The organism is Burkholderia sp. BKH01, from assembly GCF_025685725.1.
Lineage (GTDB): Bacteria > Pseudomonadota > Gammaproteobacteria > Burkholderiales > Burkholderiaceae > Burkholderia > Burkholderia pyrrocinia_C.
Genome location: NZ_JAOTQT010000009.1, coordinates 168286 through 225956 on the forward strand (window position 1 = coordinate 168286; position 57671 = coordinate 225956).

At 65.0% G+C, this 57671-nt stretch carries 49 protein-coding genes, 2 tRNA genes and 1 pseudogene (2 of these 52 only partly in view); 16 read left to right on the forward strand and 36 right to left on the reverse strand.

The features are described from left to right. The 3 genes from odhB to typA all read right to left on the reverse strand — a co-directional run. Positions 1-880: the 5' portion of a 2-oxoglutarate dehydrogenase complex dihydrolipoyllysine-residue succinyltransferase gene (gene odhB, locus OEJ37_RS16375; protein WP_174421944.1), read on the reverse strand. Its footprint begins 392 nt before the window's first position; only the first 880 of its 1272 coding nucleotides appear in the window; the start codon lies at positions 878-880; its stop codon lies beyond the left edge, outside the window. A gap of 135 nt (positions 881-1015) precedes the next feature. Further along, a complete protein-coding gene (locus tag OEJ37_RS16380; protein WP_174421943.1) occupies positions 1016-3880 on the reverse strand; it encodes a 2-oxoglutarate dehydrogenase E1 component in 2865 nt (954 codons plus the stop codon). Between the two features lie 319 nt (positions 3881-4199). Further along, a complete protein-coding gene (typA, locus tag OEJ37_RS16385) occupies positions 4200-6026 on the reverse strand; it encodes a translational GTPase TypA (protein ID WP_152863226.1) in 1827 nt (608 codons plus the stop codon). A 328-nt stretch (positions 6027-6354) separates the two neighbouring features. On the opposite strand from typA, the gene OEJ37_RS16390 reads away from it, so the two are divergent. The 4 genes from OEJ37_RS16390 to OEJ37_RS16405 all read left to right on the forward strand — a co-directional run bounded on the left by OEJ37_RS16390 (position 6355) and on the right by OEJ37_RS16405 (position 11291). Continuing rightward, positions 6355-6849: a MarR family winged helix-turn-helix transcriptional regulator gene (locus OEJ37_RS16390; RefSeq protein WP_174421942.1), complete on the forward strand. Its 495-nt coding sequence runs from the start codon at positions 6355-6357 to the stop codon at positions 6847-6849. A gap of 84 nt (positions 6850-6933) precedes the next feature. Beyond that, positions 6934-8430 (forward strand): efflux transporter outer membrane subunit, encoded by a 1497-nt coding sequence (locus OEJ37_RS16395; protein ID WP_263344856.1) that lies wholly within the window; start codon positions 6934-6936, stop codon positions 8428-8430. Positions 8431-8482: 52 nt separating this feature from the next. Then, a complete protein-coding gene (locus OEJ37_RS16400; RefSeq protein ID WP_175920310.1) occupies positions 8483-9703 on the forward strand; it encodes an efflux RND transporter periplasmic adaptor subunit in 1221 nt (406 codons plus the stop codon). Positions 9704-9731: 28 nt separating this feature from the next. Continuing rightward, positions 9732-11291 (forward strand): DHA2 family efflux MFS transporter permease subunit, encoded by a 1560-nt coding sequence (locus OEJ37_RS16405; RefSeq protein WP_174421939.1) that lies wholly within the window; start codon positions 9732-9734, stop codon positions 11289-11291. Between the two features lie 97 nt (positions 11292-11388). Here OEJ37_RS16405 and truB read toward each other — a convergent pair whose 3' ends face one another. The 9 genes from truB to OEJ37_RS16450 form a co-directional block, all read right to left on the reverse strand. Further along, positions 11389-12321, reverse strand: coding sequence for a tRNA pseudouridine(55) synthase TruB (truB, locus tag OEJ37_RS16410; RefSeq protein ID WP_174421578.1), 933 nt, complete (start codon positions 12319-12321; stop codon positions 11389-11391). Between the two features lie 13 nt (positions 12322-12334). Next, positions 12335-12733: a 30S ribosome-binding factor RbfA gene (gene rbfA, locus OEJ37_RS16415; protein ID WP_034184029.1), complete on the reverse strand. Its 399-nt coding sequence runs from the start codon at positions 12731-12733 to the stop codon at positions 12335-12337. A 115-nt stretch (positions 12734-12848) separates the two neighbouring features. Further along, positions 12849-15785, reverse strand: coding sequence for a translation initiation factor IF-2 (infB, locus tag OEJ37_RS16420; protein WP_152863214.1), 2937 nt, complete (start codon positions 15783-15785; stop codon positions 12849-12851). Positions 15786-15876: 91 nt separating this feature from the next. Continuing rightward, positions 15877-17352: a transcription termination factor NusA gene (nusA, locus tag OEJ37_RS16425; protein WP_048020756.1), complete on the reverse strand. Its 1476-nt coding sequence runs from the start codon at positions 17350-17352 to the stop codon at positions 15877-15879. Beyond that, positions 17352-17810, reverse strand: coding sequence for a ribosome maturation factor RimP (gene rimP, locus OEJ37_RS16430; RefSeq protein ID WP_174421580.1), 459 nt, complete (start codon positions 17808-17810; stop codon positions 17352-17354). The genes nusA and rimP overlap by 1 nt, the downstream gene beginning before the upstream one ends. Positions 17811-18265: 455 nt before the next feature. Beyond that, positions 18266-20008, reverse strand: coding sequence for a 23S rRNA pseudouridine(2605) synthase RluB (gene rluB, locus OEJ37_RS16435; protein ID WP_263344857.1), 1743 nt, complete (start codon positions 20006-20008; stop codon positions 18266-18268). A gap of 60 nt (positions 20009-20068) precedes the next feature. Then, complete coding sequence (gene scpB, locus OEJ37_RS16440; RefSeq protein ID WP_263344858.1) at positions 20069-21112, reverse strand: SMC-Scp complex subunit ScpB; 1044 nt, start codon at positions 21110-21112, stop codon at positions 20069-20071. A gap of 272 nt (positions 21113-21384) precedes the next feature. Next, positions 21385-22587 carry a pyridoxal phosphate-dependent aminotransferase gene (locus OEJ37_RS16445; protein WP_263344859.1) on the reverse strand — a complete coding sequence of 401 codons (1203 nt, stop codon included), beginning with the start codon at positions 22585-22587 and terminating at the stop codon, positions 21385-21387. 74 nt (positions 22588-22661) lie between these two features. Beyond that, a complete protein-coding gene (locus OEJ37_RS16450) occupies positions 22662-23564 on the reverse strand; it encodes a LysR family transcriptional regulator (RefSeq protein ID WP_152863206.1) in 903 nt (300 codons plus the stop codon). Positions 23565-23995: 431 nt separating this feature from the next. Here OEJ37_RS16450 and OEJ37_RS16455 point away from each other — a divergent pair. Together OEJ37_RS16455 and OEJ37_RS16460 are read left to right on the forward strand one after the other, a co-directional pair. Continuing rightward, positions 23996-24391 (forward strand): annotated as a pseudogene (locus OEJ37_RS16455) (transposase); the annotation flags it as partial. 201 nt (positions 24392-24592) lie between these two features. Beyond that, complete coding sequence (locus OEJ37_RS16460) at positions 24593-24844, forward strand: hypothetical protein (RefSeq protein ID WP_174421584.1); 252 nt, start codon at positions 24593-24595, stop codon at positions 24842-24844. Between the two features lie 193 nt (positions 24845-25037). Here OEJ37_RS16460 and OEJ37_RS16465 read toward each other — a convergent pair whose 3' ends face one another. Next, positions 25038-25355, reverse strand: a complete 318-nt coding sequence (locus tag OEJ37_RS16465) for a hypothetical protein (protein ID WP_006495354.1) — start codon at positions 25353-25355, stop codon at positions 25038-25040. A 157-nt stretch (positions 25356-25512) separates the two neighbouring features. On the opposite strand from OEJ37_RS16465, the gene OEJ37_RS16470 reads away from it, so the two are divergent. The 3 genes from OEJ37_RS16470 to OEJ37_RS16480 all read left to right on the forward strand — a co-directional run bounded on the left by OEJ37_RS16470 (position 25513) and on the right by OEJ37_RS16480 (position 27130). Next, positions 25513-26229: a YdcF family protein gene (locus tag OEJ37_RS16470; protein WP_174421598.1), complete on the forward strand. Its 717-nt coding sequence runs from the start codon at positions 25513-25515 to the stop codon at positions 26227-26229. 221 nt (positions 26230-26450) lie between these two features. Next, positions 26451-26735 (forward strand): hypothetical protein, encoded by a 285-nt coding sequence (locus OEJ37_RS16475; protein WP_096470773.1) that lies wholly within the window; start codon positions 26451-26453, stop codon positions 26733-26735. Between the two features lie 137 nt (positions 26736-26872). Further along, positions 26873-27130, forward strand: a complete 258-nt coding sequence (locus OEJ37_RS16480) for a hypothetical protein (protein ID WP_034184019.1) — start codon at positions 26873-26875, stop codon at positions 27128-27130. Between the two features lie 41 nt (positions 27131-27171). Here OEJ37_RS16480 and OEJ37_RS16485 read toward each other — a convergent pair whose 3' ends face one another. The 4 genes from OEJ37_RS16485 to OEJ37_RS16500 all read right to left on the reverse strand — a co-directional run bounded on the left by OEJ37_RS16485 (position 27172) and on the right by OEJ37_RS16500 (position 30297). Next, positions 27172-27462, reverse strand: a complete 291-nt coding sequence (locus OEJ37_RS16485; RefSeq protein ID WP_152863202.1) for a putative quinol monooxygenase — start codon at positions 27460-27462, stop codon at positions 27172-27174. Between the two features lie 535 nt (positions 27463-27997). Next, on the reverse strand, positions 27998-29206 hold the full coding sequence (gene bamC, locus OEJ37_RS16490; protein ID WP_258281967.1) for an outer membrane protein assembly factor BamC: 1209 nt from the start codon (positions 29204-29206) through the stop codon (positions 27998-28000). A 140-nt stretch (positions 29207-29346) separates the two neighbouring features. Then, positions 29347-29423: transfer RNA gene (locus OEJ37_RS16495), tRNA-Pro, on the reverse strand. Positions 29424-29583: 160 nt separating this feature from the next. Further along, entirely contained in the window at positions 29584-30297 is a 714-nt protein-coding gene (locus OEJ37_RS16500) for a class I SAM-dependent methyltransferase (RefSeq protein ID WP_174421586.1), read from the reverse strand. Between the two features lie 14 nt (positions 30298-30311). On the opposite strand from OEJ37_RS16500, the gene OEJ37_RS16505 reads away from it, so the two are divergent. After that, positions 30312-30614 carry a hypothetical protein gene (locus OEJ37_RS16505; protein ID WP_263344862.1) on the forward strand — a complete coding sequence of 101 codons (303 nt, stop codon included), beginning with the start codon at positions 30312-30314 and terminating at the stop codon, positions 30612-30614. A 349-nt stretch (positions 30615-30963) separates the two neighbouring features. Continuing rightward, positions 30964-33174 carry a hypothetical protein gene (locus tag OEJ37_RS16510; protein ID WP_263344863.1) on the forward strand — a complete coding sequence of 737 codons (2211 nt, stop codon included), beginning with the start codon at positions 30964-30966 and terminating at the stop codon, positions 33172-33174. 81 nt (positions 33175-33255) lie between these two features. Here the strand turns inward: OEJ37_RS16510 and OEJ37_RS16515 are convergent, their stop codons facing one another. The 13 genes from OEJ37_RS16515 to OEJ37_RS16575 form a co-directional block, all read right to left on the reverse strand. Continuing rightward, positions 33256-33669, reverse strand: coding sequence for a MerR family transcriptional regulator (locus OEJ37_RS16515; protein ID WP_152863194.1), 414 nt, complete (start codon positions 33667-33669; stop codon positions 33256-33258). 60 nt (positions 33670-33729) lie between these two features. Then, the gene (locus tag OEJ37_RS16520; protein WP_040144036.1) at positions 33730-34116 is read right to left on the reverse strand and encodes an integration host factor subunit alpha; all 387 of its coding nucleotides are present in this window, start codon (positions 34114-34116) and stop codon (positions 33730-33732) included. A gap of 72 nt (positions 34117-34188) precedes the next feature. Next, positions 34189-36618 carry a phenylalanine--tRNA ligase subunit beta gene (gene pheT / locus OEJ37_RS16525; RefSeq protein ID WP_263344864.1) on the reverse strand — a complete coding sequence of 810 codons (2430 nt, stop codon included), beginning with the start codon at positions 36616-36618 and terminating at the stop codon, positions 34189-34191. Between the two features lie 96 nt (positions 36619-36714). Beyond that, a complete protein-coding gene (pheS, locus tag OEJ37_RS16530) occupies positions 36715-37728 on the reverse strand; it encodes a phenylalanine--tRNA ligase subunit alpha (RefSeq protein WP_034184012.1) in 1014 nt (337 codons plus the stop codon). Positions 37729-37877: 149 nt separating this feature from the next. Beyond that, positions 37878-38237, reverse strand: a complete 360-nt coding sequence (gene rplT / locus OEJ37_RS16535) for a 50S ribosomal protein L20 (protein ID WP_004192938.1) — start codon at positions 38235-38237, stop codon at positions 37878-37880. Between the two features lie 30 nt (positions 38238-38267). Further along, the gene (rpmI, locus tag OEJ37_RS16540) at positions 38268-38465 is read right to left on the reverse strand and encodes a 50S ribosomal protein L35 (RefSeq protein ID WP_004191477.1); all 198 of its coding nucleotides are present in this window, start codon (positions 38463-38465) and stop codon (positions 38268-38270) included. 190 nt (positions 38466-38655) lie between these two features. After that, a complete protein-coding gene (infC, locus tag OEJ37_RS16545) occupies positions 38656-39180 on the reverse strand; it encodes a translation initiation factor IF-3 (RefSeq protein WP_071734130.1) in 525 nt (174 codons plus the stop codon). Positions 39181-39229: 49 nt separating this feature from the next. Beyond that, positions 39230-41137: a threonine--tRNA ligase gene (gene thrS / locus OEJ37_RS16550; protein ID WP_174421590.1), complete on the reverse strand. Its 1908-nt coding sequence runs from the start codon at positions 41135-41137 to the stop codon at positions 39230-39232. Positions 41138-41408: 271 nt separating this feature from the next. Continuing rightward, a tRNA-Val gene (locus tag OEJ37_RS16555) sits at positions 41409-41485 on the reverse strand. Positions 41486-41570: 85 nt separating this feature from the next. Next, complete coding sequence (locus OEJ37_RS16560; protein ID WP_263344865.1) at positions 41571-43802, reverse strand: RelA/SpoT family protein; 2232 nt, start codon at positions 43800-43802, stop codon at positions 41571-41573. Positions 43803-43866: 64 nt separating this feature from the next. Then, positions 43867-44220: a RidA family protein gene (locus OEJ37_RS16565; RefSeq protein WP_014897238.1), complete on the reverse strand. Its 354-nt coding sequence runs from the start codon at positions 44218-44220 to the stop codon at positions 43867-43869. An 80-nt stretch (positions 44221-44300) separates the two neighbouring features. Beyond that, entirely contained in the window at positions 44301-45197 is an 897-nt protein-coding gene (locus OEJ37_RS16570; protein ID WP_263344867.1) for an alpha/beta fold hydrolase, read from the reverse strand. A 187-nt stretch (positions 45198-45384) separates the two neighbouring features. Beyond that, on the reverse strand, positions 45385-46293 hold the full coding sequence (locus OEJ37_RS16575; RefSeq protein WP_263344868.1) for a LysR family transcriptional regulator: 909 nt from the start codon (positions 46291-46293) through the stop codon (positions 45385-45387). A 139-nt stretch (positions 46294-46432) separates the two neighbouring features. Between OEJ37_RS16575 and OEJ37_RS16580 the strand changes: the two genes are divergently transcribed. The 3 genes from OEJ37_RS16580 to OEJ37_RS16590 are packed head-to-tail and all read left to right on the forward strand — an operon-like array spanning position 46433 to position 48770. Beyond that, positions 46433-46990, forward strand: a complete 558-nt coding sequence (locus OEJ37_RS16580; RefSeq protein WP_263344869.1) for an ester cyclase — start codon at positions 46433-46435, stop codon at positions 46988-46990. 11 nt (positions 46991-47001) lie between these two features. Continuing rightward, positions 47002-48018, forward strand: coding sequence for a polysaccharide deacetylase family protein (locus tag OEJ37_RS16585; RefSeq protein ID WP_263344870.1), 1017 nt, complete (start codon positions 47002-47004; stop codon positions 48016-48018). Positions 48019-48053: 35 nt separating this feature from the next. Beyond that, the gene (locus OEJ37_RS16590; RefSeq protein ID WP_263344871.1) at positions 48054-48770 is read left to right on the forward strand and encodes an SDR family oxidoreductase; all 717 of its coding nucleotides are present in this window, start codon (positions 48054-48056) and stop codon (positions 48768-48770) included. Positions 48771-48912: 142 nt separating this feature from the next. Here OEJ37_RS16590 and OEJ37_RS16595 read toward each other — a convergent pair whose 3' ends face one another. Beyond that, positions 48913-49554 (reverse strand): CoA transferase subunit B, encoded by a 642-nt coding sequence (locus OEJ37_RS16595; RefSeq protein ID WP_047900502.1) that lies wholly within the window; start codon positions 49552-49554, stop codon positions 48913-48915. A 1-nt stretch (position 49555) separates the two neighbouring features. After that, positions 49556-50260: a CoA transferase subunit A gene (locus OEJ37_RS16600; RefSeq protein ID WP_111017248.1), complete on the reverse strand. Its 705-nt coding sequence runs from the start codon at positions 50258-50260 to the stop codon at positions 49556-49558. Between the two features lie 223 nt (positions 50261-50483). Here OEJ37_RS16600 and OEJ37_RS16605 point away from each other — a divergent pair, with 223 nt between their 5' ends. Next, positions 50484-51029, forward strand: a complete 546-nt coding sequence (locus OEJ37_RS16605) for a LuxR C-terminal-related transcriptional regulator (protein WP_072444303.1) — start codon at positions 50484-50486, stop codon at positions 51027-51029. Between the two features lie 116 nt (positions 51030-51145). Here OEJ37_RS16605 and OEJ37_RS16610 read toward each other — a convergent pair whose 3' ends face one another. Next, positions 51146-51586 (reverse strand): acyl-CoA thioesterase, encoded by a 441-nt coding sequence (locus OEJ37_RS16610; protein ID WP_175919839.1) that lies wholly within the window; start codon positions 51584-51586, stop codon positions 51146-51148. A gap of 32 nt (positions 51587-51618) precedes the next feature. Beyond that, entirely contained in the window at positions 51619-52401 is a 783-nt protein-coding gene (locus OEJ37_RS16615; protein ID WP_124454775.1) for an SDR family oxidoreductase, read from the reverse strand. A gap of 179 nt (positions 52402-52580) precedes the next feature. On the opposite strand from OEJ37_RS16615, the gene OEJ37_RS16620 reads away from it, so the two are divergent. Then, on the forward strand, positions 52581-54254 hold the full coding sequence (locus OEJ37_RS16620; protein ID WP_263344873.1) for an electron transfer flavoprotein-ubiquinone oxidoreductase: 1674 nt from the start codon (positions 52581-52583) through the stop codon (positions 54252-54254). A 153-nt stretch (positions 54255-54407) separates the two neighbouring features. Here OEJ37_RS16620 and aroC read toward each other — a convergent pair whose 3' ends face one another. Continuing rightward, the gene (gene aroC / locus OEJ37_RS16625; RefSeq protein ID WP_174420461.1) at positions 54408-55508 is read right to left on the reverse strand and encodes a chorismate synthase; all 1101 of its coding nucleotides are present in this window, start codon (positions 55506-55508) and stop codon (positions 54408-54410) included. Between the two features lie 245 nt (positions 55509-55753). Next, on the reverse strand, positions 55754-57671 hold the 3' portion of the coding sequence (locus tag OEJ37_RS16630; protein WP_175918730.1) for an MFS transporter. Its footprint extends 17 nt past the window's final position; 1918 of the gene's 1935 nt are visible here — the last part of the coding sequence; the start codon falls outside the window, past its right edge; it ends in the stop codon at positions 55754-55756.

Here is a 57671-nt window from a genome sequence, read left to right on the forward strand (position 1 = left end):
GCGAGCCGACGGCGATACCGATGTCGAAGTAGCCGTGGTAGACGATGTCGTTGCCGTCGATCGACGCGTTCACGAGCGGGAACTTCTTCAGCGCATGCACGGCCGCCTTCACGAAGAACGACATGAAGCCGAGCTTCACGCCATGTTCCTTCTCGAACTTGTCCTTGTACTTGTTGCGCAGTTCCATGACCGGAGCCATGTTGACTTCGTTGAACGTCGTCAGGATCGCGTTGGTCTGCTGCGATTCGAGCAGACGCTCGGCGATACGCGCACGCAGACGCGACATCGGCACGCGCTGTTCCGGACGGTCGTTCAGCCAGGTCGTCGCCGACGCCGGCACCTTCACTTCCGGCAGCGACGGCTTCGCAGCGGCCTTGGCCGGTGCGGCGGCCGGAGCGGCCTTCGGTGCGCTGCCTGCTGCCAGCGCGTCGCCCTTCGTGACGCGGCCGTCGCGGCCCGAACCTGCGACGTCGCCTGCCGACAGGCCCTTCTCGGCCAGCAGCTTCGATGCGGCCGGCGATGCGGTGGCCGACGATGCCGCTGCGGCGACCGGCTGTGCTGCCGGTGCGGCTGCGACAGGCGCTGCTGCCGGCTTGACTTCGGCGGCGCCCGCCGCTGCTTCGGCTGCACCTGCCTTCGCTTCGGTGTCGATCGTCGCGATCAGCTGGTCGGCAACCACCGTGTCACCGTCGTTCTGCAGCACTTGCGCGAGCACGCCCGCGGCCGGTGCCGGCACTTCGAGCACGACCTTGTCGGTCTCGAGTTCGATCAGGATTTCGTCTTGCGCGACTGCTTCGCCCGGCTTCTTCTTCCACTGCAGCATGGTGGCTTCCGAAACCGACTCCGAAAGCTGGGGGACTTTGACTTCTACGATAGCCATGTGATTTTCCTGGATGCTTAATCTGGGTAATGACGAGGTTCGTGCGATTCCTTCGGCCGGTGCGGCGCGCGACGCGCCCGGCGGGCCAAAGGAGACGGGAAAGCGCGGCGCGCCTTCCCGTTTCGCTTCCGTCGGTTATTTCGCGATCGATGCGCTCTTCAGGCGGCCGAAAGCACCTTCGATCAGGGCCTTCTGCTGCTCGTAGTGCTTCGCGTAGTAGCCAACCGCCGGCGAGGCCGAAGCCGGACGGCCGCTGTATGCCAGCTTCTGCCCTTCCTTCATGCCTTCCTTCAGATGGTGCTCGACGTAGAACCAGGGGCCCTGGTTCTGCGGCTCGTCCTGCACCCAGACCACTTCAGTCGCGTTCTCGTACTTCTTCATTTCGGCTTCGAACTGCTTGTGCGCGAACGGATACAGCTGCTCGATACGGATGATCGCGACGTCGTTCGCCTTCGCTTCGCGGCGGTGTGCGACGAGGTCGTAATACACGCGGCCCGAGCATGCCAGCACGCGCTTGACCTTCTTCGCGTCGATGCCGCCGTCGGTTTCGCCGATCACCGGCTGGAACGAACCCTTCGCGAGTTCCGACAGGTCCGACACCGCTTCCTTGTGACGCAGCAGCGACTTCGGCGTCGCGACGATCAGCGGCTTGCGGAACAGGCGGATCATCTGGCGACGCAGCAGGTGGAAGATCTGCGCCGGCGTCGTCGGCTGGACGACCTGCATGTTGTGATCCGCGCACAGTTGCAGGAAACGCTCGATACGAGTCGACGAGTGTTCCGGACCCTGGCCTTCATAGCCGTGCGGCAGCAGCATCGTCAGCCCCGACACGCGACCCCACTTCACTTCGCCCGACGAGATGAACTGGTCGATCACGACCTGCGCGCCGTTGACGAAGTCGCCGAACTGCGCTTCCCACAGCACGAGCGTGTTCGGCTCGGCGGTCGAGTAACCGTATTCGAAGCCCAGCACCGCTTCTTCCGACAGCACCGAGTCGATCACCGTGAACTTCGCCTGGCCTTCGGCGATGTTCTGCAGCGGCACGTACGTGCCGTCGTTCCAGCGCTCGCGGTTCTGGTCGTGCAGCACCGCGTGACGGTGCGTGAACGTGCCGCGGCCCGAGTCCTGGCCCGTCAGGCGCACCGAGTAGCCCGATGCGACGAGCGACGCGAACGCGAGGTGCTCGCCCATGCCCCAGTCGAGCGGCTGGTCGCCGCGCGCCATGTTGCGGCGGTCGTTGATCACGCGCTCGACGAGCGGGTGGACCTTGAAGTTTTCCGGGACCGTCGTGATGCGTTCGCCGAGGCGCTTCAGTTCGGCGAGCGGCACGGCCGTGTCGGCCGCATCCGTCCACTTGCGGTTCAGGAACGGAACCCAGTCGACCGCGTACTTGCTCTTGTAGTTCGACAGGACCGGGTCGACCGTGTGGTGACCGTCGTCCATCGCCTTGCGGTACGCCTTCACGTAGTTGTCGGCGTCTTCCGCGGCGATCACGCCCTGCTGCACGAGCTTCTCGGCGTACAGCGCACGGGTGCCCGGGTGCTGCGCGATCTTCTTGTACATCAGCGGCTGCGTGACGGCCGGCGTGTCCTGCTCGTTGTGACCCAGCTTGCGGAAGCAGACGATGTCGATCACGACATCCTTGTGGAACTGCATCCGGTAGTCGATCGCGATCTGCGTCGCGAGGATCACCGCTTCCGGATCGTCGCCGTTCACGTGCAGCACCGGCGCCTCGATCATCTTGACGACGTCGGTACAGTACAGCGTCGAGCGCGCGTCGCGCGGGTCGGACGTCGTGAAGCCGATCTGGTTGTTGATGACGATGTGCAGCGTGCCGTGCGTGCCGTAACCGCGCGTCTGCGCGAGGTTCAGCGTTTCCATCACGACGCCCTGGCCCGCGAAGGCCGCGTCGCCGTGGATCTGCACCGGCAGCACCTGCAGGCCGTCCTCGTCGCCGCGACGGTCCATCCGTGCCTTCGCGGAACCTTCGACCACCGGGTTCACGATTTCGAGGTGCGACGGGTTGAATGCGAGCGACAGGTGAACCGGGCCGCCTTCCGTCGACACGTCCGACGAGAAGCCCTTGTGGTACTTCACGTCGCCGGCCGGCAGGTCGTCGACGTGCTTGCCTTCGAATTCGGCGAACAAGTCGGCCGGCATCTTGCCGAGCGTGTTGACGAGCACGTTCAGGCGGCCGCGGTGGGCCATGCCGATGATGATTTCCTGCACGCCGCGCTTGCCCGCATGCTGGACGACTTCGTCCATCGCCGCGATGAAGCTTTCGCCGCCTTCGAGCGAGAAGCGCTTCTGGCCGACGTACTTGGTGTGCAGGTAACGCTCGAGGCCTTCAGCGGCCGTCAGGCGATTCAGGATGTGCTTCTTCTCGTCCGTCGAGAACTTCGGCGTCGCACGGGTCGACTCCAGGCGCTCCTGCCACCAGCGCTTCTGTTCCGGGTCGCTGATGTACATGTATTCGGCGCCGATCGTGCCGCAGTACGTGTCACGCAGACCCTTGACGATATCGCGCAGCGATGCCTGGTCGAAACCGAAATACAGGTTGCTCGCGCTGTAGGTCTGGTCGAGGTCGCCTTCGGAGAAGTCGTAGAACGCGGGCTCGAGTTCGGGAATGGCGGGACGTTCGCGACGCTTCAGGGGATCCAGATTGGCCCATTGCGAGCCAAGGAAGCGATATGCGCTGATGAGGGACTGGACGTGAACCTGCTTGCGAGCCGCAGCCAGATTGGTGCTGCTTTCGCGCGGGATGAAGGCATTGGCCTTCGCACGCTCGGCAAACGATTCGACGATCGGGAAATGCGCGACGTCATTGGCATTCGAACCGTCCGTTGCAGGCACATTCTGCAGCGCGTCGAAATACTCTCGCCAGTTCTCCGGCACCGACGCCGGATTGTTGAGGTATGCATCGTACAGTTCTTCAACGTACGAAGCATTGCCGCCGAACAGATAGGAGTTCAGCTGAAACTGCTTCATTACATCTGACATTTTACGCTCACCTTTCTTCGAGCTTCTCGAGAAATAGCGGGTTACTCAACCTTCCGCGACACGGCCTGACCGTTTAGCGGATTGCGAATCAAGTCTTGCTTGGAAGGACCTAAAACTTGCGTGCGCGCAGCATATCACAGAACCGATACCGGAGTTCACGGCGAAATGTGCCTGAAAGCGCCGCGCGACGGGGTTTTGCCGGATTGCCACGACCCACGCGAACAGTGTTTTACAGACAATCCGATTGCGCGTCGCGCGGATGCAAAAAAGGCCGCCCGGAGGCAGCCTTTTCCGTCATGCACGGGAACGGTCGAAACGCTCAGTCGACCGCGCCTTCGCGGCTCGCGCGGCGACGCTCGTGCTCCTTCAGGAAGCGCTTGCGCAGGCGGATCGACTGCGGCGTCACCTCGACGAGCTCGTCGTCGTCGATGAACTCGACCGCGTATTCCAGCGACATCTGGACCGGCGGAACGAGACGCACGGCTTCGTCGGTGCCCGACGCGCGCACGTTGGTCAGCTGCTTGCCCTTGATCGGGTTCACGACCAGGTCGTTGTCGCGGCTGTGGATGCCGATGATCATGCCCTCATACAGCGCATCGCCCGGCTTCACGAACATGCGACCGCGATCCTGCAGCTTCCACAGCGCGTACGCCACCGCCGCGCCGTCGTCCTGCGAGATCAGCACGCCGTTGCGACGCTCGCCGACCGAGCCGTCCTTGACCGGTGCGTACGAGTCGAAGATGTGGCTCATCAGGCCCGTGCCGCGCGTGAGCGTCAGGAATTCGCTCTGGAAGCCGATCAGGCCGCGCGCCGAGATCTTGTATTCCAGACGCGTGCGGCCACGGCCGTCCGACGCCATGTCGAGCATCTCGCCCTTGCGGCGACCGAGCTCTTCCATCACGCCACCCTGGTGCTCGTCCTCGACGTCGACCGTCAGCAGCTCGTACGGCTCGTGCTTCGCGCCGTCGATTTCCTGCATCACGACGCGCGGACGCGACACGGCCAGCTCATAGCCTTCGCGGCGCATGTTCTCGACGAGAATCGTCAGGTGCAGTTCGCCGCGGCCCGACACTTCGAACACCGTTTCGTCGCCGGTATCCTTCACGCGCAGCGCGACGTTGTGGTTCAGTTCCTTCATCAGGCGATCGCGGATCTGGCGGCTCGTTACGAACTTGCCTTCGCGGCCTGCGAGCGGCGACGAGTTGACGAGGAAGTTCATCGTCAGCGTCGGCTCGTCGACGGTGATCATCGGCAGCGCTTCCGGCGTATCCACCGCACAGATCGTCGCACCGATGCCGACATCTTCAATACCGTTGATCAGCACGATATCGCCCGCTTCGGCCGATTCGACCTGCACGCGCTCGAGACCCTTGAACGACAGCACCTGGTTGATCTTGCGGCTCAGCACGTCGCCTTCCGGGCCGAAGCGCATCACGACCGGCTGGCCCGGCTTGATGCGGCCACGCGTGATGCGGCCGACGCCGATCCGGCCGACGTACGTCGAATAGTCGAGCGACGTGATCTGGAGCTGCAGCGGTGCTTCCGGGTCGGCCGGGCGGACCGGCACGTGCGCGAGGATCGCCTCGAACAGCGGACGCATGTCGCCTTCGCGCGTAGCCGGGTCGAGCGACGCATAGCCATTCAGGCCCGATGCGTAGACGATCGGGAAGTCGAGCTGCTCTTCCGTCGCACCGAGCTTGTCGAACAGGTCGAACGTCTGGTTGATGACCCAGTCGATCCGCGCGCCCGGACGGTCGATCTTGTTGATGACGACGATCGGCTTCAGGCCGAGCGCGAGCGCCTTCTTCGTGACGAAGCGCGTCTGCGGCATCGGGCCCTCGACCGCGTCGACGAGCAGCAGCACCGAGTCGACCATCGACAGCACGCGCTCCACTTCGCCACCGAAGTCCGCGTGCCCCGGCGTGTCGACGATGTTGATGTGCGTGCCTTCGTACTCGACCGCGCAGTTCTTCGCGAGAATCGTGATCCCGCGCTCCTTTTCGATGTCGTTCGAGTCCATCACCCGCTCCGCAATCTGCTGGTTCTCGCGGAAGGTGCCGGACTGGCGGAGCAGTTGGTCGACGAGCGTAGTCTTGCCGTGGTCGACGTGGGCGATGATGGCGATATTGCGAAGGGCGCGGGTCATAGAAACCTGGAAATCGTTTGAACGCGCAAACGCGCCCGCTCGTTTTTCACGGGCGCGCGCATTGCAGCTGGGAAAGCCACAAATTATAGCACGTGAGCGTGTCGAGAGCTGGCCGACACGTTGCAACGCAGCAAGCCGGGCCGGCCCGGCCTCCCCTCGAACGCGCAGGTCGGCTGATGGCCCTGTCGCCGGCAGGCCGAAAAACCCTAGTCGGCACAAGGGATTCTAGCAACGCGAAGCGCGTCCGTAGCCGTTCGATTAACATTTGCCGCGGCAAGCAATTGTGCCTATACTGCTGCCTAGTCAACTATTGCAGCCTCAGGGTTTTATGTCGGATTCTCCTACCCAACCACCCGTTTCGCCGCTGTCGTCGTATCAGATGAACGACAGCGTCGGTTATCTGATGTCGCGCGTGAAGTCGGTGATGACCAACCTCGTCACGCAACGCACGCAGGAAGAGCTCGGCATCACGGGCACGCAGGCGAGCATGCTGTTCATGATCGCGGTCGGCAAGTGCTCGACGGCCGCTGAGCTCGCTCGCGAATACGGGATCGACGCAAGCGCGGTCACACGCCTGCTCGACCGGGTCGAGAAACGCGGCCTGCTGTCCCGCGTGCGCAGCATCGAGGATCGGCGCGTCGTGCGCCTCGAACTGACCGACGAAGGCCGCGCGCTTGCCGAACGGCTGCCGCCCATTTTCCGCAGTGTGCTCGACCAGGTGCTGGACGGGTTTACGCCGGAAGAAGTCGGGTTCCTGAAGAGCATGCTGCGCCGCATTCTCAGCAACTATTGCGAGACGGCCGGCGGCAGCATCACCCAATAGTTGCCATAACAATTACTTTTGACAGATTAATGTAAGGAAATCCTTGCAGTGTCCATCATTCATTCCGAGTCAGGGGTCAGCGCGATGAAATCCTCCCCGTTGTCCGTGCGCGCCGGATCGTGCCGCGCCGCCGTCGCCGCCGCGGTCGCCGCTCTGGCACTGGCGGGCTGCGCGAATTACATCGGCATCAAGAGCGACAAGCAGATCGCCCCCGCGTCGCAATTCGAATCCGCTCGGAGCCTGCCGGCCCAGGGCGGCCAGTGGCCGGCACTCGACTGGGCCAACCAGTTCGGCGATCCGCAATTACCGAAGCTGATCGACGAGGCCCTCCAGGGCAATCCGTCGATCGCGCAGGCGCAGGCTCGCATCGCGAAGGCATCGTCGTACATCGAATCGTCGCGTTCGAACCTGCTGCCGAAGGCCGAAGCCAGCTATTCGTGGACGCGCGAGCTGTATTCGTCGAACGCACTGTTCCCGCCCCCGTTCGGCGGCCAGTGGTACAGCGAGAACAACGCGCTCGCAAGCGCATCGTGGGAACTCGACCTGTGGGGCAAGAACCGCGAACGCCTGCACACCGCCGTGTCGCAGGAAAAGGCCGCCGAAGCCGACATGCAGCAGGCGCGCATCACGCTCGCGTCGTCGGTCGCGCGTACCTATAACTCGCTCGCGCAGCTCTATGCGCTGCGCGATATCGCGCAACGCGAGATCGCCAACCGTGAAACGGTCGGCAAGATCACCGACGGCCGCGTGTCGGCCGGTCTCGACACCAACGTCGAGCGCCAGACGGCCCGCGGCAATATCGCGACGACCCAGGCTTCGCTGTCGGATCTCGACGGCCAGATCACGACCGTGCGCTACCAGCTCGCCGCGCTGCTCGGCAAGGGTCCGGATCGCGGGCTGCAGATCGCAGCGCCCGTGATGAACCCGACCGGCGATGTCGCGCTGCCCGGCAATCTGCCGGCCGATCTCGTCTCGCGCCGCCCCGACATCGTCGCCGCGCGCTGGCAGGTCGAGGCTGCGATGCACGACGTGAAGGAAGCGAAGGCCGAGTTCTACCCCGACGTGAACCTCGCGGCCGGCTTCGGCTTCGATGCGTTCGGTTGGGGCAAATTCCTGAACTTCGCGAGCCGCCAGGCACAGTTCGGCCCGGCGATCCACCTGCCGATCTTCGACGCCGGTGCGCTGCGCGCACAGCTCAAGGGCCGCTACGCGGACTTCGACCTGTCGGTGGCGAACTACAACCAGACGCTGATCAGCGCGCTGAACGACGTCGCGACGCAAGTCGCGTCGATCCGCGCGGTCGATCGCCAGATGGGCGACGCGCAACGCGCGCTCGACGCGTCGACGCGCGCCTACGATCTCGCCGTGATCCGCTACAAGGCCGGCCTGTCGCCGCAACTGCAGGTACTGACCGCGGACAGCAACCGCCTCGCATCGGAGCAGACGGTGACCAACCTGAAGATGCGCCGGCGCGACATGCAGCTCGCGCTGATCAAGGCGCTGGGCGGCGGCTTCGATGCGACCGGCACGCCGCTCGCCGCGCCCGACGCCGACAAGCCGACAAAACAGGCCGCCAACTGATCCGGCGCCACCACTACGCAGACACTCGAAATAACGGACGGAGAAAATCGCCATGAGCGACCCTCAACAAAATGCCGCCAGCGCACAGTCGCTGAACAACGGGAAGCGCAAACGGATGATGACGCTGCTCGTCGCGGTCATCCTGATCGCGGCCATCGCGTACGGCCTGTACTACTTTCTCGTCGCCCGCTTCCATGAAGGGACCGACGATGCATACGTGAACGGCAACGTCGTGCAGATCACGCCGCAGGTCACCGGCACCGTGATCGCCGTGAAGGCCGACGATACGCAGACGGTCAAGGCCGGCGATCCGCTGGTCGTGCTCGACCCGGCCGATTCGCAGGTCGCGCTGCAGCAGGCGGAAGCCAACCTCGCGCAGACGGTGCGTCAGGTGCGCGGCCTGTTCGTCAACGACGACCAGTATCGCGCGCAAGTCGCGCTGCGCCAGTCCGACTTGTCGAAGGCCGAGGACGACCTGCGCCGCCGCGTGGCCATCGCGCAGACGGGCGCCGTGTCGCAGGAAGAGATCTCGCACGCACGTGACGCCGTGAAGGCCGCGCAAGCGTCGCTCGATGGCGCGCAGCAGCAGCTCGCATCGAACCGCGCGCTGACCGCGAACACGACGATCGCGTCGCATCCGAACGTGATGGCCGCCGCAGCGAAGGTTCGCGATGCGTACCTCGCGAACGCGCGCAACGTGCTGCCGGCGCCTGTCACGGGCTACGTCGCGAAGCGCTCGGTGCAGGTCGGCCAGCGCGTGTCGCCCGGCACGCCGCTGATGTCGGTGGTGCCGCTGAACGCCGTGTGGGTCGACGCGAACTTCAAGGAAGTCCAGCTCAAGCACATGCGCATCGGCCAGCCGGTCGAGCTGACGGCCGACATCTACGGCTCGTCGGCCGTCTACCACGGCAAGGTCATCGGCTTCTCGGCCGGCACGGGCTCGGCGTTCTCGCTGTTGCCGGCGCAGAACGCGACCGGCAACTGGATCAAGGTCGTGCAGCGCCTGCCGGTGCGTATCGAGCTCGATCCGAAGGATCTCGACAAGCATCCGCTGCGCATCGGCCTGTCGATGCAGGTCGACGTGGACATCAAGGACGAACGCGGCAACCAGCTCGTCAACGCGCCGAACACCGTCTACGAGACCAACGTGTTCGCGAAGTACGGCGACGAAGCCGATGCCGAAATCGCGCGCGTCATCGCCGAGAACGCGGGCAGCAACGCGTCGGCGATGCCGGCCGCGGCGAAGCAAGGCAGCGCCGCGAAGATGATGTAACCGTTCCGACTCCGGAAAAACAACCGAAATGGCACAGGCTCCTGTCTCCTACCCGCCCTTGCAGGGCGGGCAACTCGTGCTCGGGACGATCGCGGTGTCGCTCGCGGTGTTCATGAACGTGCTCGACACGTCCATCGCGAACGTCGCGATCCCGACCATCTCGGGCGACCTCGGCGTGTCGTCCGACCAGGGTACCTGGGTCATCACGTCGTTCGCGGTCGCGAACGCGATCTCGGTGCCGCTGACGGGCTGGTTGACCGACCGTTTCGGGCAGGTCCGCCTGTTCCTCGCGTCGATCATCCTGTTCGTCATCTCGTCGTGGATGTGCGGGCTCGCGCCGAGCCTGCCGTTCCTGCTCGCGTCGCGTGTCCTCCAGGGCGCGGTCGCAGGCCCGATGATTCCGCTGTCGCAATCGCTGCTGCTGTCGAGCTATCCACGCGCGAAGGCGCCGATGGCGCTCGCGTTGTGGTCGATGACGACGCTGATCGCGCCGGTCGCTGGCCCGATCCTCGGTGGCTGGATCTCGGACAACTACTCGTGGCCTTGGATCTTCTACGTGAACATCCCGGTCGGCATCGCCGCCGCACTCGCCACGTGGTCGATCTATCGCTCGCGCGAATCGACGGTGCGCCGCGCGCCGATCGACGGCGTCGGTCTTGCATTGCTGGTGCTGTGGGTCGGCTCGCTGCAGATCATGCTCGACAAGGGCAAGGATCTCGACTGGTTCGCATCGACGACGATCGTCGCGCTTGCGCTGATCGCGATCATCTCGTTCGCGTTCTTCGTGATCTGGGAACTGACCGCCGAGCACCCCGTCGTCGACCTGTCGCTGTTCCGCCGGCGCAACTTCACGGGTGGCACGGTCGCGCTTGCTGTCGGTTACGGGCTCTACTTCGGCAACCTCGTGCTGCTGCCGCTGTGGCTGCAGACCCAGATCGGCTATACGGCGACCGACGCCGGCCTCGTGATGGCGCCGGTCGGGCTGTTCGCGATCCTGCTGTCGCCGCTGACCGGCAAGTTCCTGCCGCGCACCGATCCTCGCTACATCGCGACCGCCGCATTCCTCACATTCGCACTGTGCTTCTGGATGCGCTCGCGCTACACGACGGGCGTCGACGAGTGGTCGCTCACGCTGCCGACGCTCATACAGGGCGTCGCGATGGCCGGCTTCTTCATTCCGCTCGTGTCGATCACGTTGTCAGGCCTGCCCGGCCACCGCATTCCCGCGGCGTCCGGCCTGTCGAACTTCGTGCGGATCATGTGCGGCGGCATCGGCACGTCGATCTTCCAGACGGCGTGGGATCATCGCAACAACTTCCACCACGCGCAGCTGGTCGAGCAAGCGAACGTGTACAACCCGACGTTCAACCAGGCCGTCACACAGATGGGCAATCTCGGGCTGTCGCAGAACCAGGCGCATGGCCTCATCAACAACCTGGCCACGCAGCAGGCCGCGCAGCTCGGCGTGAACGACCTGTTCTACATCTCGGCGGCGATTTTCGTGCTGCTGATTGCGCTGATCTGGATCACAAAGCCCGAACGCGCGGGCGGCGGCGATGCCGGTGCGGCGGCGTCGGCGGCACACTGAGCGTCACCTGACACCGCGCCACCGCGCACCAAACAAAAAGCCCGGTCGAAATCGACCGGGCTTTTTGTTGCTTCGACGGCGCGCTCGCGCCGCTGCGTCAGGCTGCCGTCACGACGAGCCGTTCCGGTGCCAGCACACCGTTCGCCTTGCGCGCCACGCCGAGCAGCCGCGTCGCGTCGTAGACGCGCACGCGCTCGCCGTCGGCCGCATCGATCACCCCGAGCTCCGACAGCGGCAGGCGCTGACCATGCAGGAACCGCTTCGCGCACGCGTCGTCGAGCCGAACGGACGGAAACGTCGACAACAATGCATCGACCGGCTGGAGCCACGCATCGCGCGCCGATTCATCGGCGTCCGACAGCGCATCGAGCGTCACCGCATGCTCGAGCGTCAGCGCACCGACGCCCGTGCGACGCAGCATCGTCAGATGCGCACCGCAACCCAGCGCCTCGCCGATATCCTCCGCCAGCGTTCGCACATAAGTGCCCTTGCTGCAGGTCACGCGAAACGTCACGTCGGGCAATTCGCAGGCCAGCAGGTCGAGCGCATGGATCGTCACGTTGCGGCCTTCGCGCTCGACGGTCTGGCCCGCGCGTGCATATTCGTACAGCGGCTTGCCATCACGCTTGAGTGCCGAATACATCGGCGGCACCTGCACGATCTCGCCGGTGAAGCGCGCGAGCGCGGCTTCCACCGCTGCGCGATCGCATTCGACCGGCCGCATGTCGATCACTTCGCCTTCGGCGTCGCCGGTGGCCGTGCGCAGGCCGAGGCGCATCGTCGCTTCGTAGGTCTTGTCGGCCTCGAGCAGATCCTGCGAGAACTTCGTCGCCTCGCCGAAACACAGCGGCAGCAGGCCCGAAGCCAGCGGATCGAGCGTGCCGGTGTGACCGGCTTTCTTCGCGAGAAGCAGCCGCTTCGCGCGAATCAGCGCATCGTTGCTCGACAGGCCGACCGGCTTGTCGAGCAGGAGAACACCGTCCAGCGCGCGCCGGGGTACGCGCGGGCGTTGGGATGCTGCATTCGTCATAGGCCGGTCGAGCTCAGTCGTCCTTGGTCGGCGCGTCGGCCTCGTCGTCGTCCTTCGCGCGCGTCGAATTCGCTTCCTTGATCAGGCGCGACATCTCGACGGCCTTCTCGATCGTCTGGTCGTAGTGGAAGTGTAGCGTCGGCACCGTATGAATGTGCAGACGCTTGAACAGCAGGTTGTGCAGGTGACCCGATGCATGGTTCAACGCTTCCTGCGTCTTTTCCGGATCGCCGGTGAGCGCCGTGAAGTAGACCTTCGCGTGCGCGTAGTCCGGTGTGAGCTCCACGCTCTGGATGGTTACGATGCCGATGCGCGGGTCTTTGACCTCGCGCATGATGAGTTCGGACAGATCACGCTGAATCTGGTCAGCGATCTGAACGTTGCGATTGGGGGAAGTACGCTTCCTGGACATGATCGATCCGTGATCCGTTTATCAGGATGAAGCGGCGGGCCATTGTTGACACGCCACCATGAAAATGGGCGGGGCAAGCCCAAGCCTGCCCCGCCCATGAGCCGATGCGCGACGGTTACAGCGTACGCGCGACTTCGGTCACTTCGAAGACTTCGAACTGGTCGCCTTCCACGATGTCGTTGAAGTTCTTCACCGACATACCGCACTCGAAGCCTTGCTTCACTTCCTTCACGTCGTCCTTAAAGCGCTTCAGCGACTCGAGTTCGCCCGTGAAGATCACGACGTTGTTGCGCAGCACGCGAACCGACGACGAGCGCTTGACGATACCGTCCGTGACCATACAACCGGCGACCGCACCGATCTTCGGCACCTTGAACACCTGGCGCACCTCGACCGTACCGGTGATGACTTCGCGCTTCTCCGGCGCCAGCATGCCCGACATCGCCGCCTTCACCTCATCCACTGCATCATAGATGATGTTGTAGTAGCGGATGTCGACGCCATTGGCTTCCGCGAGCTTGCGCGCCTGCGCATCCGCACGCGTGTTGAAGCCGATGATGACGGCCTTCGACGCCGTTGCAAGGTTGACGTCGTTTTCGCTGATGCCGCCCACCGCGCCGTGCACGATCTGCACGCGCACTTCGTCGGTCGACAGCTTGAGCAGCGACTGCACGAGTGCTTCCTGCGAGCCCTGCACGTCGGCCTTGACGATAAGCGGCAGGTTCTGCACTTCGCCTTCGCCCATCTGCTCGAGCATGCTTTCCAGCTTCGCGGCCTGCTGCTTCGCGAGTTTCACGTCGCGGAACTTGCCCTGACGGAACAGCGCGATTTCACGCGCCTTGCGCTCGTCCGGCAGCACGATCACTTCTTCGCCCGCGCCCGGCACTTCCGACAGACCCTGGATTTCGACCGGAATCGACGGGCCGGCTTCCTTCGTCGGCTTGCCGTTCTCGTCGAGCATCGCGCGCACGCGGCCGTAGGCCGAGCCCGCGAGCACGATGTCGCCACGATTCAGCGTACCGGACTGCACGAGGATCGTCGCGACCGGGCCCTTGCCCTTGTCGAGCTTCGCTTCGATCACGATGCCCTTGGCCGGCGCTTCGACCGGTGCCTTCAGTTCCAGCACTTCGGCCTGCAGCAGCACGTTCTCGAGCAGATCGTCGATGCCGGCACCCGTCTTCGCCGACACCGGCACGAACGGCGAATCGCCACCGTACTCTTCCGGCACGACGCCTTCCGCGACCAGCTCCTGCTTGACGCGATCGGGGTTCGCTTCCGGCTTGTCGATCTTGTTGATCGCAACGACGATCGGCACGCCACCCGCCTTCGCGTGGGCAATCGCTTCCTTCGTCTGCGGCATCACGCCGTCGTCGGCCGCCACCACCAGCACCACGATGTCGGTCGCCTTCGCGCCGCGTGCACGCATTGCCGTGAAGGCCTCGTGACCCGGCGTATCGAGGAACGTGATGACGCCGCGCGGCGTATCGACGTGATACGCGCCGATGTGCTGCGTAATGCCGCCCGCTTCGCCCGCGGCAACCTTCGCGCGGCGGATGTGGTCGAGCAGCGAGGTCTTGCCGTGGTCGACGTGACCCATCACCGTGACGACCGGCGGACGCGGCAGTTGCTCCGCATCGGTGGTCGTTTCGCCTTCGACGAGCAGCGCTTCCGGATCGTCCAGCTTCGCGGCAACCGCGCGGTGACCCAGTTCCTCGACGACGATCATCGCCGTTTCCTGGTCCAGCACCTGGTTGATCGTGACCATCTGGCCCATCTTCATCATCACCTTGATGACTTCCGAGGCCTTGATCGACATCTTGTGCGCGAGATCGGCAACCGACACGGTTTCCGGCACGTGCACTTCACGCACGATCGGCTCGGTCGGCGCCTGGAACGACGATGCGCTGTCCTGGTGACGGCCGCGGCCCTTCGGGCCACCGCGCCAACCACGGTCGACACCACCGCTCGAATCGCCGCGCGTCTTGATGCCGCGGCGCTTCGCTGCGTCGTCCTGCCAGCCGCCCTTGCCTGCGCCCGGCTTCTTGTTGCGGTCGCCCGCGCCTGCCGGTGCCTGCGTCGTTGCCGGCGCTGCGCCGGCCGGCTTCTTCACTGCCGGACGCGCCTGCGCGCCTTCCGGCTTCGCCGGCTTGTGCAGCGTACCCTTCGCTTCGGCCGGTTTCGGCGGCTCGACCGGCTTCGGCGGCTCGACTGCCTTGACCACGGCCTTGCGCGGCGTGTTCATCATTTCGCGGATCGCGCGCGCTTCGGCCTCGGCGGCCGCACGGCGCTTGCTGATCTCTTCCTGCTCGGCGCGCGCCTTGTCCGCCGCCTCGCGGGCTGCGTCCTCGGCCTTCTTCGCCGCTTCGCGCTGTGCCGCACGTTCGGCGGCCGCACGAGCTTCGGCGGCCACGCGCGCTTCGTCCTGCGCGGACGGCGCGCTCGGCGCTTCCGGCTCGGCTGCAGCAGCCTGCTGCGCTGCCACCTGCTGCTGTGCCGCAGCGGCTTCGGCCGCGGCACGCTTCGCCGCAGCCTCTTCCTCGGCGCGACGGCGCTCGGCTTCAGCCGCTTCCTCGCGGGCGCGGCGCTCGGCTTCCTCGCGCTCGAGGCGCTCCTGCCGCTCGCGCAGTTCCTGAGCCTGCTTCTCGAGCAGCTCGGCCTCGCGGCGCGCCTCTTCCTCGCGACGCTTCAGTTCTGCATCGTCGTCCGCTTCGACGGCTTGCGCCTGACCCTGTTCCGCGCCATCGCTCACGTCGTCGCGTTTGACGAACGTGCGCTTCTTGCGGACCTCGACCTGAATGGTGCGAGCCTTGCCCGTCGCGTCAGATTGCTTGATCTCCGACGTATGCTTGCGGGTCAGCGTGATCTTGCGCTTGTCGCCGTCGGTTGCGCCATGCGACTTGCGCAAATGATCGAGCAGACGCGCCTTGTCCGCTTCGGACAGCGCATCGTCTTCACTCGCTTTCTGGACGCCCGCTGCCTGCAGCTGTTCGAGCAGCACACCAGCAGGCATTTTCAGTTCCGCGGCAAATTGGGCTACGTTGTTACTCGCCATTCATTCCTCTTAGTGCAAGGACCGATTCCTTGCTGTTAGCATCGGGTCAGGCCATACGGCCGCCATCAAATCAGTGCGCCATGGTCATTTCTCACTGGAACCAGTGTTCACGTGCTTTCATGATCAACGCCTTAGCGGCATCCTCTTCCATTCCGGTCAGGTCGACCAGTTCATCTACTGCAAGCTCGGCGAGATCGTCTCGCGTCTGCACACCGTGTTCGGCCAGCTTCGCGAGCAGCTCCGGCGTGATGCCGTCGAGGCTCTTCAGATCCAGCGCTGCGTTCTCGACCTTTTCTTCGTTCGCGATAGCCATCGTCAACAGCGCGTCGCGTGCGCGGTTGCGCAGTTCGTGCACGGTGTCCTCGTCGAACGCCTCGATTTCGAGCATTTCGTTGAGCGGCACGTAAGCGATCTCTTCGAGGCTCGTGAAGCCTTCGTCGATCAGGATGTCGGCAACTTCTTCGTCGACATCGAGACGCGCCATGAACAGCGCACGCAGCCGGTCGCGCTCTTCACCCTGCTTCAGGGCGGATTCGTCCGGCGTCATGATGTTGATCTGCCAGCCGGTCAATTCGCCGGCGAGGCGAACGTTCTGACCGCTGCGGCCGATCGCGACAGCCAGCTCGTTCTCGTCGACGACGACGTCCATCGAATGCTTTTCTTCATCGACGACGATCGATTGGACAGCTGCCGGCGCGAGCGCGCCGATCACGAACTGGGCGGGATCCTCCGACCATAGCACGATGTCGATGTTTTCGCCACCGAGCTCGTTGCGCACGGCCTGCACGCGCGAGCCGCGAATGCCGACACAGGTACCGATCGGATCGATTCGCTTGTCGTACGCGATAACGCCGATCTTCGCGCGCACGCCCGGGTCGCGGGCCGCCGCCTTGATCTCGAGCAGGCCCTGCTCGATTTCCGGCACTTCCATCTCGAACAACTTCATCAGGAACTCGGGCGCCGTGCGCGACAGCTCGATCTGCGGGCCGCGCGCGGTGCGGTCGACCTTCGCGATATACGCGCGCACGCGGTCGCCCACGCGCAGGTTTTCCTTCGGGATCAGCTGGTCGCGGCGCAGCAGCGCTTCGACACGGCCCGATTCGACGATGAAGTTGCCCTTGTCGAGGCGCTTCACCGTACCCGTCATGATCTTTTCGCCGCGCTCGAGGTAGTCGTTCAGGATCTGCTCGCGCTCTGCGTCGCGCACCTTCTGCAGGATCACCTGCTTCGCGGCCTGCGCGCCGATGCGACCGAACTCGATCGACGGTACGGGTTCCTCGACATATTCGCCGACTTCGACGTCGGGCTTCTGCTCACGCGCTTCGAACAGCAGGATCTCGCGATCCGGCTCCTGCAAGCCTGCCTCGTCGGGCACGACGAGCCAGCGACGGAAGGTTTCGTGCTCGCCGCTTTCGCGATCGATATGGACGCGGATTTCGGCGCCTTCGTCGAACAGCTTCTTGGAAGCGGACGCGAGCGCAGCCTCGAGGGCGCCCAGCACCACATCCTTGTCGACGTTTTTCTCGCGCGCCAGCGCATCCACCAGCATCAACACTTCGCGACTCATTATTTGCGGCTCCTAAAGTCAACTTGCGGAATCAGGCGGGCTTTGTCGATATCGGCCAGCGTGAAATCCAGCATGGCCGCCTCGCCCTTCTTCCTCTCAAATTCCAAACCGATCGTTTCGCCATTCGGCGCGTGCAGAATGCCCCGGTACGTCTTGCGCCCGTCCAGCGGCTTTTTCAAGGTCACGGAAACTTCGCTGCCTGCGAAGCGCTCGAAGTCGGCCAGCTTCTTCAACGGGCGGTCGAGCCCCGGGGACGAGACTTCGAGCCGTTCGTAATCGATGTTTTCGACCGTCAAGACGTGCTGGAGCTGACGCGTGACCTTTTCGCAATCTTCGAGCGAGATGCCGGCAAGCTGATCTATATAGATGCAAAGCATGCCGCGCCCGGTGCGCTCGAGATCCACCAGCTCGTAGCCGAGCCCGGTGACCGTGGTTTCTATCAGTTCCGTCAGTTGCACAGTGTCCTCTCAGGTGTTCGCGCCCGCCGCTCGCGATTCACCCGCGGGCGCGCGCCTTAGCCGGCGCAGGAAGCGCTACCCGAGATGCCTAACCGTTTCAGCAAAAAAAAATGGGCGGAACGCCCATCTTCTTACTGGTGGTCGCACCTGAGCCGCACATTGAATCCGTACGCCCAGCGACTCCGCGATTATAGCGATTTTTGGCGCAAACGCCAAGCCAGCCGGTGAAAGCAGCGTTTCGACTGCATTTACGGGCCGAAAATGCGAAATCGGGCTGCCCGATCAACCGGCGCAATCCTGCCACACCGGACGTCGGTCATGCCGACTGCCATTCAGCGGCACGCGGCATATATACAGTCGAAATCAAAAAAAGCAACGCATCGTGCCGACAAAACCGGACGGATGCCGATCCTGCCGGCACGCCGGCGGCTTTGCGCCGCCGCATGCCGATACGCTTAGCGGCTGCGCGTGCGGCTGCGCTGCGGACGCTGCCCGCCGCGCGGGCCGCCGCTGTTGCCGGCGCCTTCGGGACGATTGCCGCCCTTGCCGCCGCCTCGCTTGCCGCCCGCGCCCTCACGCTTGGGGCCTGCGCCGTACGACGCGCGGTTGCCGTCGACATCACGGCCGCCGCCCGAGCGGTTGCCGTCGCGGCCACCGCCCGAACGGTTGCCATCGCGACCGCCGCCAGCACGGTTGCCGTAGCCCGACGGTGCGACCGGCAGGCTACCGTAGCCGCTCAGGCCCGGCAGGCCCGGCCCGCCGCGACGGCCACCGCCACGGCGCGGCTGGTCGAGCTGTCCGTGCGTCGTCAGCACCGGCTCGCGACTGATGAAACCCATCGACGTCTGCATCGGATCGGGCTGGCGGCGCTCTGCCTGGCCGGCACCGCCGCGCTTGCCCTTCTCCTCGGACGGCGCCTTCAGACCGACGGTCGCCATCAGCTTGCGCACCTGCGCGTCGTCGAGCTCCTCCCAGCGGCCGCGCTTCAGACCGCGCGGCAGCGGGATCGGACCGTGACGCGTACGGATCAGGCGGCTCACCATCAGGCCGGCCGCCTCGAACATCCGGCGCACTTCGCGGTTGCGGCCTTCGGCCAGCGCGACGTGATACCAGTGGTTCGTGCCTTCGCCGCCGCCATCGCGGATGCGCAGGAAATTGGCGGGGCCGTCGTCCAGCTCGACGCCGTGCAGCAGCTTCTGCCGATTGCCTTCGGTGAGCTCGCCGACCACCCGCACCGCGTACTCGCGCTCGACGCTGTAGCGCGGATGCATGAAGCGGTTCGCGAGGTCGCCCGACGTCGTCAGCATCAGCAGGCCTTCGGTATTGAAGTCGAGGCGGCCCACCGCAAGCCATTTCGCCGTCTTCATCGGCGGCAAGCGGTCGAACACCGACGGACGGCCTTCCGGATCCGCGTGGCTGACGATTTCGCCGGTCGGCTTGTGGTACAGCAGCACGCGCGGCGGCTTGTTCGGCAGCTTGCGCTTGACCGGCTTGCCGTTGATCCGCACCTGGTCGGTCGGCATGATGCGCTGACCGATGTGCGCGGGCTCGCCGTTCACCGACACGCGGCCGGCAACGATCAGCTCTTCCATTTCGCGGCGCGAGCCCATGCCCGCTTCCGCCAGCACCTTGTGCAGCTTCGGCGCGTCGTCGTCCGGCGACAGCACGCGCTTGTTCGCCGGCTGGCTGCGGCCGCGGCGCAGCATCGGCGCACGCACGCCGCTACCGCCCGCAGAGTTGTCCGCGTCGAATGCGGGCGACGTCACGTATGCAAACAGTTCGTCCTGGGACGCATCGCCTTCCGCCTTCGCCATACCACCCTCAGCCTTCGGCGCGCTGCCACGGCGGCCTTGGCCGCCCTGCGCACCCTGACCGCCCTTGGCCGCGCCTTCGCGCTTGCCGGGCGGCTTGCGGCTGCCCTTGGCGGCACCTTCCTTGCGCGGCGCGCGCGCGGGCTGCGCTTCGGCAGCCTCGGCCGGTTGCGCATCCGCGCCTTCACCGCCCTGCGACTCGCCTTCGGCGCCCTTCGACTTGGCTGCTGCGCGACGCCGCGCGATCAGGCTGCGCGGGCCTCGCCGCAGACCGCGGCGGGGACGCTCGTCGCCACCCGCGGCCGAAGCGTCCTGCTCCGGTGCATCGTCGGCACGCGCTGCCTGCACGGCAGGCGCGGACGATTCAATATCGTGGATATCTGTCAAAACAACCTCAAAATGTCAGGTCTCGCGCCCGGCGCGGGCGCGGCAAGAAGTTGGCCGCGTTCAGGCGCGACGCTGTTCGGGTTCTGCTTCGTCGTCCGGCAGCGCGTCGGCGCCGATGGGCGCACTGGCGCTTCGTACGGCATCGGCGAGACTGTCGGACGTGTCGTCCAGCATCTCGCCGTCCGCGGGACGGGAGCGGGAGGCGTCGGCATGGCCAGCCTCGCCGGGCATGTCGCCGGCCGCTTCCGCTCCGTCTCCGGCAGCCGCTTCGGCAGCCGGCTTGCGATCTTCCTCGCTCCAATCCGCACGCAGCGGCTCGGGCTGCACATCGGTCGGCACTGCTTCGGCGCCAACCTGATCCGCTTGTTCCGTTTGCCCGCGATCAGCATCGAGCGTATCGCGGTTCGGCATTTCCTGCGCCGACGCGACATCGCCCGGCAATTCGGCCAATTGGCCAGCGGACGCCTCATCCGCCTGCGCCTGCGGCACGCCATCCGCTGCGTCACCGGCTTGCGGCGCTCCATCGGCAACCGGTACGTCGCCGTCGAAGTCCATTGCCTGCTGCGCAAGCAGCGCTGCCTCGATGTTCGCGGCCGGCTCTTCGAGCGCCGGCAGGTCGTCCAGCGCCTTCAGGCCGAGATCGTCGAGGAACTGCTTGGTCGTCGCATACAGCGCCGGACGCCCCGGCACGTCACGATGACCGATCACCTCGATCCAGCCGCGATCCTCGAGCTGCTTGACCACCTGCGTATTGACCGTGACGCCGCGAATCTCTTCGATATCGCCGCGCGTGACGGGCTGCCGGTACGCGATGATCGCGAGCGTTTCGAGCACCGCGCGCGAATATTTCGGCGGCTTCTCGGGATGCAGGCGGTCCAGATAGTGACGCATCGCCGGCTTGCTCTGGAAGCGCCATCCGGTCGCCAGCGCCACCAGTTCGACACCTCGGCCGGACCAATCCTGTTTCAGATCTTCGAGCAACGTGCGGACCGTGTCAGCCGACACGCCGTCGGCAAAGAGCTTGCGCAAATCGCCGAGCTTCAGCGGTTCCTGCGCACAGATCAAAGCAGTCTCGAGGACGATCTTCGCCTCTTGGGTATTCATGCAGCTAGGCCAGACCCTGTGGTCAAACGAACCGGATCAACAAACAGACGAAAGGAACGGAAGACGCGCTCGCCCGATTCTGATCGGTCATATTGATGGGAGCACGAACCGGGGGCGGCGAACCAACTTCAGGCCAGGCCCAAACCGGACGGAACAGCACGGCTCAACGACGGAACCGCGTGACTGAGCGCCATATTACGCAAAATTGCCCTGTGCGTAAAGATGAGCGGATCGGCTCGCCGCCAGTGCGCCGCGCCCGCTCCGGCCCCGCTTCAACGGGCGGCCGCGCCGTGCGCGAGAAACCGGCGCAGCCGCTCGACGCCCGCGTCAAGTCGTGCCGGATCGCATGCGTAGCACCAGCGCACGAATCCCTCCCCCTCCGGGCCGAATGCCCGCCCGGGCGCGAGCCCGAGCCCCGCATCGCGCACCAGCGTCTTGCAGAACGCGAGACTGTCGGCCGCGCCCGGCAACCTCAGGAACAGGTACATCGCGCCCGGCGGAGGCGGCACCTCGACGCCCGGCAGTGTCCGCAGCGCGGCGACCAGGTGATCGCGCGCTTCGCGCAGCGCCGCGACGAACGACCGCACGAACGGCTCGCCGTCGCGCAGCGCGACTTCGCCCGCGGCCTGCACGAAGCCCGGCGCACACGACGTGTTGTATTCGACGAGCTTCGACAGATCGCCCATCACCGAAGCCGGTGCAATGAGCCATCCCAGCCGCCAGCCCGTCATCGCCCATGCCTTCGAGAACGAATTCACGACAACGACCCGCTCGTCGCGCGAGGCGATATCGAGGAACGACGGCGCGCCACCCTCGCCGAACGCGAGCCGCTCGTATACCTCGTCAGCTACCAGCCAGATGCCGTGACGGCGGCAATGGGCGAGCACGACCTGCTGATCCTCGTGCGACATCGTCCAGCCGGTCGGATTGTTCGGCGAATTGACCAGCAGCATCCGCGTATCGGGCGTCAGCGCGGCGAGCAGCCGTTCGACATCGAGCCGCCAGCCCGCGTCGCCATAGCCGAGCGGCACGCATTCGACCTGCGCGCCGAGGATCTTCGGAATCTCGACGAGATTCGGCCATAGCGGCGTGACCGCGACGACACGCTCGCCCGGGCCGACCAGCAACTGCGCGGCCAGCATCAGCGCGTTCACGCCCGAACTCGTCACGGCCACCGTGTCGGCCGCCGTCGCACCATGACGCGCGCTCACGTAGCCCGCAATCGCGTCGCGCAGCGGCGCAGTGCCGAGGTTGTGCGTGTAGAAGGTCGCGCCATCGCGCAGCGCCGCCGCTGCGGCGTCGCGGATGAAATCCGGCGTCACGCGGTCGGATTCGCCGAACCAGAACGGCAGCATGTCCGGCACGTCGAAGCCGGCGTTCGCCACCTCCCGGATCAGTGACGGACGCAACGCGTGCACCGCGGCGCGCGCCGCCGGCCCATCGGTCGCCGGGAAAAAATCTGCGGAATGCGTCATCGAGAATCACCGCCGAGGAACACGATCCGCGTAGTGTACCGGCCCGCAAGCCGGCCGCCCCGCGTCCGCGCACGTCAGTCGAGATCCTCCGCCCTCGCCGGCATCTGCCGCACGAGCTCCCAGATCGCCTGCGCCGCGGGCGACAACGACCTGTCGCGGCGACGCACCAGTTCGACAGTGCGCTCGGTGCGCGGCGTGAGCGGCCGCGCGACGAGTGTCGAGCCGGCCGGCAGCGGCAGAGACAGCCACGGCTGCACGCTCACGCCGACGCCGGCCTCGACGAGCCCGAACACGGTCGCCGAATGCCCGAGTTCCTGCATGACCGTCGCATTGACGCGATGGGCGGCCAGCGCGGCATCGATCAGCGGCCGGCTTCCCGACGCGTGATCGAGGAGCACCAGGCGCTCGCCGTCCAGCGCCGTCCACGGCACCTCGGAACGTGCCGCGAGCGGATGGTCGGCACGTGCGACGAGGCAGAACGAATCGGTCATCAGCGGTTCGCAGACGAGATCGGCGACCGTAAGCGGCCCGATCACGACGCCGAAATCGACTTCGCTCGACTTCACCTTGCGCAGCACGTCACTCTGCACGTCGTCTCGCAGGCCAAGCGTCACGAACGGAAACTGACGCTCGCACGATGCAACCACGCGCGGCATCAGCCTGCAGGCGATCGTCGGGCTCGCCGCGACGATCACGCGCCCGCGGCGCTGCTCGCCGATCTCGCGAATCTCGCGCAGCGTGTCGTCGAGATCGTCGATCAGACGCGACACGCTCGCGATCAGGTTCGCGCCGACGTCGGTCAGTTGCACATCGCGCGTCGTGCGGTCGATCAGCTTCAGCCCGAGCTCGGCCTCGAGTTCACGCACGCAGCGGCTGACCGCGGACTGCGTGAGCCCGATCTCGTCGCCCGCCCGACTGAAGCTCTTGAGCCGCGCTACCTCGATGAATACGCGAAGCTGGCGCAGCGTGACGTTCATCTCCTGACCTCATCAATCGTCGATATCAATGCACGATTTTAATGCGCGAATTCGGCTTCGATGTGCGAATCCGGCACCGGCCGCACATGTTTCGCTGCGGTGCAATACACACGCGAACGCACGCAGCACGGGCGAACTGCACAAGATTGGTGATTGTCCCGATTTGCTGGCGGGTTATTTTGGCGTCTTATACGCCCCTAGCTGACTTAGCCGTTAGCTCGCTGCCAAGCGGCTCTCGAGGGATTCGCCTCCGACGTGGCACGCTTCGTGCATTACCTGGCGCACAGGGCGTAGGTTTCGTCGGATGGAAAGGCAGAAACGCCGCTGCCGGCCAACCGGACGCCCCCACCCGGCACTCGACGATCGAGTGCTTGAAGAGTGCGCGGCGCAGGGCAGCGCACCGGAGTTAGCTTCGCTGAGGTGAGGACATGATGCTGTTCGACGATTTGAGAGATAACGAGTGGGCGCTGGTCGAGGGTCTGTTTTGCTCGGAACCTGCACGGAGTGAGCGGCGCGGCCGCCCCCGAGTGGAAGCGCGCTCGGTGGTGAACGCCGTGTTGTGGGTGCTGTCGACGGGTGAAGGCTGGTCGAAGCTGCCGGGCCGCTATCCGTCGCCGCCGACCTGCCGCCGTCGCTTCGACGAATGGCAGGCGGACGGCACGCTCGCCGAAATCGTGAAGCGACTCGGCACGAGCGGCCGGCAGATCTCGCTGCGCGGACGCATCGGCGCGAGCGCCGCGAAGCCGCCTGCACCGCCGAGCCGCGACCGGCTGCGCGGCGCCTTCTGGACCAATCCGGAATCCTGGCGCGCGCCCGTCAAGATGGCGTAACGAATGCTTGATCGGGCGGCTTCGGCCGCCCGGTTTCTATTTGCGACGCGACCTTTTCGCGACGCCGTTGTTGCCGTCGATTACCGCTGTCGTGCCGCGATACATCTATTTACCAATATTTACAGCAAGCCTGCACTCCCACGCTTACCTTAGCGATATATCAACAGGCCGCGTCGACGGCTTGAAGGGAGCCCCGCCATGAAATCAATGTCACTGCTCGTCGCATGCGGCATTGTCATTTCCCTGGCGCTGACCGCTCCAGCTCACGCCGACGATCGCGCGAAACCGCCTCATCGCCAGCAGGATCACCGCAATACCCTCCGCCAGCCGCCGCCCTCCGCCCAGCCCAGCCGGCAGACCGTGCCGCGCGGCGACTTGCGCGGCGACATCGCCAGCAATGCACGCGCACGCATCGGCTCGCAGCCGTCGGACTTGCCGCGTCATCCGTAGTCCTGCGAATTTCAGGATTCAGTCAAAGAAAATGCCCGCTTTCGGGAACTGCGCCGCATGCGACGAGTCACATCGTTGCCATGAGCACAGCGTGGCAACAGCAAAAGTATCCGGTACGCCCGTATCCTCGCGATACGGGCTTTTTTTTGACATCGGCGGCGCGCGGCGACGCCCGAGGCGGGATGGTCCGCTGCTACAGTCGGCTTTCGAGAATCGCCACGGCGCTCGCTTCGCTCAATGCGTAGTCGTCCATGCGGCGATCGGTCCAGGAAAGTAATTTCTCGTCGCGCTCGAGGCGCGAAAATTCGGCTCGACCGCTGTCGGTCAGTACGGCGATGTCCACCGGTGCGTGAAAACCCGGCGCGGGGGCAACGGTCTTCTGCCTGACCGTGTCCATCAGCCCGAGCGACCGGAGATACTCGAACACGCCCGGGCGGCGTGCCCACGGTACCTGGCGGTACTGCACTCGTCTCAATGCGTCGAGCACCGCTTCGTTGGAATACGTGGCCATCTCGATTCTTTCTTAAAGTGCAGCGACAATGCGAAGCGGTGCGCCGGGCAGGGTCTCCGCCCGCCGATACCGCCACCGATTCTGGAGGCCGACGTTCGGCGTCGCGTCAGGGCCGGATCGTCAGCCGTCCATAAAAAGACACCATACCCCAATCAAATTGATTCTGTTCGATTCATTTGTACTTCTCTTCATCTGTTTCATGCTCTGCCGCAAGCGGCGACGACTCATCTCGATCGCCGCCGTTGCGCTGTTCTGGCTGCTCGCCACGGGCTGGCTCGCCGCGCCGCTGATCGCGTGGACCGAGGCGGGCGTCGAGCCGGTCGAGCACCCCGACATGCACGGGCGAACCACGCTGATTCTCATCGGCGCCGGCACGCATCGCACCGACTCCGGGCTACGGCCGCCGCCCGATGGCGTCGCACGCATCCACAAGGTGACGGCGCTTTATCGCGCGTGCCGGCAGCAGGCCGACCACTGCACCGTGGTGATGTCGGGCGGCGACCCGCAGGGTCACGGCGAAACCGAGGCGGCCGTATATGGACGCCAGCTTGTCGCGGAAGGCGTCGCTCCCGCCGATCTCATTCTCGAGCCGAACAGCCGCACAACCTACGAAAACGCGAAATTCACTGCGTCTATACTACGCCCACAGTATGACGACGCGCGCATTCTCGTCACCTCGTCGTATCAGATGCGCCGCGCACTGCTCGATTTCCGCCGTTTCGGCATCGATCCGCAACCCGTGTATGCGAATCGCCGGCGCGCGCAAACGGGCTGGCTGCCGCGCTGGCGCAATGTGGCCAACGCCGAACAGGCACTGCACGAACTGGTCGGCATCGCACAGTTCCACGTCTACCGATGGCTCGGGTGGTTCTGACGACTGCGCGAAAACGGGAGCAGAAATGGCAGTGCCGCCCAGGATGGCAGGCGCGTGACGAAGTGCGCGAAGTGTTGCGCGACTTCAACGCGGCCTTGCGTCGCGCCAAGATCCGGTGCACATTGATCCGTCACTTTTGTTACACTCGACACGCACTCGATTTCAGTCGCCAGACAAAACGGCAAGATTCGGGTTCATCACCACTTAGCGGAGGTAAAGCAATGAAGAAGACGTCCCTGGCTATCCTGGTAGCGATGTCGGCGCTGACTGGCGCAGCGTATGCGCAAGAGAGCACGGAAATCAAGACCATTACCGATCCGGCAAAGATCTCCGAGATCGAGCAGCGCGCACAGGCGCTGCAGCAGCAGCAAGCGGCCGAAGCCGCTCAGCCGGCGATGCAGGAAGAGCATCACCACGGCAAGAAGGCTGCTCACCACAAGGCTGCTGCGAAGAAGGCCGGCAAGAAGGCTGCCAAGGCCGCTCCGGCAGACGCTGCCAGCCAGTAAGTTCGGCGGCACCGCACAAGCGAAAAAGCCGAATCCGGGCAACCGGGTTCGGCTTTTTTGGTTGCGGCGCCCGCGCGCTGTGCTAAAGTCGCGCACCGAAATTTTCCACCCGTGCGCACCCCGGTGCGGAGGACAGCATGAGCAACATTCAACTCGACATCGAGTGGACCGAAGCCGCCACTCGCCAGATCAAGCAACTGATGCCCCGCGGCTCGGCCGACGCGTTCCTCGCGCTGCCGCCGATCGAATGCCTGCCGATGGAGGGCGACGTGCTTTTCCTCGGCCCGCAAGGCAAGCAGCAACCGTTCATCGTCGCCGAGCGCCAGTATCATCACGACGGCGACGCCGACTGGACGATCATCCTGATCCTCGACGTACCCGGCACGTCGCACTGACGCGCTACTGCGACCGGACGCGTCCGGTCGCCCTACCGGGCTCAGACGAGCTTCGACAGTACGCGGATTTCGGAACTTTCGATCCAGTCCGCGGCCGCTTCGCGATAAGCGAGAATGTGCGCGGAACGCGCATGGGCAGCCAGCGCCTCCTCGCTCCTCCAGCGCTCGACGAATACGAACCGCGCGGGCTCCTTCAGGTCCCGGTGCAGGTCGTACTGCAATGCACCGGCTTCGTTGCGGGTTGGCTCGACGATCCCTTCGAGCACGGTGCGCAGTTTGTCCTCGGCGCCCGGCTTCGCCACAATCAGCGCCACGACTGCAATTTCCGCCATTCCCGCCTCCTTCATCCAGAAAAGTCCGAGAATACGCGAATCACGCATCGCGCATCGCGCCGCGCCAATGCGACACCGAACGACGACCCCAAAAAAATAGCCCGCGCTTCAGAGAAGCGCGGGCGAAACCGTCGCCCTACGAGGATAGGCGACGGGGCCATCGAGATCCGCACGCTGGTGCGGATCGTCATCAGTTGCGTCGGTGCTTGCCGCGCCGACATTTGAAGACATCGATACCGTTGATCCGGCGCTCGCGGCGCACTCCCGGCATCTGACGCCATCCTCCCGGCTCTAACGATTCCAACATATATAGCAGGTTGCGTGCCAGGTTTCGAATGCCGATCATTTCGTTGATTTATAAGGACAATTTTTTGTCGGTGACAATGTGACACCGTGTTCTGCCGCCGTAACGTACGGATGTTACGTAACGTCACGAGGAGGGACCGAACGTCTCACATAAGCGTACGCCGGCGAGTGGCCATGAAAAAAGCCCGCCGAATGGCGGGCTTTTCACTGATGCGGAGAAACGTCGGGATCAGCGGAGCTGATTCACGAGCAGCCCCATGATCTGGCGAGCCGGCGACGACGTGTCGATCGCCCCCGAATCGTCGACGACCGCGACGCGCGTCTGGTCGTCCGTGAGCGCCTTCACGTTGACGCGGTACTGCTTCGCCTGCTTTTCCTTCTTGCCGTGGAACAGCTGGCTCCAGAAGCCCTGCTCGGCCGAGCTCAGATCCTTCGGGTCGACATAGCGCACGAAATACAGGCCCTTCGTGCGATCGCGATCGTCGACCGTGAAGTTCGCACGATCGAGCGCGAGACCGACGTGCAGCCACGACCGGTCGTACGGCTCGCCAAGCGTAACTTCGGACGGCACGGCCGCGTCGGCCGCATCGTTGCCTTGCGCCGACGTGCGCGAAACGTTTTGCGCGGCGATCGCGGCGGCAGCCTTCGACGAAGCATCGGCGTCGGACTTCTTGTCCTTCGGCACCGCGTTGTCCTTGATGTTCGCGATCGGCGGTTCGCCGTTCTTCGCGCGCTGCTCGTTCTGCGCGAGCACGGCCATCAGCCGCTTCAGGTATTCGGCCTCGAGCGCCGGATCGTTAGGCTTCGGTTCCCACTTGCTCGAATCGTTGTTCGCGCCGGTGATCGCCTCGCGCATCCCCTTCTGGCTGATGAACACGTAGGTGCCGCCGTTCGGTGCCGAATCGAGACGCGTGCGGTACTTGTTACGCTCGGCCGTCACGTACGAGTTGCCCATCGCCTTCGAGATCACACTGCGGATCAGGCCGTCGTTGATCTGCGGATGGGTTTCGTTCCAGTCGGTCTCCATCACCCCCTTGTCGCGCTGGTCGACAACGAGCAGGAAGCCCTGCTCCTGCCAGAAACGACGCACCTGCGGCCAGATGGCGGCCGGCTGCTTGCCGTCGATCACGAGCCAGCTCTCGGTGCCGTCGCGCTGGATATGCATGCCGGCCACGGCCGGCGCGACGGTGTCCAGCGCAGGCGCCGCCTGCTGGACCTGCTGAAGCGCAGACAGGGAAGTCGCACCGCCCTGGGGCGGCAGCGAACGCTGATCGGCCGTCTCGTCGAGCATGTTGGGCGGCACTGCGAGCGACGCTTCCTTCGATTTCGAATCGCTCTTGTAGTCCACTTTCGTGGGCGACGACGTACCGCAACCGGCGACGAGCGCGCCAGTGGCGAGCACTGCAGCGAACCGCATGGTAAGACGAAGATCAGTCATGTTCGGGGAATCCTCTTCCGCTAAATCACGGCGCTTTCCGTGGATCAACCTTGCATTTTACCGGGGCCGCGCCGCGATGTGCAAAAAAGCGAGCGGCAAGAAAAAACCCGCGTCAGCTTGAACTGACGCGGGTTCTTGTCTGGTCGGGGCGAGAGGATTTGAACCTCCGACCACCTGCACCCCATGCAGGTACGCTACCAGGCTGCGCTACGCCCCGAAAGAAGAAAAGTATAACAGACACTTTTCCGATTTAGAATCGGGTCGCATGCATTTTGTGAATGTTCTTGTGAAATTTTTTGGCGTGACGGCACCGATACGGGTGGCGACGCACATGCCGGCGCAATCCGCGCCCCGACTACGCGGCGTCCGCATCGCCTTCACCGCTTGCGCGCAACGCAGATGACCGTCAGGCCGGCAACGCGGTTGAACCGGAACATCGGCAACTCGACGCGACAGATCATCTTGAGCAAGCCGTTGACGAGCGGATGGTGTCGGCGCAATTGCGACGCCGGCTCGCGCTCATGCCGACGCGCCCGTTCGCCCAGCCGCAACGCTGCCGCGAGCGGAAACGTGAGGCCGAAGTAATAGGCGCCGCGCTCGACGTCGAGCCCGGCGCGGCGAACCACATCCTCGAGACCGCCAAGCGTATACCTGCGCTTGTGCTCGAGAAAATCGTCATGGCCGCTCCAGAGGAACTGGAACGCGGGAACCGTGATCAGGAACCGGCTGCCCGGTGGCGCTCCCTTCACATATTGCGCCAGCAGCCCGACATCGTCGTCGACATGCTCGAGCACGTCCATCAGCAAAACGAGATCGGTATCGAGTCGCTCGACGGCCCGCCGAAAGTGGATGGGCTTGCCGGCCGTCTCCTCGTCCGCATCGGCGGCATAGCTCGTATCGACACACCACGCCTCCGTCGCCTGCGTGCGTTCGAGCAAGTACTTCGAGAAGAAGCCAGAGCCTGCACCGACGTCGAGTATCCGGTTCGCGCCCGACCCGCCCAGGAACCGACGGATCGCGCTCGCCTTCGACGCGTAGTACCAGTGATCGCCCGCACTCGCCCCCAATACGTCGACTTCCTTCAGATCCATGACGCTTCCCCGTGATGGCCAAGTGTTTTGATCCGGACAGCCATAAAGCTGATCTTACCTCGCCGTTGCCGCCGATCGTACTTGTCGACGCTGCACGGCCCGGCAACCCGCATTCGTCCCTAATCGAAAAAGACGATGGATGTTGGGGCATCGCTTCCGTCGGCACGCGGCGGCGACTCGATTGCGGGCGCGCCGGTCGCGACACCGCGGCTGGGGGCGGCGCCGAACTTCGCGACACGGGCGGACCCGACGGAACCGGCTATGTGACGACCGGCGGCACGACGTTGAACGCAATCCGGCAGCGCCTGCTGGCCTGATCGGCCCTGCGGGCGACCACGACGGGGCCGGATCGCTGGCTTGCTTCGACCGCCTCGGCCGTCGCTTCGCGAATCCGGTGAGAACCCACGCCGGCCAAGGCTGGCGACGGATTTGCCCGCGCACCGGAAAACACGTTGGCCGAAGGCTCGCACAAACCAAACGACCGTTTGATCCGGCCGCCCCGCCACCCCGAATCCATTGTCCCGCAGCCCGCCGGCTTGGCACGCCCGGGCGCCCGTTGTTTGGTAACGCCGCTCTAGCGCGCTATGACACACTGCACGGCATCGACGCTCGCGCCGTGCAGTGACACGCACCGCCGTCGATCACGACAAGACATGGAGACAGACGATGCGGAATGCGGTCCGGCGCGGCCATCGCTCGCCTTTGGCAATTTTCGACTGGCTTTCCGGCCCGCGACGCGCGGCCGCCCCGGTCTCGCACAAGACATCCCGCGTGTTCGGCTGCGGCGCGCTGACGCTCGCGCTGCTCTGCACCGGCTGTGCGGAATCGTCTGCGCAGCGCGACGGCAACGCGTCGGTCGCGTCGACGAAGATCGAGCGCACCAAAGCCGAACGCCTCGCCCGCGAGCAGCAGATCGCGCGCACCGTGCCGTCGCTCGCGTCGATCAGCCTCACGCAACCGCGCCCGTTCACGCTGCGCGACTCGGGCCAGAACGGCGCGATGACGTTCCTGCGCGACGTCGATTTCCGCATCGTCAACAACCTCGGCTTCTTCATCCATCAGTTGTCGGCCACGCTCGTGCCGACGCAGGCCGGCGCGCCGATCGTGTTCGACGATCCGACGAGCTTCGAGATCGACGTGCACGAAGGCACGGTCACGCTCGACAACGCGAAGCTGACCGCCCTCTTCAATACCTATATCTTCGGTTACCGCAACGCACCGCTGCGCAAGCTCGCCGTGTCGGCCGGCGACGGCGTGATCCACCTGCAGGGCGAAATGCAGCGCGACGGCTGGGTGCCGTTCTCGCTGACCGGCACGCTCGCGATCCGCGACGGCAGCCAGCTCGTGTTCCACCCGACCGGCGTACGCGTGTCGGGCATCAACGCGCAGCCGGTGATGCGCGCGGCCAACGTGAAGATGGCCGACCTGCTGAAGGTCCAGACGCCGATCGCGCAGCTCGCCGGCGACGATCTCGTGATGTCGGTCGACAAGCTGATGCCGCCGCCGCGCCTGAAGCTCACGATCACCTCGCTGCGCGTGACGCCGGCCGGCCTCGACCTGGCGCTCGACGACGGCACGCATGCGGGCTTCGCGATGCCTGCGAACGCACCGCAGCAGGCAATGTACATCCGCGGCGGCGACGTGAAGTTCATGCGCTCGATGCCGATGAACGCCGACATCCTGATCGGTCCGGCCGATCCTGCGAAGCGCGACCGGAATTTCGTGTTCGACCTGTATCACTATCGCGACCAGGTGTCGGCCGGCTACTTCAATTTCGATGAAAGCGGTGCGATGGCAATCCACATGCCTTCGTACACGGGCCCGGCCAGCGGTGCGTTGCTCGGCAACGCGGCCGCGCGCCTGAACGACAGCTTCCTCGCCGCGCAACAAAACGTGCTGCGCGACGTACGCCAGCACTGGGAAGCCTACGCGCTCGCGGCGCACACCGCGCGACCCGGCATGCAGACGGTAGCGATGCGGCGCACATCAACCACGCCGTTCAACGAACGGCACGTATCGAACCGCAACCCGACGATCCATCTGCGCAACGTCGACTTCAACCTGTCCGGCGATATCGGCTTTCATGTCGAGGATCTCGACGTCGAACTCGTGTCGAAGCGGCCCGGCGAGCCCGTCGACCTCGACGATCCGAACCAGTACGACATCCGCATTCTTGGCGGCACGGTAGTCGAGTCGTGGAAGGCGATGTCCGCGCTCTTCAACAACTATTTGCTCGACTACTCGCCGCGCTCGCTGAACGACCTGCAGCTCAGCGCGGATGGCCAGAACCTGCGCGTCCAGGGCGGCATCAAGCTGTGGAATCACGTGCCCGGCGTCTGGCTCCCGACCGACATGCAGGGCTCGCTGACGGTGCTCGACGACCGGCACCTCGCGTTCAAGCCATCCCAGGTGTCGGTGCTCGGCATTCCGCAGGCGAAGCTGCTGCGCTCGCTCGGCATCGAGCTCGCTTCGCTGACGCCGCTGCAGCGTCGCGGCGCGGAACTGCGCGGCGACACGCTCGTGCTCGACCAGTACACAGTGTTCCCGCCGCCGGTGCTGAACGGCAAGCTCGGGCAGGCAACGGTCGAGCGCGACGGGCTGCGCCTCACGTTCCGGCGGGCGGCGGGCACGCCCGCGCCGAAGCGGCCGCAGATCGATGCGCCGAGCTACATGTGGATGGAAGGCGGCGACATGAAGATGTTCAACGTGCTCGAACTGAACGTGCGCGCACTGATCCGGAATTCCGCCGAGGCCGGCCCGATGCGTTTCGACCTGTACGGCTATCGCAGCCAGGTCGCGCAGGGCTCGGTGCGGATGCTGCCGGACGGCACGCTGGTCGTCGACATGGGGCAGAAGAATCCGCTCGCGTCGCGCTGATCGGCATACGCGACACGCATGAAAAAAGCCCGATGGCGCTTCGCCAACCGGGCTTTTCATTTCATCCTTCGCGCTGCTCGCTCAGTCGTGCTTCAGTCCGTCGATCACGTCGAGCAGCGCCTGCCGCAGCGCGATGACATCGACCGTTGCACCCGGCTTGCCGGGCGCACGCGCGTCGGCGGCCTGCATCTCGGGTTCGACCGGTTCCGCCGCGGCCCGCTCGCCGCTCGGCGAATCGAGCCGGTTGCGCGCACCGTTGATCGTGAACCCCTGTTCATACAGCAACTCGCGAATCCGCCGGATCAGCAGCACTTCGTGATGCTGGTAATACCGACGATTGCCGCGCCGCTTCACCGGCCGAAGCTGAGTAAATTCCTGTTCCCAATAACGCAGCACATGCGGCTTGACCCCGCACAGTTCGCTGACTTCACCGATCGTGAAGTAGCGCTTCGCGGGAATCGGAGGCAAAACGACTTTCTCAACCGTGGTGGTCATCGTCGGTTAACCGTCGGTAAGGGTGCGCGGCGGCCGCGCGGGACGTCAGCGCGCGGGGCGTTACTCCGCGCCGTTTTCGACCAGCGCCTTCAGCTTCTGGCTCGCGTGGAAGGTTACCACCCGGCGGGCCGCGATCGGAATCGCCTCGCCCGTCTTCGGATTGCGGCCCGGACGTTGCGGCTTGTCGCGCAGCTGGAAATTGCCGAACCCCGACAGCTTGACGCTTTCGCCATTTTCGAGCGCGTCGCGGATCACTTCGAAAAACGCCTCGACCATGTCCTTCGCTTCACGCTTGTTCAGCCCGACGCTGTCGAACAGCAGCTCCGCCAGCTCCGCTTTCGTCAGCGTCGGCGTCTCGGCAGACGCCGGCGCCGAAGCGTCGCGGTTCATGGCGCTGCGTTGCGCCGTCAGGAGGGCTTCGAATTCACTCGAGGTCATGTCGTTCATATCTGCCATACAGCGCGTTGAATCAAAACTTACGATGGGAAAAAGCCGCCCGCAAGCGGGCGGGCCCTCTCCTTAGCCGCGCAGGCGCGCACCGGCACGAGCCATCCGCTCGACCAGCGTCTGGATCGCCTGATCGACGACCTCGTCCTGCAGCGTGCCAGCCGCGTCCTGCAGCGTCACGCGGAAGGCAAGGCTCTTCTCGTGCGCGGCAAGACCACCGGAAGTATTTGATTTTGCACGAAATTCGTCGAAGAGTACAACCTTCTGAACGAATCGGCAGGCCTCTTCGGCAAGCGCCTTCTTCATTTCGTCGAAAAGTGCCTGAACCTCGACCGCCTGATCGACGACAACGGCGATATCGCGACGTACCGGCGGGAATTTCGACACGTCGGTCGGCGCGGGCAGCGCACGCGCGATCAGCGCGTCCGCATCGATTTCGAACATCACCGGCGCATGCGGCAGCTCGTACTTCTGCATCAGGCGCGGGTGCAGCTCGCCGATCCAGCCGACCGCGCGGCCATCGACCTCGATGCGCGCGCTGCGGCCCGGATGAAGGGCCGGATGCTCTGCCTTCATGAAACGCGCGGCCGCAGGCGCGAGCAGCGCCTCCAGATCGCCCTTCACGTCGAAGAAATCGACCGCGCGGGTCGCTGCGCCCCACTGCTCGTCGAGTGCCGGACCGTAGGCAAGCGCGCCGACACGCTTCGGCTGCGCATGACCTTCGACGGCCAGCTCGCCTGCCTTCACCGACGGATCAGCGAGGAACACACGGCCCGACTCGAACACGCGCACGCGATCGGCGCGGCGGTTCAGGTTGTGGCGCAGCACGGCGATCAGGCTGCCGAACAGCGTCGTGCGCATCACCGAAAGCTGGCTCGCGATAGGGTTCAGCAGGCGGATCGGGTTATCGTTTCCTGCGAAATCGTGCTCCCACTCGGCATCGACGAAGCTGAAGTTGACGGTTTCCGCATAGTCGCGCGCGGCGAGCGCGTGACGGATGTCGTGGATCGAGCGCCGCGTCTCGTTGGTCGCACGCATTTCGCTCGTCGCGACCGGCGGACGCGCCGGGATCTTCTCGAAACCGTAAATGCGCGCCACTTCCTCGATCAGGTCTTCCTCGATCTCGATATCGAAGCGGTGCGACGGCGGCGTGACGAGGAACGCGTCGTCGTCACGCTCGAACGGCAGGCCGAGGCGCGTGAAGATACTGGCGATCTCGTCGGCGCCGATCTTCACGCCGATGATGCGGTTCGCGCGCGACACGCGCATCTTCACCGGCGCGCGCTGCGGCAGGTTCACGGCCTGATCGTCGACCGGGCCGGCCTTGCCGCCGCAGATTTCGAGAATCAGTTGCGTAATGCGCTCGACGTGCTCGACGGTCGTCGCGTAATCGACACCGCGCTCGAAGCGATGGGCCGCATCGGTCGAGAAGTTGTACTTACGCGCACGGCCGCGGATGCTGTCCGGCCACCAGAATGCGGCTTCCAGGTAGATGTTGGTCGTGTCGAGCGTGACGGCCGTGCTGTCGCCACCCATGATGCCGGCCAGGCTTTCGACGTGGCGGTCGTCCGCAATCACGCCGACCGTTTCGTCCAGTTCGACCGTATTGCCGTTGAGCAGCTTCAGCGATTCGCCGCGCTTGCCCCAGCGCACCTCGATGCCGCCGTGGATCTTGTCGAGATCGAACACGTGCGACGGGCGGCCGAGCTCGAACATCACGTAGTTCGAGATGTCGACGAGCGCGGACACGCTGCGCTGCCCCGAACGCTCGAGGCGCTCGACCATCCACTGCGGCGTCTTCGCATGCGCGTTCACGCCGCGGATCACGCGGCCCGAGAAGCGGCCGCACAGATCCGGAGCAGCAATGCGCACCGGCAGCGTTTCGTCGAGCTCGACGCGCACCGGGCGGATGTCGACCGGCGTCAGCGGCGCACCGGTGATCGCGGCCGTCTCGCGCGCGATACCGAACACGGACAGGCAGTCGGCCTTGTTCGGCGTCAGCTTGATTTCGAAGATCGTGTCGTCGAGATTGAGCGTCTCGCGGATGTCCTGACCGACCGGCGTGTCTTCCGGCAGGATCAGCAGGCCGCTGTGATCCTCGGACAGCTTCAGTTCGCGCGCCGAGCACAGCATCCCCTGGCTCTCCACGCCGCGCAGCTTCGACAGCTTGATCGCGAACGGCTTGCCGCCCTCTTCCGCCGGCGGCAGTTCCGCGCCGACCAGCGCGACCGGCACCTTGATGCCGGGCGCCACGTTCGGCGCGCCGCAGACGATGTTCAGCGTCGCGCCGGTGCCGGCGTCGACCTGGCAGACATTGAGCTTGTCCGCATCCGGATGCTTGACGACTTCGAGCACGCGGCCGACGACGATCTTCGACGTCGGCGGCGCAGCCTTGCTCAGCGATTCGACTTCGAGCCCCGCCATCGTCAGCGCGTGCGACAGTTCGTCGGTCGTGAGCTGCGGGTCGACAAAGGTTCTCAACCAGGATTCAGGGAATTGCATGGATGTCTACGTTCGAAACAGGTTAGATCGACGCCCGGGCCCCATCGGATCGTCCGTCGGGGCGTGCGCGGGCACAGGTCGGCGCGGCGAGCGGCGTTATGCGAACTGGCGCAGGAACCGCAGGTCGTTCTCGAAGAACAGCCGGAGATCCTGGACGCCGTAGCGCAGCATCGTCAGGCGCTCGAGGCCGCTGCCGAACGCGAAGCCGATGTAACGCTCGGGATCGAGGCCCATGTTGCGAATCACGGTCGGATGCACCTGCCCCGAGCCGGAGATCTCGAGCCACTTGCCGGCGTTCTTGCCTTGCTCGAACATCATGTCGATTTCGGCCGACGGTTCCGTGAACGGGAAATACGACGGACGGAAGCGCACGAGGATGTCGTCGCGCTCGAAGAATTTTTTCAGGAAGTCGGTATAGACGCCCTTGAGATCGGCGAAGCTGATGTTCTCGTCGATCCACAGCCCCTCGACCTGATTGAACATCGGCGAGTGGGTCGCATCGCTGTCGACGCGATACGTGCGGCCCGGCGCGATCACCTTGATCGGCGGACGGTTCATGCGCGCGTAACGCACCTGCATCGGGCTCGTGTGCGTGCGCAGCAGCAGCTGGCGGCCGTCGGCATCCTTGCCTTCGACGTAGAAGGTGTCCTGCATCGAACGGGCCGGATGGTTCTCCGGGCTGTTCAGCGACGTGAAGTTGTACCAGTCGGTCTCGATCTCGGGACCGTCGGCCACGTCGAAACCGATCGAGCGGAAAATCTGTTCGACGCGCTCCCACGTGCGCATCACGGGGTGCAGGCTGCCTGCACCGGCGCCGCGGCCCGGCAACGTCACGTCGATCGCCTCGGCGGCGAGGCGCTGGTTCAACAGCGCGTCGGCCAGCGCCTGGCGACGTGCGGTCAGCGCGGCTTCGACCTGCTGCTTCACGACGTTGATGCGTGCGCCTTCGGTCTTGCGTGCTTCGGGATCGAGCTTGCCGAGGCCCTTCAGCAACTCGGTCAGCGCACCCGACTTGCCGAGAAAGCGTGCTTTCTCGTTTTCGAGCGTGGTGATGTCGGCAGCCTGTTCGAAGGACTGCTGCGCGTCGGCGACAATCTGGTCCAGATCCATAGATCCCATCATTTCCAACGTCATTCGGTCTTGGCGAGCGAAATCGCCCATCCAAACAAAAAAGGGGCTCGGAAGAGCCCCGTTTTCGCTGCAGCGGCCGAGACTACCGGATCATCGCTGCAACTAACCACGCAGTGCTAATTTCGCAATTAGGCTGCAACGGCGGCTTTCACCTGCTTGACGATCGCAGCAAAAGCAGCCTTGTCGAACACCGCCATGTCGGCCAGCACCTTACGGTCGAGTTCGATCGACGCCTTCTTCAGGCCGTTGATGAACACGCTGTAGGTCATGTCGTGCTGGCGAACTGCCGCGTTGATACGCGTGATCCACAGTGCGCGGAACACACGCTTCTTGTTGCGGCGATCGCGGTACGCGTACTGGCCAGCGCGCATCACCGCCTGCTTGGCGATGCGGTAGACGTTATTGCGGCGGCCGCGATAACCCTTGGCCAGGTTGATGATCTTCTTGTGGCGGGCCCGTGCGGTTACCCCACGTTTGACTCGAGGCATGTTTCTCTCCTTGGAGTATCGATTGAGGGGTTACGCGAACGGGAGCATTGCGCGGACGGAGTTCAGATCGGAATCATGAACTGCCGTGGCGCCACGCAGATGACGCTTGTTCTTCGTGGTTTTCTTGGTCAGGATGTGACGCTTGAAGGCTTGACCGCGCTTGACGGTACCGCCCGGACGCACCACGAAGCGCTTTGCAGCGCTCTTCTTGGTCTTCATCTTAGGCATGACGAACAACTCCAGTTTATTAGATGGCGATGGGTGTGCGGTTGGCTTGCGCCCTTGACCCGCCCTTCGAAACCCAGTCCACTTGTGTACGGCGAACCGCTTGCACAGCCGCCGTCATTGTTGGCGCGCCGCCCTGACCGGGCAACGCGCCGAACCACTTCCGAACCTGCGCGCAAAGCGCGCGAGCCCGTTACTTCTTTTTCTTCGGCGAGAGCACCATGATCATCTGGCGCCCTTCCATCTTCGGCATCTGCTCGACCTGGCCGACTTCCTCGAGATCCGTGCGCAGACGCTCGAGCATCCGCATACCGATTTCCTGGTGAGCCATTTCGCGACCTCGGAAACGCAACGTGATCTTCGTCTTGTCGCCCTCTTCGAGGAAGCGCACGAGATTGCGGAGCTTGACGTTGTAATCCCCGTCATCGGTACCCGGGCGGAACTTGACTTCCTTGACCTGGATGACCTTCTGCTTCAGCTTCGCTTCGTGCTGCTTCTTCGATTCCTGGTACTTGAACTTGCCGTAATCCATCAGACGGCAAACCGGGGGAACCGCTTGCGGCGCGATTTCCACCAGGTCAACATCCAGTTCTTCCGATTTACGGAAAGCATCAGCGAGTTTTACGATACCGAGCGGTTCGTTCTCGATCCCGACCAGACGCACTTCCGGCGCAGTGATTTCACCGTTGATGCGATGCGACGACTTATCAGTAGCGATGTTACGTTTCCTCTAAAAATTAAAAAAACGAGCCGCGCTGCCAGGGCGGTTACTTGAACGAGCGCAGGTCTTCCTGCAGACGCTCAACGAAGGCATCGACCGGCATCACGCCAAGATCGACGCCGCCACGGGCACGCACGGCTACCGTTTGCGCATCACGCTCCTTATCACCCACGACGAGGAGATAAGGCACCTTTTCCAGCGTGTGCTCGCGTATTTTATAGCTAATCTTCTCGTTGCGCAAATCGGCCGTCACTCTAACCCCTTGTTTTTGCAACGATTGGGCCAGAGATTGCGCATATTCGACCTGACTTTCGGCGATATTGAGCACAACAGCCTGCATCGGCGCGAGCCAGACCGGCATCGCACCAGCGTGGTGCTCGATCAAAATGCCGAGGAATCGCTCCATCGAACCGACGATCGCACGGTGCAGCATCACGGGCCGGCGACGGCTGTTGTCTTCCGCCACGTACTCGGCGCCGAGGCGCTCCGGCAGCATCATGTCGAGCTGCAGCGTGCCGCACTGCCACGAACGGCCGAGCGCGTCCTTGATGTGGTACTCGATCTTCGGACCGTAGAACGCACCCTCGCCCGGCAGCTCTTCCCACTGAAGGCCACACGCCGTCAGCGCTTCGCGCAGCCCCTGCTCGGCACGGTCCCACGTTTCGTCGGAACCCATGCGCTGCTCGGGACGCAGCGACAGCTTGATGTCGATGTGGTCGAAGCCGAAATCGCCGTACACGCTCATCGCGAGCTTGTTGAACGCGATCGACTCGGCAATGATCTGGTCTTCCGTGCAGAAGATGTGCGCATCGTCCTGCACGAAGCCGCGCACGCGCATCAGGCCGTGCAGCGCGCCCGACGCCTCGTTGCGGTGGCACGAGCCGAACTCCGCGTAACGCAGCGGCAGGTCGCGGTACGAACGCAGGCCGTGCTTGAACACCTGGACGTGCCCAGGGCAGTTCATCGGCTTGATCGCGTAGTCGCGCTTTTCCGACTCCGTCGTGAACATGTTCTCGCGGTAGTTCTGCCAATGGCCCGACGCTTCCCACAGCGAGCGATCCATGATCATCGGCGTCTTGATCTCGAGGTAACCGGCTTCGTTCACGCGGCGGCGCATGTACTGCTCGACCTGCTGCCACAGCGCCCAGCCCTTCGGATGCCAGAACACCATGCCCGGCGACTCTTCCTGCATGTGGAACAGGTCGAGCTGCTTGCCGAGCTTGCGGTGGTCGCGCTTTTCCGCCTCCTCGAGCATGTGCAGGTACTGGTCCTGGTCTTCCTTTTTGGTCCAGGCCGTGCCGTAGATGCGCTGCAGCTGCTCGTTCTTCGAATCGCCGCGCCAGTACGCGCCCGCGACCTTCATCAGTTTGAAGACCTTCAGCTTGCCGGTCGACGGCACGTGCGGGCCGCGGCACAGATCGGTGAAGCCGCCGTGCGAATACAGCTTGATTTCGTCGTTCTGCGGAATCGACTCGATGATCTCGGCCTTGTACTTCTCGCCGAGGCTGCGGAAGTAACCCGCGGCCTCGTCGCGCGACACGACACGGCGCGTCACGGGCTCGTCCTTCTTCACGATCTCCTGCATGCGCTTTTCGATCTTTTCCAGATCTTCCGGCGTAAACGGACGGTTATACGAGAAGTCGTAATAGAAGCCGTTGTCGATCACGGGGCCGATCGTCACCTGCGCATCCGGATACAGTTCCTTCACCGCGTATGCGAGCAAGTGCGCCGTCGAGTGGCGGATGATGTCGAGGCCGTCGGCATCCTTGTCCGTGACGATGGCGAGCGACGCGTCGCGGTCGATCACCGCGGACGTATCGACGAGCTCGCCGTCGAGCTTGCCACCAAGCGCAGCCTTCGCAAGGCCGGGACCGATCGAGGCTGCAACCTCGGCAACTGTCACCGGATGCTCGTATTGTCGAACTGAGCCGTCAGGCAAGCGTATCGAAACCATGGCAATCTCCGTGATGCCGACAGTGGGCGGCAGACCAAGCACGCGATATAAAAGTCACGCGCGAAAATTTCGCGACAAAAAAAATGCGGCCCCGCTTTCGAGGGGCCGCATTCGATACTTCACTCAAACTGAAAGGGCGAAAACGTTCCTCGACTAGCGTCGCTCCGAAGTGGTTTCGGTCAACGTTCGCGGTGTCATAACCGTATTCGCCTTGTTCGCGTTGAGCTATTTACTGCATCGAATACCCGAAGACCGGGCATTCTCAATTCGTTGGTAGGCTCGATTGGACTCGAACCAACGACCCCCACCATGTCAAGGTGGTGCTCTAACCAGCTGAGCTACGAGCCTAGAGAAGCTGAAATTATATGGAGCCGTTATCGGTTTGGCAAGCGTTTTTATGCGGTCGCAGCAAAATAACGGCGTTCCAACCCCATCACGCCTTGCGGCCGGCCCGCACCACGCCCTGTACTTCACCTAGCAGCGTGCAGGCGCGCTGCACCTGTGCCGAATTCGACACCTCGACCGTGAACTGCATGAATGCCGCATTGCGGCGGCTCTGCGTCTTCACGCCCACCACGTTCATCTTTTCGCGTGCGAACACTTCGGAGATGTCACGCAGCAACCCTTGCCGGTCGCTCGCCTCGATCATCAGGTCGACCGGATAGACGGACGCGCCGCGCCCGCCCAGCACGTCTGCCGACCAGGTCGTCTGCAGCACGCGCTCCGGTGCGCGCTCGACCATCCGGCGAAACGTCGGGCAGTCGCTGCGATGGATCGACATCCCCTTGCCGCGCGTGACAAAGCCGCTGATCGGATCGGGCGGCGCAGGCCGGCAGCAACGCGCGAGCTGGGTCAGCAGCGCGTCGACGCCCACCACCAGCACGCCGGTCGACGCGCCGTGCGCGACGCTCGCACCGCTGCCGCGCTTTTCGAAATCGGCAGGCGCCTCGGGCGCCGGCTCGGGCGGCGGCGCATCGGACAGCGCGTGCTCGACATTGCGCAGGCTGAATTCTTCCTTGCCGACGACCGAGAACAACTCCTCGGGCGACTTGAAACCGAGCTTCGCGGCGAGGGTGTCCAGGTTGACCGACGTCTTGCCCTCGCGCTGCAGCGTCTTTTCGACGAGCGCCCGGCCATGCGAGATGTTTTCTTCCTGCTCGATCGAGTTGAACCACGCCCGCACCTTCTGGCGCGCGCGCGAGCTCTTCAGGTAGCCGAGCTGCAGGTTCAGCCAGTCGCGCGACGGCCCGCCCTCCTTCACCGCGACGATTTCGACCGTCTGGCCGTTCGCGAGCGGCGTGTTCAGCGGCACCATCGCGCCGTCGACGCGCGCGCCGCGGCAGCGATGACCGAGTTCGCTGTGCAGGTGGTACGCGAAATCGACCGGCGTCGCGCCCTGCGGCAGCGCGATCACGCGCGCCTGCGGCGTCAGCACGTAGATGTGGTCGTCGTCGAGCGACGTCTCGCGCAATTGCGCCCACGCCTGGTCGCCCGATACCCCGGGGCCGTCCTCGACGTCGTCCTTCCATGCGAGCAACTGGCGCAGCCACGCGATCTTCTCGTCGTACTTGTCGCTCGCCGAGAACTGGCCGCCATAGCCGCGCGCGCCGGCCTCCTTGTAGCGCCAGTGCGCGGCAACGCCGTACTCGGCGAAGCGGTGCATCTCCTGCGTGCGGATCTGCACTTCGAACGCACGGCCGTCGTCGCCGATCACGACCGTATGCAGCGACTTATAGCCGTTCGGCTTCGGACGCGAGATATAGTCGTCGAACTCCTTCGGCACCGGCTGCCACAGGTGATGCACGATGCCGAGCACCGCGTAGCAATCCTTGATGTCGGGCACGATCACACGAAACGCGCGCACGTCGTACAGCTCGGAGAAATCGAGTTCCTTGCCGCGCATCTTGCGCCAGATGCTGTAGATATGCTTCGGCCGGCCGCTCACGTCGGCCTGGATGTGTGCGGCCGCCAGCTCGTGCTGCAGCCGCTCGATCGCCAGCGTGACGTAGGCCTCGCGTTCGATGCGCTTCTCGTCGAGCAGCTTCGCGATCCGCTTGTAGGTGACGGGATCCTCGAAGCGGAACGCGAGATCCTCGAGCTCCCACTTCAATTGCCAGATCCCGAGACGGTTGGCGAGCGGCGCATAGATCTCGAGCGTCTCGCGCGCGACGTCGGGCGGCGGGTCGATCTTCGCGGCCGCGTAGTAGCGCAGCGACTGCAACCGCGACGCGAGCCGGATCAGCACCACGCGGATGTCCTGCGCGAACGCGAGCAGCATCTTGCGCAGCGCCTCGATCTGCGTGCGCCGCTCTTCCGCCGCGTCGCGCCCGGCGTCGGGCACCGCATTCTGGGCGCGCAGGCTGACGGTGCCGAGCCGCAACAGCTTGCGCACGTCCGACACGAGCCGCGCCACTTCGTCGCCGAAACGTTCGGTGAGCTCGCGCTCCGGGTCGCTCAGGTGCGGCGTCAGTACGAACAGCGCGGCGGCCTGCATCGCGGACGGATCGACGTTCAGCGTGCGCATGATCGACGCCGTGCCCGCCGAGTGATCGGCAAGCAGTTCGCCGGACGACAGGCGTGCATTGCCGGCCCGCTCGCGCACGAACGCGAGCACGTCGTCGAACGACGGTGCCGCGACGGGGGAAGTGGAAACGGACTCGGTCATTGCACGGCCTGACGGAATGCGGTCATCGTCGGTTAATGCTCAACTCAACTCAACTCAGCGCGGCTCAGCTCCGCTGCGCGGCGACGACCACGATCTCGACGAGCAGCGCCGGATCCGCGAGCTTCGCCTCGACGGTGGCGCGCGGCGGCGTGTTGCCCTGCGCGACCCACGCGTCCCACTCCGCATTCATGCCTTCGAAATTCGCCAGGTCCGAGATGTAGATCTGCACCGACAGCAGATGCGCCTTGTCGCTGTTCGCTTCGGCGAGCAGGCGGTCGATGTGGCCGAGCACTTCGCGCGTCTGGCCCTTGATGTCCTGCGTGGTGTCTTCGGCGATCTGGCCTGCCAGATACACGGTACCGTTGTGGATCGCGGTTTCGGAGAGACGGGCCCCGACGTGGTGACGAATGACTGCCATGGAATGTTCCGGTCTTGAGTGGGTGAAGAATCGGACGACGACACGGCCCGCGTGCCGCCGAACCGCATATTATGACGCGTTTATGCGTCGCCTTCGACGAAAAACCGCCGTGCAAGCGCAATCTGGTCGGCGCCGATGAACGCCGGCGCGTGGCCCGCACCCGGAATCTCGGCCTGCGTCACACGCCGGCCGCGACGCATCATGTCGGCCACCGTCTCGCGCGACAGCAGGTCGGACGTCTCGCCGCGCACGACGAGCAGCGACGCGTCCGTCGTCTCGATGGCACGCCACAGCGCGGCCTCGCCGAGCGCGGCCAGTTCGGGCGTCGTCGCCTTGAACGGCTCGGCGACGCGCGGATCGTAGCGCATCGTCCAGCCGCCTTCGGGCAGCTCGCGCAGCAGCGGCCCGTTGATCTCGCGCCACTCGTCGGCGGTCAGCGCGCCGAACGGCAGCGACAACGACGTCAGATAGTCGATACCTTCCTGCTCGGTCGCAAAGCGCGGCTGCACGCCGAGATACTCGCCGATGCGCGTCAGCGAATCGGGTTCGATGCGCGGGCCGACGTCGTTGACGATCATCCGGCGCAGCGGCGAACCGGGCAGCCCCGCGAGCGCGATGCCGATCAGGCCGCCCATCGACGTGCCGAACCAGTCGACCGATTCGACGTCGAGCCGCGCGATCAGCGTCACCATGTCGGCCACGTATTGCGGGATCGCATAGAGCCGCGGATCGGCAAGCCAGTCCGACCGGCCGCGCCCAACGATATCGGGGCAAACGACGCGATACGTATCGGACAGCGCGGCGGCGAGCCGATCGAAATCGCGCCCGGAACGGGTCAGGCCATGCACGCAGATCAGCACGCGCGGATTGGCGGAATCGCCCCACTCGGTATAGGCGACGTGGTGAAGGCCGACAGCGCTCGCACACTGCACGCGCCGCTGGCGCGGAACCGGGGGATTCACTGGGGTCGTTGGCATCGTTGGCATCCTGTCGAACGGGGGCGCGCAGCGAGGCAACGCTGGCGCGGCCCAATGCAGACGATTGTAAACGCTTCGGTCGCGCGACGCGTTCCGCCGCCTGCCATCCGTGCCGCGGAACGCGTCGCGCGTGGCATTCGCCGTGCGCTCCCTTCCGACGAAACGATCCGCACAATCGCGCGCATCGTCAGCTCGCGTCCCAGCGCCACGACGCCTGCAGGTGCTCGCGCACGAAATCGACGAACGTCCGCACGCGCAACGCGAGATGCCGCCCGCCCGGATAGACCGCATGCAGCGGCGCCGCCGGCGCCGCATATGCAGGCAGCACCCGCACGAGCCGGCCCGCCTCGAGATCGGGCGCGACGTCCCAAATCGACTTCAACGCAATGCCCGCGCCGTCGAGCGCAAGCATGCGCGCCGCGCCTCCGTCGTTGGTCAGCAGCGCCGCCGCGACCTCGACCGCGATCGGACCGTCCACGCCATCGAACCGCCATTCGGCCTGCGGCTGCTCGCCCATCACGATGCAGCGGTGCGCATGCAGCTCGCCGGGATGCACCGGCATGCCGCATTCGGCCACGTATGCCGGCGACGCGCACAGCACGCGGCGGTTCGGCGCCAGTTCACGCGCGATCATCGACGAATCGGCGAGACTGCCGATCCGCACCGCGACATCGATCTCGTGCGCGAGCAGATCGACGACCGTGTCGGTCAGAATCAATTGCACGCACACCTGCGGATGCCGGCGCAGGAACTCGGCGACGAGCGGCGCGATCCGCAGGCGCCCGATCTCGCCCGGCGCGGTCACGCGCAGCAGGCCGCTCACCGTGCCGCGGCGATCCTGCATCAGCGTTTCCGTCAGGTCGACTTCGGCGAGGATGCGCAGCACCTGTGCATGGAACAGCGCGCCCTCGTCGGTCAGCGTCTGCCGGCGAGTCGTCCGGTGCAGCAGCCGCACCCCGAGCCGAGCCTCCAGATGCGCAAGCCGTTTGCTGATTACCGACAGCGACAAGTCCTGCTCCCGCGCCGCCGCCGACAGGCTGCCCGCCGCGACGACGATCGAGAAGGTTTCCAGCGCCGGCAGGTCGTCGATCAGCATTCGAGCATCCTCGATCCGCCACCCTTTCCTTTTTTCGAATAATCCATTCGCTTTCCCTTGGTATTTGTATCGAATTCGGAAACCTACCATGACGTCACCGCGCCATCCAGGCGCACCATCATGAAAAAGGGAGAATCCGATGTCTGCGTTGCAACCATTCCTGCGCCGCTCGATTGCCGGCACGCTCGCGGCGACGTTTGCCGCAGTCGCGCTACCGCCCGTCACCGCCAATGCGGCCGATCTCGCGACCCCGTTGCACCTGACGGTCGCGGCCGGACTGCCCCCCGCTCAGGCGCGCGACCAGATCCTTGCGGCGCGCCGCTACGCCACGTTCTGGGACACGGGAGACGAGGCGCTTGCGCGCGCGGCCCTCGCTGCCGACTTCATGGATCGCACGCTGCCGGTCGGACGGGCCCAGGGTGTGCCGGGGCCGCTCGCAGCATCGCGAACGATGCGCGCGGCGATTCCCGACCTGCATTGCGAGATCGAGCAGATGATCGTCGCCGGCGATCGCGTCGTCGTCCACCTGCGGTTTCGCGGACATTTCACCGAGGTCTTTGGCAACACGACCGGCCACGGACAGGCGGTCGATTTCGTCGCGACCGACATCTACCGGATCGCGGCCGGCCGGATCGCCGAGAACTGGCACATCGAAGACAACCTGACGCTGATGCGCCAACTCGGCGTCGCAAACTGAGGGCCCAGCCGATGACGAACTTCGATCCTCCGACGCGCGCGGCCCGCCGCGCATTCCTCGCACAGGCCGGTGCCGGCGCCGGGCTGGCCGCCGCCGGCGCGGTACTCGGCAGCGCGGCGCGGCACGCAAACGCCGGAACGGCCGGGCCGCCCGCTGCGCCGACCGCCGCGGGCGGCACGTTCTGGCCGGACGACATCCGCCTCGTGATCTCGATCTCGATGCAATTCGAGGCCGGCGGCCAACCGCCCAAGGGCGCGGACAGCCCGTTTCCGGGCGTCGCGTTCCCCCCTTCCGTGCCGGCAGACCTCGCGTCGGGCACCTGGTTCGCGTACGGCTATCGCGAAGGCATCCCGCGCATGCTCGATCTGTGGGACCGGCATGGCGTGAAAGTCACGTCGCACATGATCGGCGAAGCCGTCCTGCACCGCCCCGATCTCGCGCGGGAGATCGTCGCGCGCGGCCACGAGGCGTCGGCGCACGGCCCACGCTGGCGCTCGCAGTTCGCGATGAGCCGCGACGACGAGCGCCGCTTCCTGATCGAAGCGCGCGACATGGTCGAGACGGCGACCGGCACGAGACCGATCGGCTACAACTGCAACTGGTTGCGGCGCGGGCCGAACACGCTGTCGCTGTTGCAGGAACTCGGCTACACCTATCACATCGACGACGTCAGCCGCGACGAGCCGTTCATCGAGACCGTGAACGGGCACGATTTCGCCGTCGTCCCGTACACGCTGCGCAACAACGACATCCTGCTGATCGAAGGCCGCAATTACTCGCCGACGATGTTCCTGGAGCAGATCAAGCTCGATTTCGACCAACTCTACGCGGAGGCCGGGCAGCGACGCCGCATGATGTCGATCAGCGCGCACGACCGCATCAGCGGCACGCCGCAGATGGTCCGTGCGTGGGACGAATTCCTGCGCTACGCGCGATCGCATCCGGGCGTCGCGTTCATGCGCAAGGACGAGATCGCGCGTTACGCGCTCGGCAACGCGGCGACGCTGCGCGAAACCGAGACGATCTGACCGGATTTCTTTCTTATCAACGGGAACGGACCATCATGAACGATTCATTCAATGGCAACGCGGTGCTCGTGGTCGGCGGGAGCTCCGGGATCGGCGCGGCCGCCGCGCAGGCATTCGCGCAACGCGGCGCACGCGTGACGATCGCATCGCGCGACGCACGCAAGGGCGAGGCGGTCGCGGCCGCGATCGGCCGCGGCACGCGCTTCGCACCGCTCGATATCACGCGAACCGACGAAGTCGATGCATTCTGCGCACGCGCCGACCGGTTCGACCACGTCGTGATTTCCGCCGCACAGACCGCAACAGGCCCGGTCCGTTCGCTCGCATTCGACGCCGCGCAGGCCGCGATGGACAGCAAGTTCTGGGGCGCGTATCGCATCGCGCGGGCAATCGACATCGTCCCGGGCGGCTCGCTGACGTTCGTGTCGGGTTTTCTCGGCGTGCGACCGAGTACATCATCGGTACTGCAGGGCGCGATCAATGCGGCACTCGATGCACTGGCCCGCGGCCTGGCACTCGAACTGGCCCCCGTACGCGTCAACACGGTGTCGCCCGGCCTGATCGCCACGCCACTGTGGGACAAGCTCGCGACTGACGCGCGCGACGCCATGTTCGCCGGCGCCGCGCAGCGGTTGCCGGCGCGCCGCGTGGGTCGTCCCGAGGATGTCGCGAACGCGATCGTCTATCTGGCGGCGACGCCGTATTCGACCGGTTCGACCGTGCTCGTCGACGGCGGCGGCGCAATCGCGTAGTACGTCGAAAAAAGTCTGCGACACGGGCGCGACCGCCATGGAAACGCGCATTCGCGCGCGCCAAAAGACGGCGCCCCGCATGCATCGAAGCATGCGGGGCGCCGTAGCCGCGCAATAGCGCGCGGAGCCAACCTCCGTCGGCTTACGCGACCGCGCTCACGTCGAGCGGCGCGCCCGTCTTCGCCTGGATCTCGTCGGCGCTCACGCCGTCGGCGAGCTCGAGGACCTTCAGGCCGGCCGGCGTCACTTCGATCACGCCGAGATCGGTGATGATCAGATCGACCACGCCGACACCCGTCAGCGGCAGGTTGCATTCGTCGAGAATCTTGTGCTGGTCGCCCTTCGCGACGTGCTCCATCAGCACGACGACGCGCTTCACGCCGGCGACGAGGTCCATCGCGCCGCCCATCCCCTTGATCATCTTGCCGGGGATCATCCAGTTCGCGAGGTCGCCCTGCTTGCTGACCTGCATCGCACCGAGGATCGCGAGGTTGATGTGGCCGCCGCGGATCATTGCGAACGAGTCGGCCGACGAGAAGATCGACGAGCCCGGCAGCGTCGTGACGGTCTGCTTGCCGGCGTTGATGAGATCGGCGTCGACCTCGTCTTCGGTCGGCGACGGGCCGATGCCGAGCAGGCCGTTCTCCGACTGCAGCCACACCTCGACGCCTTCCGGCACGTGGTTCGCGACGAGCGTCGGCAGGCCGATGCCGAGGTTCACGTAGAAGCCGTCCTGCAGTTCCTTCGCCGCGCGCGCGGCCATCTGGTCACGATTCCAGGCCATGTCAGTCTCCTTTCGCGCGTACGACGCGTTGTTCGATGCGTTTTTCGGGCGTCGCGTTCAGCACGATGCGCTGCACGAAAATCCCCGGCGTATGGACCTGGTCCGGATCGAGTGCGCCGTTCTCGACGATCTCCTCGACTTCCACCACGGTGATCTTGCCGGCCATCGCGCACATCGGGTTGAAGTTGCGCGCGGTGCGGCGATAGATCAGGTTGCCGGACTTGTCGGCCTTCCAGGCCTTCACGAGCGCGACGTCGGCCGTCAGCGACGGCTCGAGCACGTAGTGGCGATCGCCGAACTGGCGCGTTTCCTTGCCTTCCGCAATCACGGTGCCGTAGCCGGTATTCGTGAAGAACGCGGGGATGCCCGCGCCGCCCGCGCGCAGCTTTTCGGCGAGCGTGCCTTGCGGCGTGAATTCGAGCTCGAGTTCGCCGGCCAGGTACTGGCGCTCGAACTCCTTGTTCTCGCCGACATACGACGAGATCATCTTCTTGATCTGGCGCGTTTCCAGCAGCAGGCCGAGACCGAAGCCGTCGACACCCGCGTTGTTGCTGATGCAGGTGATGCCCTTGACGCCCGAATCGCGCAACGCGCCGATCAGCGCCTCGGGAATCCCGCACAGGCCGAAGCCGCCCACCGCGAAGGTCTGTCCGTCGCGGACGATCCCTTCCAGCGCGGCAGCCGCGCTTGGATAGACTTTGTTCATCTGTTGTCCCTTCCTTTATGGAAACCAGCGAAACCGGTTCACGCGCCCACGTGGGCGGCAAGCCCGCCGCATCATTCTATGCATGCGCGGCGATGCCTGCGTCGAGGCGCGCTGTTTTTATGTCGCGGCGAACTGCCACGAGATGCCTGAAAGGGTACGATGCGGCGCGGATGCGGCACAATACGCAAAAATACATAAGCGTTTGCCTCCGCTTGCCTGCGCCATGCCCGCTCTCGATTACCAGACTGCCTTCCACCTCGCGCCGCTCGGCCTCGTGATGTCGCGCGACCGCGTAATCGAGGACTGCAACGACGCGCTCGCGTCGATCTTCCGCTGCGCGCGGGCCGACCTGATTGGGAAATCATACGAGGTGCTCTACCCGTCGACGGACGAATTCCAGCGAATCGGCGAGCGCATCTCGCGCGTGATGGCCGCGAACGGCATCTACTCGGATGACAGAATCATGAAACGGGCCGACGGCGAGCTGTTCTGGTGCCACGTGACGGGCCGCGCGCTCGACCGCACCGCGCCGCTCGCGGCCGGCGTCTGGACCTTCGAGGATTTGAGCGCGACGCGCCGCGTCGCGGTCGAACTGACTCCGCGCGAGCGCGAGATCGCCGCGCAACTCGCGACCGGCAAGACCAGCAAGCAGATCGGGCGCGTGCTCGACATCAGCTCGCGCACGGTCGACATCTACCGCGCACGGCTGATGCGCAAGTACGGGACGAACAACACGCCGGAACTGCTGCAGCGCCTGCTCGGGCAATGAACGAGCAGTGAATGGCGGCGCCCGGACGACAATCGGCCGCACAAGGCGGCCGATTCGGGTAACAAGGGGCGTGGCGACTCACCGGCGCGCCGGCGCCGGCCTCGCCATATCGGCGCTCAGCCGATTTTCGTCGCGAGCGCGCGCTCGATCGTGTCGCGCAGCAGTTGCGGCAGCGGCACCGACTTGCCGAGCGCATAGTCGACCCACACGCAGCGCGCGTTGCCGCGCGCATAGACGTGCTGCGGATCGTCCGCACGCATGAGTTCGAAACCGGTGTCGAAGCTGCTTCTGCCGGGTTTCGCGGCCGACATCTTCGCGATCACGTCGCCCGGATAATGCAGTTGCTTGAGAAATTCCATCGACGCCGTGACGATGACGGGCCCCTGCCCCTCGCCGTTGCCGCCGGCGATGCCGAGTTCCTCGAACCACGAGATCCGCGCCTGCTCCATGTAGCGGAAATAGACCGTGTTGTTCACGTGACCGAACGCGTCCATGTCGCCCCAGCGGATCGGCATCGACATCTGAAAAACGGGTGAGTAATCGCTTGTTGCGCTCATTGCAGTCTTCTTTGTTGCTGAATGTCATCCGCTCAGGCGAGGCCGAAGCCGTCGTCGGCGGAGATGATCGAGCCGTTGATGAACTGCGACTCGTCGGCCGCGAGCAGCAACAACAGCCCGTCGAGATCCTGCGGCTTGCCGACGCGCTTGCGCGGCAGCATCGACTGCAGTTTCTGGCCCTGCTCGGTTTCCCACAGGTAATGATTGATTTCGGTATCGATGTAACCCGGACAGATCGCGTTGACATTGATCCCGTGGCGCCCCCATTCGAGCGCCATCGCGCGCGTCATCTGCACGACCGCGGCCTTGCTCATCGCGTACAGCCCGATCTGCGGAAACACGCGCAGCCCGGCCACCGACGCGATGTTGATGATTCGGCACGGCGGCTTGCCGTTACCGCTGCCGTTCGCGCGCATGATCATCCGCTTCGCGACTTCCTGCGCGACAAAAAATGCGCCGCGCGTGTTGGTATCGAACACGAACTCGAAATCGGCCGGCGTCACGTCGACGAGCTTCTGCATCGTCGACACGCCGGAATTGTTCACGAGGATGTCGATCGTGCCGGCTTCCGTCTCCGCGTGCGCGACCGCCGCCTTGATGCTCTGGACGTCGGTGACGTCGAGCGACACGACGTGCGCGGCACCGCCCGCCGCCTCGATCTCCGCGCGCAGCTCCTTCAGGCGCTCGACGCGGCGGCTCGCGAGCACGACCTTCGCGCCGGCCTGCGACAGAACCTGCGCAAAACGCTGCCCGAGGCCGCTCGACGCGCCCGTGACCAGCGCAACCTTGCCTTCCAGATTGATCGATCGACCCATTTGCACATCCCCTTTCGATGTCATTTCGCCAGCCCGGGCAACACGGCCCGAGCGGCATAACCCTAGCACAAAAAATAGAACGATCGTGCTAATCTAGACGCATGCTGTTGCGGCAAGCGTTTCGTTTCGCAGACAATACGCTCCCGAATAAAAGCATTCTAACGGTTAGAGGAACGCCAATGACCCCCGCAAGCCTCATCGAGCAATACGGCCCGCGCGAATCGATGGAATACGACGTCGTGATCGTCGGCGGCGGCCCCGCCGGGCTGTCGGCGGCGATCCGGCTCAAGCAGCTGGCCGCCGAGAAAGGCACCGAGATCGGCGTGTGCGTGCTCGAGAAGGGTTCCGAGATCGGCGCGCACATCCTGTCGGGCGCAGTGATGGACCCGCGCGCGATCACCGAACTGTTTCCCGACTGGAAGGAACAGGGCGCGCCGCTCACCGTCGAGGTGACGGAAGACCGCTTCCTGTTCCTGTCCGAGAAGAGCGCGGTGACGACGCCGAACTGGGCGCTGCCCGAGAACTTCAAGAACCACGGCAACTACGTGATCTCTCTGGGCAACGTCACGCGCTGGCTTGGGGCACAGGCGGAAGCGCTGGGCGTCGAGATCTTCCCGGGCTTCCCGGCTGCCGAGATCCTGTACAACGACGACGGCTCCGTGAAAGGTGTCGCGACCGGCAACATGGGCGTGGGCAAGGACGGCGAGCCGACCGAGAACTTCCAGCTCGGCATGGAGCTGCACGCGAAGTACACGCTGTTCGCCGAAGGCTGCCGCGGCCACCTTGGCCGCCAGCTGATCTCGAAGTTCAAGCTCGACGCGAACGCCGATCCGCAGGCGTACGGGATCGGCATCAAGGAACTGTGGGAAATCGATCCCGCGAAGCACAAGCCGGGCCTCGTGATCCACACGGCCGGCTGGCCGCTGAAGTCGGATACCTACGGCGGCTCGTTCCTGTATCACATGGACAACAACCAGGTCGTGGTCGGCTTCGTGGTCGGCCTCGGCTACACGAACCCGTACCTGTCGCCGTTCGAGGAATTCCAGCGCTACAAGACGCACCCGTCGATCCGCGCGTTCCTCGAAGGCGGCAAGCGCGTGTCGTACGGCGCGCGCGCGATCACCGCGGGCGGGCTGCTGTCGCTGCCGAAGACGGTGTTCCCGGGCGGCGCGCTGATCGGCGACGACGCGGGTTTCCTGAACGCATCGCGGATCAAGGGCAGCCACGCGGCGATCAAGACCGGCATGCTGGCGGCGGACGCCGCGTTCGACGCGCTGCAGGCCGGCCGTCAAGGCGACGAGCTCAACGCATACCCGGACGCCTTCAAGCAGTCGTGGCTGTACACGGAGCTGTACCGCGCGCGCAACTTCAAGCAGTGGATGGCCAAGGGGCTGTACCTGGGCACGCTGATGGTCGGGCTCGAGCAGAAGGTGATGGGCGGCAACGTGCCGTGGACGCTGCACCACCAGCACGCGGACCACGAGACGCTGAAGCCGGCGTCGCAGTGCGAGCCGATCGAGTATCCGAAGCCGGACGGCAAGCTGACGTTCGACCGGCTGTCGTCGGTGTTCATCTCGAACACGAACCACGAGGAGAACCAGCCGGCGCACCTGACGCTGAAGGATGCGAACGTGCCGGTGAACGTGAACCTGCGTACGTACGCGGGGCCGGAGGCGCGCTTCTGCCCGGCGGCCGTGTACGAGTTCATGAAGAACGACGACGGCAGCGATCGCCTGGTGATCAACGCGCAGAACTGCGTGCACTGCAAGACCTGCGACATCAAGGACCCGACGCAGAACATCGTGTGGGTCACGCCCGAAGGCGGCGGCGGGCCGAATTACCCGAACATGTAAGCTGCCGGAACGCGCCGCCACGAGCGGCGCGTTTTATGGGCCATGGCAAACTGCTGCAAACGAAACGGGGCGCTGCATCACGCAGCGCCCCGTTTCGTTTGCATTCATTGCTCGACGGTCGAGACGATGCGCACCGCGCACCGCCCGCTTGCGTCAGGTCGCGCTGCCCGCGATCTTCGGCGTCGTCGTCTCGACGTCACCGCACTGCGCGCGATGGCGCAGCGCATGGTCGATCAGCACCAGTGCGAGCATCGACTCGGCGATCGGCGTCGCGCGGATGCCGACGCACGGATCGTGGCGGCCGAAGGTTTCCACCGTGGCCTCCTCGCCAGCCTTCGTGATCGAACGGCGCGGCGTGCGAATGCTCGAGGTCGGCTTGATCGCGATCGACACGGTGATGTCCTGCCCCGTCGAGATCCCGCCGAGCACGCCGCCCGCATGGTTGCCGATGAAACCGCCCGGCGTCAGTTCGTCGCCGTGCACCGAGCCGCGTTGCGCGACGCTGTCGAAGCCCGCGCCGATCTCGACGCCCTTCACCGCGTTGATGCTCATCATCGCCTTCGCGATATCCGCATCGAGGCGGTCGAACACGGGCTCGCCCCAGCCGACCGGCACGCCCGACGCGACGACGTCGATGCGCGCGCCAATCGAGTCGCCATCCTTGCGCAGCGCATCCATGTAGGCCTCAAGTTCCGGAACGACCGCCGCGTTCGGCGAGAAGAACGGATTCTCGTGCACGTACGACCAGTCGACGAACGGCACGTCGATCTCGCCGAGGCTGCTCATGTAGCCGCGCACCTCGACGCCGAAGCGCTCGCGCAGCCACTTCTTCGCGACCGCACCCGCGCCGACGATCGGCGCAGTCAGGCGAGCGGACGAACGGCCGCCGCCGCGATAGTCGCGGATGCCGTATTTCTGCCAGTACGTGTAATCGGCATGGCCGGGACGGAACGTCTCGACGATGTTGCCGTAGTCCTTGCTGCGCTGGTCGGTGTTGCGGATCAGCAGCGCGATCGGCGTGCCGGTCGTCACGCCTTCGAACACGCCCGACAGGATCTCGACCTCGTCGGCTTCCTGCCGTTGCGTCACGTGTCGCGACGTGCCGGGCTTGCGGCGATCGAGCTCGACCTGGATGTCGGCTTCGGTCAGCCCCATCCCCGGCGGGCAGCCGTCGATCACGCAGCCGATCGCGGGACCGTGCGATTCGCCGAAGGTCGTGACAGTGAAAAGCGTGCCGAGAGTATTGCCGGACATGATGGAACCGCCCAATGAGAAATGGGCAAACCGATGCGCTGCCCAAGCCGCAGGCAGGTCGATCGTTTGCCGGTCGAGAAAAAGAGGTAAACCGCTATTATGCCAGCCGTCCCGGGCCCGCGGGCCGCATGAAACGCCGGCCGGGCGCACGGTAAGGGCATACGCGGCCCGGCCGGTGCGGCCGGAAGCCCGTTCCGGCCGACTTGCAGCCGAATCCCTGCCCGCGCGATGCCGGCGCGCGCCGCCTACTTCCGCGCGCCGCGCAGCTCGGTCACCGCGGCCTGCAGCGACTCGGGCGTCGCAACCGACGCCGGGATCGGCTCGCCGACCGCCAGCGTCAGCCGGCTCATCACGCCGCGCTTGATGGGCCGCGGCATCCGCGCATCGGAATGCCGTGAGAAATAGCTGCCCCAAAGCCCGCGCAGCGCCATCGGAATCACCGGCGCCGGCGTGCGGCTCAGAATTTCGGTGATGCCGTGGTGGAACGTATTGATGTCGCCCGTCTTCGTCAGCTTGCCCTCGGGGAAGATACACACGAGTTCGCCGTCCTTCAGCGCGGCCTCGCACGCGTCGTACGCGCGCGCGAGCATCCCGGGATCCTCGTGGCGCGGCGCGATCGGGATCGCCTTCGCATGCCGGAACACCCAGCTCGCGAAGCGCGTCTTGAAGATCCGGTGATCCATCACGAAACGGATCGGGCGCGGACTCGCGGCGGCCAGCACGAGCGCATCGACGTAGCTGACGTGGTTGCACACGAGCACGGCCGCCCCCTCCGCCGGGATCCGCTCCGCGTGCACGAGGCGAATCCGGTAGAAGGTATGCACGAGCACCCACGCGACGAAGCGCAGCAGGAACTCGGGCACGAGCAGGTAGATATACGCCGCGACGACGACGTTCAGCAGTGCGGTGACGAGGAACAGGCCCGGGATGTCGACACCGGCCTTGGTCAGCCCCATCGCCATCACGGCCGACAGGATCATGAACAGCGCGTTCAGGATGTTGTTCGCGGCGATGATCCGCGCGCGGTGCGTCGGCGCGCTGCGGCTCTGGATCAATGCGTACAGCGGCACGCTGTAGAAGCCGCCGAACATCGCGAGCAGGAACAGGTCGGCGAGGATGCGCCAGTGGCGCGCGCCGGCCAGGAATTCGCCGACCGACAGCAAGTGGCCGGGCGACGGCAGCGCGTGGCTCGCGAAATACAGTTCGATCGCGAACACGCTGATGCCGATCGAGCCGAGCGGCACGAGACCGATCTCGACGCGCCGCTGCGACAGCCGTTCGCACAGCAGCGAACCGAGGCCGATGCCGATCGAGAACGTCGCGAGCAGGATCGTGACGACGTCGGGGCTCGCGGACAGCACGTCCTTCGCGAAATTGAAGAACGACGTGAGGAACGTCGCGCCGACGAACCACAACCACGAGATGCCGAGCAGGCTCAGGAACACGGTACGGTTCTGCCGCGCGAGCCCGAGGTTGCGCCAGGTCTCGCTGAACGGATTCCAGTTGATCACGAGATCGGGCTGCGGCGCCGGCGTGGACGGCACGCGCTGCGAGACGAGCCGCCCCGCGAGCGCGATGACGACGACACTCACCGCGAGTACGCGCTCGCCGCTGCCTTCGATTCCCGCGGCCGCGCCGCCGATGATCGTGCCGATCAGGATCGCGATGAACGTGCCCATCTCGACAAGGCCGTTGCCGCCGACCAGTTCGTGCTCGCCGAGATGCTGCGGCAGGTACGAATACTTGACGGGCCCGAACAGCGTCGAGTGCATTCCCATCATGAACGTGCACAGATACAGCAGCGTCGCGCTGTGCGTGACGAAGCCGGCCGCGCCGACCAGCATCAACACGATCTCGAAGGTCTTCACGAAGCGCGTGAGGGTCGCCTTGTCATACTTGTCGGCGATCTGGCCGGACGTCGCCGAGAACAGCACGAACGGCAGGATGAAGATCGCGGAAATCAGGAATGCGGCCGTTTTCGCGTCGACGCCGGAGAACCGCGCGGTGTGATAGGTGACGAGCGACGTGAAGCCGATCTTGAAGACATTGTCGTTCAGCGCACCGAGGAACTGGGTCGTGAAGAACGGTGCGAAACGGCGTTCGCGCAGCAGGTCGAACTGCGATGCGTGGGCGCGCCGTTCGTCGCGCCGCCCCGGAGTGGCT

Excerpts from the sequence above, each read along its gene's own strand:
- OEJ37_RS16380 (WP_174421943.1), bottom strand. The coding sequence starts at position 3,880 with ATGTCAGATGTAATGAAGCAGTTTCAGCTGAACTCCTATCTGTTCGGC.
- typA (WP_152863226.1), bottom strand. The coding sequence starts at position 6,026 with ATGACCCGCGCCCTTCGCAATATCGCCATCATCGCCCACGTCGACCAC.
- OEJ37_RS16390 (WP_174421942.1), top strand. The coding sequence starts at position 6,355 with ATGTCGGATTCTCCTACCCAACCACCCGTTTCGCCGCTGTCGTCGTAT.
- OEJ37_RS16395 (WP_263344856.1), top strand. The coding sequence starts at position 6,934 with ATGAAATCCTCCCCGTTGTCCGTGCGCGCCGGATCGTGCCGCGCCGCC.
- OEJ37_RS16400 (WP_175920310.1), top strand. The coding sequence starts at position 8,483 with ATGAGCGACCCTCAACAAAATGCCGCCAGCGCACAGTCGCTGAACAAC.
- OEJ37_RS16405 (WP_174421939.1), top strand. The coding sequence starts at position 9,732 with ATGGCACAGGCTCCTGTCTCCTACCCGCCCTTGCAGGGCGGGCAACTC.
- truB (WP_174421578.1), bottom strand. The coding sequence starts at position 12,321 with ATGACGAATGCAGCATCCCAACGCCCGCGCGTACCCCGGCGCGCGCTG.
- rbfA (WP_034184029.1), bottom strand. The coding sequence starts at position 12,733 with ATGTCCAGGAAGCGTACTTCCCCCAATCGCAACGTTCAGATCGCTGAC.
- infB (WP_152863214.1), bottom strand. The coding sequence starts at position 15,785 with ATGGCGAGTAACAACGTAGCCCAATTTGCCGCGGAACTGAAAATGCCT.
- nusA (WP_048020756.1), bottom strand. The coding sequence starts at position 17,352 with ATGAGTCGCGAAGTGTTGATGCTGGTGGATGCGCTGGCGCGCGAGAAA.
- scpB (WP_263344858.1), bottom strand. The coding sequence starts at position 21,112 with ATGAATACCCAAGAGGCGAAGATCGTCCTCGAGACTGCTTTGATCTGT.
- OEJ37_RS16445 (WP_263344859.1), bottom strand. The coding sequence starts at position 22,587 with ATGACGCATTCCGCAGATTTTTTCCCGGCGACCGATGGGCCGGCGGCG.
- OEJ37_RS16450 (WP_152863206.1), bottom strand. The coding sequence starts at position 23,564 with ATGAACGTCACGCTGCGCCAGCTTCGCGTATTCATCGAGGTAGCGCGG.
- OEJ37_RS16460 (WP_174421584.1), top strand. The coding sequence starts at position 24,593 with ATGAAATCAATGTCACTGCTCGTCGCATGCGGCATTGTCATTTCCCTG.
- OEJ37_RS16465 (WP_006495354.1), bottom strand. The coding sequence starts at position 25,355 with ATGGCCACGTATTCCAACGAAGCGGTGCTCGACGCATTGAGACGAGTG.
- OEJ37_RS16475 (WP_096470773.1), top strand. The coding sequence starts at position 26,451 with ATGAAGAAGACGTCCCTGGCTATCCTGGTAGCGATGTCGGCGCTGACT.
- OEJ37_RS16480 (WP_034184019.1), top strand. The coding sequence starts at position 26,873 with ATGAGCAACATTCAACTCGACATCGAGTGGACCGAAGCCGCCACTCGC.
- OEJ37_RS16485 (WP_152863202.1), bottom strand. The coding sequence starts at position 27,462 with ATGGCGGAAATTGCAGTCGTGGCGCTGATTGTGGCGAAGCCGGGCGCC.
- bamC (WP_258281967.1), bottom strand. The coding sequence starts at position 29,206 with ATGACTGATCTTCGTCTTACCATGCGGTTCGCTGCAGTGCTCGCCACT.
- OEJ37_RS16500 (WP_174421586.1), bottom strand. The coding sequence starts at position 30,297 with ATGGATCTGAAGGAAGTCGACGTATTGGGGGCGAGTGCGGGCGATCAC.
- OEJ37_RS16505 (WP_263344862.1), top strand. The coding sequence starts at position 30,312 with ATGGCCAAGTGTTTTGATCCGGACAGCCATAAAGCTGATCTTACCTCG.
- OEJ37_RS16510 (WP_263344863.1), top strand. The coding sequence starts at position 30,964 with ATGCGGAATGCGGTCCGGCGCGGCCATCGCTCGCCTTTGGCAATTTTC.
- OEJ37_RS16515 (WP_152863194.1), bottom strand. The coding sequence starts at position 33,669 with ATGACCACCACGGTTGAGAAAGTCGTTTTGCCTCCGATTCCCGCGAAG.
- OEJ37_RS16520 (WP_040144036.1), bottom strand. The coding sequence starts at position 34,116 with ATGAACGACATGACCTCGAGTGAATTCGAAGCCCTCCTGACGGCGCAA.
- pheT (WP_263344864.1), bottom strand. The coding sequence starts at position 36,618 with ATGCAATTCCCTGAATCCTGGTTGAGAACCTTTGTCGACCCGCAGCTC.
- pheS (WP_034184012.1), bottom strand. The coding sequence starts at position 37,728 with ATGGATCTGGACCAGATTGTCGCCGACGCGCAGCAGTCCTTCGAACAG.
- rplT (WP_004192938.1), bottom strand. The coding sequence starts at position 38,237 with ATGCCTCGAGTCAAACGTGGGGTAACCGCACGGGCCCGCCACAAGAAG.
- rpmI (WP_004191477.1), bottom strand. The coding sequence starts at position 38,465 with ATGCCTAAGATGAAGACCAAGAAGAGCGCTGCAAAGCGCTTCGTGGTG.
- thrS (WP_174421590.1), bottom strand. The coding sequence starts at position 41,137 with ATGGTTTCGATACGCTTGCCTGACGGCTCAGTTCGACAATACGAGCAT.
- OEJ37_RS16560 (WP_263344865.1), bottom strand. The coding sequence starts at position 43,802 with ATGACCGAGTCCGTTTCCACTTCCCCCGTCGCGGCACCGTCGTTCGAC.
- OEJ37_RS16565 (WP_014897238.1), bottom strand. The coding sequence starts at position 44,220 with ATGGCAGTCATTCGTCACCACGTCGGGGCCCGTCTCTCCGAAACCGCG.
- OEJ37_RS16570 (WP_263344867.1), bottom strand. The coding sequence starts at position 45,197 with ATGCCAACGACCCCAGTGAATCCCCCGGTTCCGCGCCAGCGGCGCGTG.
- OEJ37_RS16575 (WP_263344868.1), bottom strand. The coding sequence starts at position 46,293 with ATGCTGATCGACGACCTGCCGGCGCTGGAAACCTTCTCGATCGTCGTC.
- OEJ37_RS16580 (WP_263344869.1), top strand. The coding sequence starts at position 46,433 with ATGTCTGCGTTGCAACCATTCCTGCGCCGCTCGATTGCCGGCACGCTC.
- OEJ37_RS16585 (WP_263344870.1), top strand. The coding sequence starts at position 47,002 with ATGACGAACTTCGATCCTCCGACGCGCGCGGCCCGCCGCGCATTCCTC.
- OEJ37_RS16590 (WP_263344871.1), top strand. The coding sequence starts at position 48,054 with ATGAACGATTCATTCAATGGCAACGCGGTGCTCGTGGTCGGCGGGAGC.
- OEJ37_RS16595 (WP_047900502.1), bottom strand. The coding sequence starts at position 49,554 with ATGGCCTGGAATCGTGACCAGATGGCCGCGCGCGCGGCGAAGGAACTG.
- OEJ37_RS16600 (WP_111017248.1), bottom strand. The coding sequence starts at position 50,260 with ATGAACAAAGTCTATCCAAGCGCGGCTGCCGCGCTGGAAGGGATCGTC.
- OEJ37_RS16605 (WP_072444303.1), top strand. The coding sequence starts at position 50,484 with ATGCCCGCTCTCGATTACCAGACTGCCTTCCACCTCGCGCCGCTCGGC.
- OEJ37_RS16610 (WP_175919839.1), bottom strand. The coding sequence starts at position 51,586 with ATGAGCGCAACAAGCGATTACTCACCCGTTTTTCAGATGTCGATGCCG.
- OEJ37_RS16615 (WP_124454775.1), bottom strand. The coding sequence starts at position 52,401 with ATGGGTCGATCGATCAATCTGGAAGGCAAGGTTGCGCTGGTCACGGGC.
- OEJ37_RS16620 (WP_263344873.1), top strand. The coding sequence starts at position 52,581 with ATGACCCCCGCAAGCCTCATCGAGCAATACGGCCCGCGCGAATCGATG.
- aroC (WP_174420461.1), bottom strand. The coding sequence starts at position 55,508 with ATGTCCGGCAATACTCTCGGCACGCTTTTCACTGTCACGACCTTCGGC.